General features: G+C 58.3%; 52 protein-coding genes (1 of these 52 running past the window's edge). 23 read left to right on the top strand and 29 right to left on the bottom strand.

The features are described 5' to 3' along the window. Positions 1 to 117 precede the first annotated feature (117 nt). The 5 genes from F4X57_09850 (at position 118) to F4X57_09870 (ending at position 4,930) form a co-directional block, all read left to right on the top strand. Positions 118 to 687 carry a hypothetical protein gene (locus F4X57_09850; GenBank protein ID MYC07456.1) on the top strand — a complete coding sequence of 190 codons (570 nt, stop codon included), beginning with the start codon at positions 118 to 120 and terminating at the stop codon, positions 685 to 687. Positions 688 to 806: 119 nt separating this feature from the next. Beyond that, positions 807 to 2,009, top strand: coding sequence for an LLM class flavin-dependent oxidoreductase (locus F4X57_09855; GenBank protein MYC07457.1), 1,203 nt, complete (start codon positions 807 to 809; stop codon positions 2,007 to 2,009). Between the two features lie 72 nt (positions 2,010 to 2,081). Continuing rightward, positions 2,082 to 2,858, top strand: a complete 777-nt coding sequence (locus F4X57_09860) for an alpha/beta fold hydrolase (GenBank protein ID MYC07458.1) — start codon at positions 2,082 to 2,084, stop codon at positions 2,856 to 2,858. Between the two features lie 50 nt (positions 2,859 to 2,908). Further along, complete coding sequence (locus F4X57_09865) at positions 2,909 to 3,673, top strand: hypothetical protein (protein ID MYC07459.1); 765 nt, start codon at positions 2,909 to 2,911, stop codon at positions 3,671 to 3,673. Positions 3,674 to 3,805: 132 nt separating this feature from the next. Beyond that, on the top strand, positions 3,806 to 4,930 hold the full coding sequence (locus F4X57_09870) for a mandelate racemase/muconate lactonizing enzyme family protein (protein ID MYC07460.1): 1,125 nt from the start codon (positions 3,806 to 3,808) through the stop codon (positions 4,928 to 4,930). Positions 4,931 to 5,027: 97 nt separating this feature from the next. On the opposite strand, the gene F4X57_09875 is transcribed toward F4X57_09870, so the two are convergent. The 11 genes from F4X57_09875 to F4X57_09925 form a co-directional block, all read right to left on the bottom strand. Continuing rightward, positions 5,028 to 6,080, bottom strand: coding sequence for a hypothetical protein (locus F4X57_09875; GenBank protein MYC07461.1), 1,053 nt, complete (start codon positions 6,078 to 6,080; stop codon positions 5,028 to 5,030). Positions 6,081 to 6,112: 32 nt separating this feature from the next. After that, positions 6,113 to 7,315 (bottom strand): GNAT family N-acetyltransferase, encoded by a 1,203-nt coding sequence (locus F4X57_09880; protein ID MYC07462.1) that lies wholly within the window; start codon positions 7,313 to 7,315, stop codon positions 6,113 to 6,115. Between the two features lie 93 nt (positions 7,316 to 7,408). Continuing rightward, a complete protein-coding gene (dgoD, locus tag F4X57_09885; GenBank protein ID MYC07463.1) occupies positions 7,409 to 8,554 on the bottom strand; it encodes a galactonate dehydratase in 1,146 nt (381 codons plus the stop codon). A 34-nt stretch (positions 8,555 to 8,588) separates the two neighbouring features. Beyond that, complete coding sequence (locus tag F4X57_09890; protein ID MYC07464.1) at positions 8,589 to 9,350, bottom strand: sulfite exporter TauE/SafE family protein; 762 nt, start codon at positions 9,348 to 9,350, stop codon at positions 8,589 to 8,591. Beyond that, positions 9,350 to 10,096 (bottom strand): sulfite exporter TauE/SafE family protein, encoded by a 747-nt coding sequence (locus F4X57_09895; GenBank protein MYC07465.1) that lies wholly within the window; start codon positions 10,094 to 10,096, stop codon positions 9,350 to 9,352. The genes F4X57_09890 and F4X57_09895 overlap by 1 nt, the downstream gene beginning before the upstream one ends. Next, positions 10,093 to 10,830 (bottom strand): sulfite exporter TauE/SafE family protein, encoded by a 738-nt coding sequence (locus F4X57_09900; GenBank protein ID MYC07466.1) that lies wholly within the window; start codon positions 10,828 to 10,830, stop codon positions 10,093 to 10,095. The genes F4X57_09895 and F4X57_09900 overlap by 4 nt, the downstream gene beginning before the upstream one ends. Then, positions 10,827 to 11,588, bottom strand: coding sequence for a sulfite exporter TauE/SafE family protein (locus F4X57_09905; protein ID MYC07467.1), 762 nt, complete (start codon positions 11,586 to 11,588; stop codon positions 10,827 to 10,829). Before F4X57_09905 ends, F4X57_09900 begins: the two co-directional genes overlap by 4 nt. 29 nt (positions 11,589 to 11,617) lie before the next feature. Then, positions 11,618 to 13,195 (bottom strand): D-aminoacylase, encoded by a 1,578-nt coding sequence (locus F4X57_09910; GenBank protein MYC07468.1) that lies wholly within the window; start codon positions 13,193 to 13,195, stop codon positions 11,618 to 11,620. Between the two features lie 287 nt (positions 13,196 to 13,482). After that, a complete protein-coding gene (locus F4X57_09915) occupies positions 13,483 to 16,518 on the bottom strand; it encodes a hypothetical protein (protein MYC07469.1) in 3,036 nt (1,011 codons plus the stop codon). 6 nt (positions 16,519 to 16,524) lie between these two features. Further along, the gene (locus F4X57_09920) at positions 16,525 to 18,867 is read right to left on the bottom strand and encodes a CoA transferase (protein ID MYC07470.1); all 2,343 of its coding nucleotides are present in this window, start codon (positions 18,865 to 18,867) and stop codon (positions 16,525 to 16,527) included. A gap of 230 nt (positions 18,868 to 19,097) precedes the next feature. Beyond that, entirely contained in the window at positions 19,098 to 20,270 is a 1,173-nt protein-coding gene (locus F4X57_09925; GenBank protein ID MYC07471.1) for a hypothetical protein, read from the bottom strand. 301 nt (positions 20,271 to 20,571) lie between these two features. Between F4X57_09925 and F4X57_09930 the strand changes: the two genes are divergently transcribed. After that, a complete protein-coding gene (locus tag F4X57_09930) occupies positions 20,572 to 22,137 on the top strand; it encodes a D-aminoacylase (GenBank protein MYC07472.1) in 1,566 nt (521 codons plus the stop codon). Positions 22,138 to 22,294: 157 nt separating this feature from the next. Here F4X57_09930 and otsB read toward each other — a convergent pair whose 3' ends face one another. Genes otsB through F4X57_09955 form a run of 5 tightly spaced genes read right to left on the bottom strand, consistent with a single transcriptional unit; the run spans position 22,295 to position 27,667 of the window. After that, positions 22,295 to 23,209 (bottom strand): trehalose-phosphatase, encoded by a 915-nt coding sequence (otsB, locus tag F4X57_09935; protein MYC07473.1) that lies wholly within the window; start codon positions 23,207 to 23,209, stop codon positions 22,295 to 22,297. Continuing rightward, on the bottom strand, positions 23,116 to 24,114 hold the full coding sequence (locus F4X57_09940; GenBank protein MYC07474.1) for a xanthine dehydrogenase family protein subunit M: 999 nt from the start codon (positions 24,112 to 24,114) through the stop codon (positions 23,116 to 23,118). The genes otsB and F4X57_09940 overlap by 94 nt, the downstream gene beginning before the upstream one ends. Positions 24,115 to 24,119: 5 nt before the next feature. Then, entirely contained in the window at positions 24,120 to 26,393 is a 2,274-nt protein-coding gene (locus F4X57_09945; protein MYC07475.1) for a xanthine dehydrogenase family protein molybdopterin-binding subunit, read from the bottom strand. Beyond that, a complete protein-coding gene (locus F4X57_09950) occupies positions 26,390 to 26,863 on the bottom strand; it encodes a (2Fe-2S)-binding protein (GenBank protein ID MYC07476.1) in 474 nt (157 codons plus the stop codon). The genes F4X57_09945 and F4X57_09950 overlap by 4 nt, the downstream gene beginning before the upstream one ends. Positions 26,864 to 26,917: 54 nt before the next feature. Beyond that, complete coding sequence (locus F4X57_09955) at positions 26,918 to 27,667, bottom strand: glucose 1-dehydrogenase (GenBank protein ID MYC07477.1); 750 nt, start codon at positions 27,665 to 27,667, stop codon at positions 26,918 to 26,920. Between the two features lie 412 nt (positions 27,668 to 28,079). On the opposite strand from F4X57_09955, the gene F4X57_09960 reads away from it, so the two are divergent. After that, complete coding sequence (locus tag F4X57_09960; GenBank protein MYC07478.1) at positions 28,080 to 28,355, top strand: hypothetical protein; 276 nt, start codon at positions 28,080 to 28,082, stop codon at positions 28,353 to 28,355. Between the two features lie 139 nt (positions 28,356 to 28,494). After that, the gene (gene ftsZ, locus F4X57_09965; GenBank protein MYC07479.1) at positions 28,495 to 29,637 is read left to right on the top strand and encodes a cell division protein FtsZ; all 1,143 of its coding nucleotides are present in this window, start codon (positions 28,495 to 28,497) and stop codon (positions 29,635 to 29,637) included. A gap of 17 nt (positions 29,638 to 29,654) precedes the next feature. Here ftsZ and F4X57_09970 read toward each other — a convergent pair whose 3' ends face one another. The 10 genes from F4X57_09970 to sufB all read right to left on the bottom strand — a co-directional run bounded on the left by F4X57_09970 (position 29,655) and on the right by sufB (position 37,285). After that, positions 29,655 to 30,119, bottom strand: coding sequence for an SUF system NifU family Fe-S cluster assembly protein (locus F4X57_09970; protein MYC07480.1), 465 nt, complete (start codon positions 30,117 to 30,119; stop codon positions 29,655 to 29,657). Beyond that, positions 30,106 to 31,347, bottom strand: coding sequence for a cysteine desulfurase (locus F4X57_09975; protein ID MYC07481.1), 1,242 nt, complete (start codon positions 31,345 to 31,347; stop codon positions 30,106 to 30,108). Before F4X57_09975 ends, F4X57_09970 begins: the two co-directional genes overlap by 14 nt. A gap of 50 nt (positions 31,348 to 31,397) precedes the next feature. Continuing rightward, positions 31,398 to 31,703 (bottom strand): non-heme iron oxygenase ferredoxin subunit, encoded by a 306-nt coding sequence (locus F4X57_09980; protein ID MYC07482.1) that lies wholly within the window; start codon positions 31,701 to 31,703, stop codon positions 31,398 to 31,400. Positions 31,704 to 31,768: 65 nt separating this feature from the next. After that, positions 31,769 to 32,230 carry an Rrf2 family transcriptional regulator gene (locus tag F4X57_09985; GenBank protein ID MYC07483.1) on the bottom strand — a complete coding sequence of 154 codons (462 nt, stop codon included), beginning with the start codon at positions 32,228 to 32,230 and terminating at the stop codon, positions 31,769 to 31,771. 35 nt (positions 32,231 to 32,265) lie between these two features. Next, on the bottom strand, positions 32,266 to 32,712 hold the full coding sequence (locus F4X57_09990) for an SUF system NifU family Fe-S cluster assembly protein (protein ID MYC07484.1): 447 nt from the start codon (positions 32,710 to 32,712) through the stop codon (positions 32,266 to 32,268). Between the two features lie 31 nt (positions 32,713 to 32,743). Beyond that, entirely contained in the window at positions 32,744 to 34,072 is a 1,329-nt protein-coding gene (gene sufD / locus F4X57_09995) for a Fe-S cluster assembly protein SufD (protein MYC07485.1), read from the bottom strand. 64 nt (positions 34,073 to 34,136) lie between these two features. Further along, complete coding sequence (locus F4X57_10000) at positions 34,137 to 34,331, bottom strand: hypothetical protein (GenBank protein MYC07486.1); 195 nt, start codon at positions 34,329 to 34,331, stop codon at positions 34,137 to 34,139. A gap of 18 nt (positions 34,332 to 34,349) precedes the next feature. Beyond that, complete coding sequence (locus F4X57_10005; GenBank protein ID MYC07487.1) at positions 34,350 to 34,844, bottom strand: hypothetical protein; 495 nt, start codon at positions 34,842 to 34,844, stop codon at positions 34,350 to 34,352. 79 nt (positions 34,845 to 34,923) lie between these two features. Next, the gene (gene sufC, locus F4X57_10010) at positions 34,924 to 35,706 is read right to left on the bottom strand and encodes a Fe-S cluster assembly ATPase SufC (GenBank protein MYC07488.1); all 783 of its coding nucleotides are present in this window, start codon (positions 35,704 to 35,706) and stop codon (positions 34,924 to 34,926) included. Positions 35,707 to 35,824: 118 nt separating this feature from the next. Then, positions 35,825 to 37,285: a Fe-S cluster assembly protein SufB gene (sufB, locus tag F4X57_10015; protein MYC07489.1), complete on the bottom strand. Its 1,461-nt coding sequence runs from the start codon at positions 37,283 to 37,285 to the stop codon at positions 35,825 to 35,827. A 295-nt stretch (positions 37,286 to 37,580) separates the two neighbouring features. Here sufB and F4X57_10020 point away from each other — a divergent pair, with 295 nt between their 5' ends. Then, entirely contained in the window at positions 37,581 to 40,355 is a 2,775-nt protein-coding gene (locus tag F4X57_10020; GenBank protein ID MYC07490.1) for an SAM-dependent DNA methyltransferase, read from the top strand. Between the two features lie 178 nt (positions 40,356 to 40,533). Here F4X57_10020 and rihB read toward each other — a convergent pair whose 3' ends face one another. The 3 genes from rihB to F4X57_10035 form a co-directional block, all read right to left on the bottom strand. Continuing rightward, complete coding sequence (gene rihB, locus F4X57_10025) at positions 40,534 to 41,433, bottom strand: ribonucleoside hydrolase (protein ID MYC07491.1); 900 nt, start codon at positions 41,431 to 41,433, stop codon at positions 40,534 to 40,536. 66 nt (positions 41,434 to 41,499) lie between these two features. Next, on the bottom strand, positions 41,500 to 42,384 hold the full coding sequence (hpnD, locus tag F4X57_10030; protein MYC07492.1) for a presqualene diphosphate synthase HpnD: 885 nt from the start codon (positions 42,382 to 42,384) through the stop codon (positions 41,500 to 41,502). Between the two features lie 112 nt (positions 42,385 to 42,496). Next, entirely contained in the window at positions 42,497 to 43,564 is a 1,068-nt protein-coding gene (locus F4X57_10035) for a polyprenyl synthetase family protein (GenBank protein MYC07493.1), read from the bottom strand. A gap of 366 nt (positions 43,565 to 43,930) precedes the next feature. Here F4X57_10035 and F4X57_10040 point away from each other — a divergent pair, with 366 nt between their 5' ends. The 14 genes from F4X57_10040 to F4X57_10105 all read left to right on the top strand — a co-directional run. After that, entirely contained in the window at positions 43,931 to 44,467 is a 537-nt protein-coding gene (locus F4X57_10040; GenBank protein MYC07494.1) for an NADH-quinone oxidoreductase subunit A, read from the top strand. Between the two features lie 121 nt (positions 44,468 to 44,588). After that, positions 44,589 to 45,089: an NADH-quinone oxidoreductase subunit B gene (locus F4X57_10045; GenBank protein MYC07495.1), complete on the top strand. Its 501-nt coding sequence runs from the start codon at positions 44,589 to 44,591 to the stop codon at positions 45,087 to 45,089. 13 nt (positions 45,090 to 45,102) lie between these two features. Further along, the gene (locus F4X57_10050) at positions 45,103 to 45,555 is read left to right on the top strand and encodes an NADH-quinone oxidoreductase subunit C (GenBank protein ID MYC07496.1); all 453 of its coding nucleotides are present in this window, start codon (positions 45,103 to 45,105) and stop codon (positions 45,553 to 45,555) included. 67 nt (positions 45,556 to 45,622) lie between these two features. Continuing rightward, a complete protein-coding gene (locus F4X57_10055) occupies positions 45,623 to 46,729 on the top strand; it encodes an NADH-quinone oxidoreductase subunit D (protein ID MYC07497.1) in 1,107 nt (368 codons plus the stop codon). A 13-nt stretch (positions 46,730 to 46,742) separates the two neighbouring features. After that, the gene (nuoH, locus tag F4X57_10060) at positions 46,743 to 47,939 is read left to right on the top strand and encodes an NADH-quinone oxidoreductase subunit NuoH (protein MYC07498.1); all 1,197 of its coding nucleotides are present in this window, start codon (positions 46,743 to 46,745) and stop codon (positions 47,937 to 47,939) included. A gap of 2 nt (positions 47,940 to 47,941) precedes the next feature. Next, positions 47,942 to 48,613, top strand: a complete 672-nt coding sequence (locus F4X57_10065) for a 4Fe-4S dicluster domain-containing protein (GenBank protein MYC07499.1) — start codon at positions 47,942 to 47,944, stop codon at positions 48,611 to 48,613. Further along, on the top strand, positions 48,613 to 49,197 hold the full coding sequence (locus F4X57_10070) for an NADH-quinone oxidoreductase subunit L (GenBank protein MYC07500.1): 585 nt from the start codon (positions 48,613 to 48,615) through the stop codon (positions 49,195 to 49,197). Before F4X57_10065 ends, F4X57_10070 begins: the two co-directional genes overlap by 1 nt. 26 nt (positions 49,198 to 49,223) lie before the next feature. Then, the gene (nuoK, locus tag F4X57_10075; GenBank protein ID MYC07501.1) at positions 49,224 to 49,577 is read left to right on the top strand and encodes an NADH-quinone oxidoreductase subunit NuoK; all 354 of its coding nucleotides are present in this window, start codon (positions 49,224 to 49,226) and stop codon (positions 49,575 to 49,577) included. A 211-nt stretch (positions 49,578 to 49,788) separates the two neighbouring features. After that, positions 49,789 to 51,762, top strand: a complete 1,974-nt coding sequence (nuoL, locus tag F4X57_10080; GenBank protein ID MYC07502.1) for an NADH-quinone oxidoreductase subunit L — start codon at positions 49,789 to 49,791, stop codon at positions 51,760 to 51,762. Positions 51,763 to 51,848: 86 nt separating this feature from the next. Further along, entirely contained in the window at positions 51,849 to 53,369 is a 1,521-nt protein-coding gene (locus tag F4X57_10085; GenBank protein MYC07503.1) for an NADH-quinone oxidoreductase subunit M, read from the top strand. Between the two features lie 43 nt (positions 53,370 to 53,412). Beyond that, the gene (locus F4X57_10090; protein ID MYC07504.1) at positions 53,413 to 54,906 is read left to right on the top strand and encodes an NADH-quinone oxidoreductase subunit N; all 1,494 of its coding nucleotides are present in this window, start codon (positions 53,413 to 53,415) and stop codon (positions 54,904 to 54,906) included. A 145-nt stretch (positions 54,907 to 55,051) separates the two neighbouring features. After that, the gene (locus F4X57_10095; GenBank protein MYC07505.1) at positions 55,052 to 55,927 is read left to right on the top strand and encodes an NAD(+)/NADH kinase; all 876 of its coding nucleotides are present in this window, start codon (positions 55,052 to 55,054) and stop codon (positions 55,925 to 55,927) included. Between the two features lie 78 nt (positions 55,928 to 56,005). Next, complete coding sequence (locus F4X57_10100; GenBank protein ID MYC07506.1) at positions 56,006 to 56,539, top strand: NUDIX hydrolase; 534 nt, start codon at positions 56,006 to 56,008, stop codon at positions 56,537 to 56,539. A 177-nt stretch (positions 56,540 to 56,716) separates the two neighbouring features. Further along, positions 56,717 to 57,671 carry the 5' portion of a M20/M25/M40 family metallo-hydrolase gene (locus F4X57_10105; GenBank protein ID MYC07507.1) on the top strand. 404 nt of this gene lie beyond the right edge of the window, so only the first 955 of its 1,359 coding nucleotides appear in the window; the start codon lies at positions 56,717 to 56,719; its stop codon lies off the right edge, out of view.

The raw sequence follows: 57,671 nt of genomic DNA on the forward strand, positions 1-57,671 counted from the left end.
GGCTTGGTTGAGTCTCATTTAGCGATTGAACAAATTTCAAACTGATACAGTACCGGCGACCTCAAGCAAGGACTCCTTCCGCACAGGTCCGTCACCAACTGGAATGAATTCGCCAAATTGTTTGACAAAGCCGATGTCGCCAGAGCACGAGAGATGCGCCTTGCATACCGCAGCACAAAGCAAATTACCCAGTACGCAAACCGCATATTGAAGGATCTGCCCATGCGTACTACCAAGACGCCACAACCTTATGGCCGCAATGGTCAACGCCCCGAACTCGTGCGCTCTCGAAGCGCCGCCGAAATGCACACGGCAATCACCGATGCCATCGACAGATTGCGCGAGTTGGATGATGTTCGCTCGATTGGCGTGCTGACCAAATGGGAAAATACCGCAAAGGACATCATGCAAGAATTCAGATCAGAGCGAATAGAGGATGTGAGCAGACTTGAAGAGGGCAGCTTGATAATAACCGACATCATCGTCAGCCCCATAATCCTCACCAAGGGCCTGGAGTTCGACGCCGTCATTGTAGCCAATGCGAGCAAGAACAACTTCAGCGAAACATCGGAATTTGATCGCATGCTTCTCTATCTCGCCTGCACTCGGGCCCGACACCATCTCGAAATCCACTGGCACGGCACTCTCTCTCCGATAGTTCCCAGCGTGGAGCGTCTAGCGAGCTAATCCACGCGAATTAGCGCGCCCGTCCTGTCCATTCATGTGAATCACCCCCCTTGCCATATAGCCTCAATGCGCCTAACCTTACGGAGCGTTGAGGCTATTGCTTTTGAGGAGGGTTCCAGATGTTCTTGATGCGATTCACCGAGCGCGCGTACTACCACTATACGGAAGAGGATGTGCGCAATAGCTACCGCAGCGCCGTCCGGCTGACCTTCCCCAACTCGCATTTCGACACGGGCAAAGCGTCGCACATGTACAACTACTATCTCGACGAGTACGAGTACTGCGAAGAGGTCGGCTTCGATGGGCTGATGCTCAACGAGCACCACAATACGCCCACCTGCATGGGCGCCGCGATGAACCTCGAAGCGGCGATTTTGGCGCGCACCACCAAGAAGCCCAAGATTGTGCTGCTCGGCAATCCCCTGCCCATTCAGGAAAACCCAATCAGAATGGCTGAGGAACTCGCCGAGATTGACCTGATTTCGCGCGGCAGGCTTGTCTCCGGCTTTGTGCGCGGCACCGGCGTCGAGTCCTGGGCGACGAACACAAACCCGGTGCACAACCGAGACCGATTTCAGGAAGCGCACGACCTTATCCTCAAGACATGGACGACGCCGGGACCATTCCGCTGGGACGGCAAGCACTACGAATTCCGCGTGGTCAACCCATTCGTGCGCCCGCTTCAAGAGCCGCATCCACCCGTGTGGGTGCCGGGCAGCGCAAGCCCTGAGACGATGATTTGGGCGGCGCAGCGGCACTATCCGTACGTCTTCCTCGAGGCTGACCCTGATGTGGTCGGCGATGCCAAGCGCATCTACGCGGAAGCGGCGAACGAAGTCGGATACGAACCGGGCCCCCAGAACTTCGGCTATCTGTTCCGCGTACATGTTCAGGACACGGACGAGAAGGCGTACGAAGTGGGCAGGGGCTTCTTGTCCGGCAACGCCGGTGTCGGTCGCGTGCCAATGCCGCCGGAGTATATGAACCCACCGGGCTATAGCTCCATCGAAGGTCGCAAACGGCTCGCGAACATCAATCTCAGACCGGACAGGCTGGTAGGCGGCGTAGATGCGGCGGGCTACGACAGGGTCGTGCAACTCAATCGCATCGTCGTGGGCAGCCCGGATACCGTAATCAAGAAACTGCGCGAAGTGCTGTCGGTAGTGCGTCCCGGCATACTCGCGGTGTGGACGAATGACGGCAGCATCAGCCACGAAGATACGATGAATTGCCTGCGCCTGATGAAGGACGAAGTGCTGCCCGCCCTCCGCGAACTCGGCAAAGAACTCGAATTGCCCGGCCCGTTTGAAGTGGCGCCGTAAGCAGACTTCACTCCAATTTCCAATTCCGCCATTTAAGTACGGTTTGGGCATTGTCCAAATGACGAGGAAAGCATGACAGAAGCCAACAACTCAGATAATTATATCGAAATTGCGGGCGCGAAAATCCATATGCTGAAGGCTGGCAGCGGCGACGCGGTGCTTTCACTGCACAGCATCGAAGGCAATCTTGGATGGCTGCCGTATCTCGAAGCCCTGTCGCGGTCTGCTTGCGTATATGCGCCCACGCACCCCGGCTTTGGCACATCGGAGCGGCCCGACTGGCTGGAGACTATCGATGACCTAGCGCGCTTCTACCTCTGGGCGCTTGACGAACTTGGACTGGGCAGGGTGCATCTCATCGGCGGCTTCATGGGTGGCTGGATCGCGGCGGAGATGGCGGTGATGTGCCCGCAGGTTCTGCAAAGCCTAACGCTCATCGGCACCGCCGGAGTCCGCCCGACAGACGGCGAGATTGCGGATATTTTCCTGCTCGGCGAAGAAGAGACCATCAACCTAGCCATCGGTAATTCCGATGTGCTCGCCGCGGCAATCGATGCGGAAGAACCCAATCTGCGAATACGCGGACGCGAAATGACGACGCGCCTATGCTGGAAGCCGTATATGCACGATCCTAGCCTCATCCACCTACTGCCGCGCGTGCAAGTTCCGACGCTTGTCGTTTGGGGGGAGAACGACTGCATCGTGCCCGTCAGCGCAGGCGAGCAGATCGCCGATGCTATGCCGAACGCCAGTCTTGAAGTGTTTGAAGGCGCGGGGCATCTTCCTCACATCGAAAAGCCGGAGCAGGTTACGCCTTTGTTGCTGGAACACATGGGGCTATCGGGTTAAACTTATCGCGCATCACATAGCTAACGCTCTGAAATGAAAGGACGCCAATAATGGCAATCAACGCAATCAACACCGCAAAGCAGCGTATGCTCAATGGCGAGCCCGCATTTGGCGCAGAGGTCAACCTTGGATCGGCGCTTTCGGCCGAACTTCTGTCACCGCTCGGCTTCGATTTTATTCTTGTGGACAACCAACACGGAACTTGGAGCGACGACTCCTCCATGGCCGCATTTCGCAGCATCGCGCTTGGCGTGGCGATGCCGATGGCGCGCGTCCGACGCAACGAATTCGGCGCTATCGGCAGGCTGCTCGACCGCGGCGCAATGGGCATCGTCGTGCCAATGGTGAACTCGGTGGAAGAGGCAGAAGCGGCAGTCGAAGCGGCGCGGTATCTGCCTCTTGGCGGACGCTCGGCGGGCGCGTTCGGCACGGGCTTTCTTGGCGGCGACTATATGAGCTGGGCGAACGATGAAATCTTCCTCGCAGTTCAGATTGAATCGGTAAGGGCTGCGGAGAACGCCGAAGCCATCCTGTCCGTAGAAGGCATAGACGCATGCTGGATAGGCCCCGGCGACCTCATGTACTCAATGGGAGTTGACCTGTCTGATCCTGCCGGCTGGCAGGCGCACGACGACCTGATTGTCAGCGTATTCGAGGCATGCAAGCGCGCGGGCAAGATACCCGGCATATACACGCCGAGCGCATCCGAAGCGCTACGCCGCGCAGAACAAGGCGGGCTGTTCTTGACCGCAGGCGGCGATGGTCCATGGGTCGTGGAAGGCGCGAGGCGGACGTTGGACGAGCTGGGCAGGTAGGATTCTTGAATTAACATCGGCGCTGTTGACAATGCGAGCGGGCGTTCATATAGTCAAGGCGCTGGATTCAGATGACCTAATCACGCAATAATTGATCACCCGATACTCAATCACGCAACAGAGGTGCAATCGATGAAAATCACTGACATACAAGTAAATCAGCTGCGCAGTTTCCTTGGACCGGACGACCAATCGTTCATCGGGCAGGGCGGCAGGCTCATCGTGCGGGTCTATACGGACGGGGGCATCACCGGCATCGCGGAAGGTTCGCGCGGGCTGGACGTGTTCCGCGCGTATGTGGACTCAATGATTAAGCCTCTGCTAATTGGCGAAGACCCGCGACAACCTCGACAAATTTGGGAAAAGCTCTCGCTTGGCACGGGGCAGCAGGCGACCCGCGTCCCGCCGCAGATTGCGGGCGCGATAGACATCTGTTGCTGGGACATTATGGGCAAAGCTGCAGGATTGCCGGTTTACGCGATGCTGGGCGGCGCGCGGCGCACCGAGATTCCTTTGTACTGGAGCCGCGGCAATGGCTGGCGCAAGTCGCCCGGCGAGATGCTCGAAGAGGTGCAGGAAGGCTACGACAAGGGCTTCCGCGCGTTCAAGGTGCGCATGGACTGGCGCGACTACCGGCAGGACAGCAACCCGCGCAACGACTTCGAGATATTCCGCGCCGTTCGCGAGTGGCTGCCCGACGATGTGCCGCTGGGATTTGACGCGAACAACGGCTATTCCGTGCCGACCGCGATTCAGCAGGGCAGACGGCTGGAAGAGATGGGCGCGGCGCACTTCGAGGAGCCACTGCCACAGTACGACCTGCGCGGTTTGCGCCAAGTCGTGGACGCGCTCGACATGGCGGTGTCAACGGGCGAGCAGGAAACATCCGCGTGGCGCTTCCGCGACCTGATAGACCTGTCCAACCCGGACATTCTGCAGCCGGACATTCTCAATGTCGGCGGTCTGTCCGAGATAGTCAGGGTCTATGAGATGGCAGTCTCCGACAACAAGGTCATAATGCCGCATAGCCCGAGCGTTGGCGTGAACTCGGTCGCGAGTCTGCACGCCTACAGCACCGTCACCAATGCCGTGCGCCCGCACGAGTTCTCTGAAGAGTTCACTGGACCGGCAGAGCGCATAGCCGCCCTGTTCCAAGAGCCGATAATCCCCGAGAACGGCAAAATCACCCTGCCCGATCGCCCCGGCTTCGGGCTAGACTTCGACGAAGCCGAGCTGGAGAAGGCGATAATCGCCTAGGGAACCGGAGGACGACAATAGTACAGCCTAGATTCGAGCAATTGCCTTGAATCTAGGCTTCTTGTTTTCATTGACACGAATAGAGCCCGCCGCCGCTTCAGCGCACGAGACGAATTCGATGGTTTTCGCTGTCGGCTATGTACATGGCGCCTTCGTTGTCCACTACTGCGCCGTGCGGTCGCGCCAAGCCAGCGCCTATCGCGGGGCCGCCATCGCCGTCGGGTCCCTCGTGGCCGCCTGCTACGGTGGTGATAATGCCCGTTGCGGCGTCGTATTTGCGGATGGCGTGATTTTCGGTGTCCACGATTAGCACGTTGCCGTCGGCGTCGCAGCGGATTGCTTTGGGGCCATTGAAATCGCAAGCGATTGCGGGCTCACCGTCGCCGGTGTAGCCTTTTGCGCCTGTACCGGCGACCGTGGTGATAATGCCGTCCGCGTCGATGCGGCGCAGCGTGTTGCCCTCGCGCTCGCAGATGTAGGTGTTGCCTTTGCCGTCCACGCATACGGCGCGCGCGCCGAAAATGCCCGCGTCAGACGCCCTGCCGCCATCGCCGGTGTGCGCCTTATCGCCCGTGCCTGCGAATGTTGTGATAACGCCGCTTGCGATGTCCAGCCGACGGATACGCTGATCTTGCACATCGGCGATTAGCAAGCCGCCGTCGCCGTCCAAGATGAAGTCGTTGGGTTCGCGCATTTGTGCTTGTGTGGCGGGCCCGCCGTCGCCCGAATAACCGACGGTAGCATTACCCGCGACCGTGCTTATCACGCCTGTTGCCGCGTCAATCTTGCGGATGGACGGGTTGAATCGCTGCAGGATATAGACATCGCCGTTAGCATCCACCTGAATCGCGTAGATTTCGTCGATTTTGGCGTCTGTCGCCGGTCCGCCGTCGCCGGTATGCCCGGATTCACCCGTGCCGGCGAATGTGGTTAGCTCGCCCGTCTCCCTGTCAAGCCGTCGTATCGCGTAGTTGAAGCAGTCCGCGATGTAGAGATAGCGATACGACGGGTCGAATTCCACATGGAAGGGGTTGTCCATCGTGGCATCGGTCGCCTGTCCGCCATCGCCGGAATAGCCCTGCGCGCCCGTCCCTACGATGCTGGAAATACTCGCTGCCATTTTGCAAAATATCCTTTCAATACTGTTCATCCATGTCCTGTCAATCGATGTCAAATCGCGTCCTATAGTTCGTGAGGCCACCACGCCTTCAGCCGCGCCTTGAACATCGCATCTACCTTGCGCGCGACATCCGGGTTGGCGACTTCTGCGCGAGAGGCGCGCGCCAATACGCTCAAATCCGCGCCGCCCAAGTATATCGCCGCGAGCGAGGCTGCGGGCAGTGTAACGTCAGGAGCCGCTGTCGTAGGCTTGCATGCCGCGCCGCCTTGCCCTGCCTCCAATACGAACCGGCCGGAGTTCCAAGCGCAGAAGTCGTCCACCACATCGAACACCACGCGTCCTTCTACAGCGTAATCTCGCACCTCAAGTGCGGCGGGCACATCCACGATGCGCAACCACATGCCATCGTATGGCACGCGCTCAAGGCGGCGCGGGTCGGCGAGCATCCACGGCAGCGGATCGTCCACCGGGCGGCTGCGCGATTCTATCCTGTTCCGCAGGTCTATACCGAAGCAGAACTGCCAGAGAGCGGTGTATGCCGTATCCGTAACTGCCATTAGGTCACCCACGATGACAGTCCGTTCACGCAGGCGATAAATGACATAGCCGTTTGCCTGCCCGTCTTCTTCATATAGCACGAAGCTCATCGCGCTGGCGCCATTTCGTTCGAGCTCCAAGTCCGCCATAAAGAAGTCCCAATGCTCCTCACGAAGCGGGACGAATGCGGGTCTGTCCGCGCAGGCACGATTAGCCACATCCATCAGCGTGGATTGCGCGCCATCCTTGTTTATGAATCGCAGGCTACCTGTCGGTGTGGGCGCGAACTGCATCGCGGTATGCGCGCGGTCAATGCCCCAGCGTTCGTGCTGCGCCGCGATGCCATAGCCGTAGCGTCCGTAGATGATGCTCTCGGACGCTCCGAGTATCGCCACCGATTCGCCGCGCTCGTGCGCCGCGCGCATCTGGCAGTCCATCATTCGCGTGAGTATGCCTCGCCTGCGGTGAGTGGGCAGCACCGCGACATTGGACACTACGGCGGTGTGAACGCGCCTTCCCTCCGGCACATTCATGTCAAGCGGAAATACGGTGAAGCCGCCCACGATGTCGCTGCCATCATACCCCGCGACAGACCTGCCGTTCTTCAACGGGCGCTTGAACGCAGCGAGGATATCGTCATCGTCCATCGGCGTCCCAAAGCCCTGCGACACGCTCTTGATTAGCGGTTCGTGTTCGTCTTCACCCACGAATCTGATTTCTATCGTCATTCAAACTCCTAGCCGTCGAATGGATGCGGTCTGATAATGTAATGTCTGTGTTCAGTGGCAAATCTGGTGGAATTGCCGCAGATAATTGCGATTCTACTGGTCAACTACGGAGCCGTCGCGGTGGAGGCGGACGTTAATCTGACCGTAGGTTCGCGGTGGCGCTTTTTCTTGCGCGTCGTCGGCGATTTCGATGCCGATGCCCGGAGCGTCTGGGATAATCAGGAAGCCGTCTTCGACTGCGATAGGCTCTTTCACCATCACATTCTTCGGGAAGTCGTGTTCGCCGGTTGGGTATTCCTGGATGGCGAAGTTCGGCGAGCATGCCGCAATTTGCAGGCACGCAGCCGTACTTATCGGACCAAGTGGATTGTGCGGCACTACACCGACGTAGCTGGCCTCGGCAAGCGCTGCAATCTTCTTGGTGTGCGTGATGCCGCCAGCCAAGCACACATCCGGGCGGATGTACTGCACCGCGCCGCGCTTGAGCAGCATGTCGAATTCGTGGATGGTCTGGAATCGCTCGCCAGTGGCAATCGGCACGGTAATCTGGTTCGCTACCAATCCCATCGCGTCGTAATGCTCCGGCAGGATAGGGTCTTCGTAGAACATCGGGTGGAACTCGGCGATGCCCTGCGCCAATACGACAGCTTCGGCGGGTGTCAGCCGGCGGTGAATCTCGATGCACAGGTCAACTTCGTTGCCCGCAGCCTCACGGTATAACCGCACGGCGTCAATAGCGTCCGCCATCTTGTCCGCATGCGACTTGTAGTACGGCACGGCGCGATCTTCGTCAAGGAACGGAGTCAGGTGTCCGACTGCCGTAAAGCCCATTTCCTTCGCCGCCTTCACACCGGACACCAACTCTTCGCGCGTGGAGCCGAACACATGGTAATAGACGCGCGCTTTGTCGCGTACCTTGCCGCCGAGCAGTTGGTACACGGGAACGCCGAAGTGCTTGCCGGCGATGTCCCACAGCGCGATGTCCAGCGCGCTTATACCCGCCATTATCGCCGCGCCGCGGAAGTGTCCGGTGCGATACATCGTCTGCCAGTGATGCTCGATGAGCAGCGGGTCTTTGCCCACCAGATACGGCGCGAACTTCAGGCGGATGGCGGCTTCGGTCGCTTCTAAGTGTCCCCAAGCGCCTGCCTCGCCGTAGCCCGTTATCCCCTCGTCCGTGTGCACCTTCACGAACAGATACCTGTCCACCGGATATGTTTCGACTGATGTAATTTTCATTGTTTCTCCTCACAGAATTGTTTGGGTAATGCTATCACACGCGCACCAGTTTCATAGCCTCCGGCAACAGAACAGCCATACTCGAAAGAATGACTATTCCCAATGCCACATAACGAAATATCCTCTCGCTCATGCGCTGAATCAGCAGCGCGCCCAACCCGAATCCGATGAAGGACGGGATTAGCACAATAGCGACCAGCGTCAGGCGTTCCGCGTTGTACAGTCCGGCGGAGGCATAAGCGACTACTCCAATCCCGGCAATGACGAGAAGGTAGAGCGCCATCGCTCCACGCACCGACCGTCTTCCTAGATTCCTCGCGAGCAGAAAAAGGACGATCAGCGGGCCGCCCACGGCAAACGCCGTCAGGGTAGCGCCAACTAGAAAGCCCGCGATAGCTCCCAGCGTGCCCGCAAATGGTATTTCACCCTTGAACTCCTTCATCGACAGGGCAGCGAGCGCCAAAATCAGCACAACTATGCCTATGCGAACGATGGTAGGGTCCGCAAACTTTAAGATCGCCGTCCCGAATGGAACTCCGAAAATACCCGCCACCACAATCGGAACAATCTCCCTGTATGGAATATCATTTCTCGCCTGAATCGCTATCAGGATACCGGCGCTTACGCCAGCCGTGTTCACCACCACAACCGCCGTCTGCGGGTCGCCTACGGCAAGCAGCATAATCGGCATGGAGACCATCGCGATGCCGAATCCTGTCGCGCTGTACACTGTGCAGCCCGCAAGCAGCGCAAAGAGCGCAAACGCGACCTGATTCCAACCTATTGCCAATTCCATTAAAGATTTACCAATTCCTGAGCGATTGCCACCAAGCTGGAGAAGATGATGATGCCAATCACGGCATATTGAAACGCCCGCTCGTTGATGCGCTTGATGATGAATGCGCCTAGCGCCAAGCCTATCAGCGCAGGTATCGCCGCGACGCTTATCAGCATCAGCCGCTCTTGCGTGTACAAGCCGGCAAGCGCGAATTGAACGACCGCGACCGTAGTCAGCGTCATCAGGAAGAATGCCATCGCTGCCCTGACGGTCTGGCGTTCCCAGTTCTTTGTCATCAAATAGAGCATCACCAGTGAGCCTGCGACGCCGGTCGTCGGCAGCAGCACGCCCACGATGAAACCCGCCAGTATCCCTAGCGGCGTCGAGTACGGCAGTTCACGCTCCACCTTGAAGAACGATCCGACAGCGAAGAGTATAATAAACCCGGCGATAACTATGCTGAGCACGCTCGCGTCCGCGTTGCTGAGTATGTACACGCCGATAGGCGAACCAACCACTGCAGCCAGCGCTATGGGGACTACCTGCTTGAAAGGCACATCTCGCCACGACTTCCAGATTATCCAGACGGCCACTCCCATTCCCAGGGTTCCCGGCACAATAATGGCGGACTGCGGCCCATGGGCAAGTAGCATGATGGGCGTGGAAACCATGCCTATCCCGAAACCCGTCGCGCTGAACACCGTAGCTCCCAGAAACATCGCAGCCATCGCCACAGCCGCCTCCAGCCAACCCATTTCAATCAAAGGCTTGCCACCTCCCTGACCAGCACAGACAGGCTGGACAATACAATCAACATCACGACCGCATAGCGAAATACGCGCTCGCTCATCATCTTCAGAATCACAGAACCAAGCCCCAATCCCAGCAGCATCGGTATCACCATAAGCGCAATCAGGTTCAGCCTCTCAGCCGTGTAAAGACCCGCCACAGCGTACCCTGCTATGCCGAATACGTCCAGTGCAAGCAGATAGAACGCCATCGCGGCCCTGATTGACTGCCTGCCCCAGCTTCGCGTAAGGAGGTACAGCGTAACCAGTGGCCCGCCCACCCCAAACGCCGGGAGCACGACACCTACTCCGAACCCCGACAGAATGCCGACCGCCTTTGAAAAGGGAAAATCTCTCTGGAAATTAACCGCAGCAGTGGCTGCTAACGCAATTATCAGCGCGGAGATGCCGATACGCATTATGCTCGGATCGGCAAACTTCAGGATGTACACAGCGAACGGGACGCCTAGTGCCCCTGCAGCGGCAATCGGCAAGACATCCCGGAACGGTATATCCTTGCGAGCCTGTACGACTACCCACGCCTCGACTGCTATCGCCACCGTGTTCAGTACAACAACCGCAGTCTGCGGCTCCAGTACGAACAGCAGGCCGGGCATTGCCACCATTCCAATACCGAAACCCGTCGCGCTCAGGGCAGTGCAGCCCAGGAACATCATCAGGGCGGCTACCCCAATCTGAATCGCGCTCACAACAGGCTAATAGCCTCCCTCGCCAGAACCGTCACGCTCGTGCCCATTATCGCCGCAATGACCAATCGCCGGAACATCACTTCGTTTATGTGGCGCAAAATTAGCATTGCCACCCCGAAACCTAGTACAACCGGCAGCGCCGACACCGCGATAAGCAGCATGCGCTCCTGTGTCAGCAGCCCCGCAACGCCGTATCCTATGACACCGGCGCCCTCTACGGCAAGAAAATACAGCGACAGCGAGCCGCGCAGCGCCTGACTCGAGAGGCGCCGGGATAGCAGCGCCAATGCCAACAGCGCGCCGCCAACGCCGAACGCATTCACCATAACGCTCACCACGAACCCGGCACCCGCACCAATCCACGAGGATTTTGGCAGTGTCCGGCGCGTGTTAAATGCGGCAAGTAGAGTTAGCCCCAAAATGAGCGATGCAATGGCGATACGGAGTAGCGTGTCCGGCGTGTCCGTCAGAATGAAAATGGCGAACGGCACTCCGATGATACCGGCAACGACGATGGGTAACACCTGACGCACCGGGATGTGCTGCCAAGTTCGCCATATCACTAGCGAGAACATAAACAGCGAGACCGTGTTGATGAGCACCACAGCGGTCTGCGTGTCGAGCAGCAATAGCAGCAGCGGTATCGCTGTTACGCCGATACCGAATCCGACGGTGCAATAGACGAGAGCGCCCGCGAACACCATCGCTACAACCAGCAGTAGCTGCTCGCCCGTGAGACCGACCGATAACGCATCCAAGTTGACGCGCCCTTATGTTTGCCGCGCCATTACGGCACCGCCTGCCCCGCGAATACGCCCGTGCACCGCTCGCTGTCCACCGCGACCTGCCCGTTGACCAGCACATACGGAATACCCGTCGGAAATTGGCAGGGATCGTCGTAGGTGGCATTGTCGTTGATGCGGTCGGCGTCGAAGACCGTGATGTCCGCGAACGCGCCGGTCTCGATGCGGCCTCGTCCTGTCAAGCCAAATCGTTGCGCCGCGTTGTCCGTCATTCTCTGCACCATGCCTTCAAGGGTGAGCATGCCGAAATTGCGCCGCAGCCGCCCGAGGAAGCGCGGGAAGCAGCCGTATGCGCGCGGATGCGGCATGCTGCCCACATGGATGGCGTCGCTGCCGACCATGTAGTCGGGACGAGATAGCAGTTCGACGCAGTCCTTGCTGACCTGTTGCCATACCTTCACACTGTCTGGCGGAGCGCCGCGGTAGCCGACAGACAATTCCTCGTCTTCTAACAGCCACAGCAGAGTCTCTTCCTTGAGTTCGCCGCGCTCGGCGGCAATATCGCGCAGGCTCATGCCTTCGAGGTGGTTATTCTTCGGCAGATATGTGAACACGGCTGACGCCAGATCGTTAGGCTGCTCTATCACGTATTCAAGCATGCGCTGCCGTTCGGCAGGATCGCGTAGCCGCTCGAGGAGCGCGTCGGGTCCGCCGTCGTTCACATCTGGCGGCAGGTAGCGAATCGGGAAGCTGCTTCCTGTCGGATACGGGTACAACTCAAGCGAGCAGTCAACGCCCTCGGCTTTCGCCTCGTCAATCAGCGCGACCCGCTCGGCGACTTTGCCGGCGTTCTCGGCGCTTGTGCGGTAGTGCGAGAAGTGTACTTTGACGCCGGATCGCCTGCCGATTTCCAGCGCTTCCGGCACATCGCCGCCGCCGAAACCGCGCTCGGGGTGTACATCGCGCAGGTGCGTAACATACACGCCATCATATTCCGCCACAACCTTGCAAAGCTCAATGAGTTCTTCGGTGTCGCTCCAGGCGTTCGGCATGTACGACATACCGGTGGCAAGCGCAACCGCGCCCTGCTCCATGCCTTCGCGGATCATCTGCTTAGCCTTGTCCAGCGCGTCCCCCACGAGCGGCTTGTCGTAGAAGCCGACCGTCTCCAAGCGGATCGCCCCGTGCGCTATGCAGTAGGCGGTGTTGATTGCCGTCTTCTTGTGATAGTGCGATCGGAACGCAGCCACACTGCTCATATCGAGGTCGATCGGCGGCTCGCCTAATATGCCCGTGAGGTATCGCCGGTTCATACGATAGTTTTCAGGCGAGAGTTGCGCGTAGGACAGCCCATCCTGCCCGAGTATCTCGGTGGTGACGCCCTGCCGCAAGCCGTTCGCGTGCTGCGGGTCGGTCAGCAGTATAGCATCGGAATGAGTATGGGTGTCGATGAAGCCCGGCGATACGGTCAGCCCCGTCGCGTCGATAACACGGCGCGCATCGGATTGGGACAGATCGCCGATGGCAGCAATCGTTTCGCCTTCTACTCCGACATCCGCGCGAAACGCCGCCGCGCCCGTTCCATCAACTACGCTCCCGCCAATAATGACAACATCAAACATTGCACCCCTCCAAAATATGCAATACCAGCAGCGCGCAGTATAACACAGAGCGCACGATGGTACGATTAGACTATGGGACTACGCATTGCCGTGCGTTGACGGCATGCGAATCAGATGATGCGGTTAATCGCGTAATACCTGACGAACGTCATGCAATGCAGAATACAATTGCCGCGCTTGCAGTTCCTTCGCTCTCGATGGGGATGATAGGGATGGAAGGGACTATTCGTTGTATCACGGTAATCTATGCCCACGATGCTCACGCGAGACTTACTTGCCTGATAAGCTCATTTTCCTGATATTGCGCGGAACATGTGCTCCGGCGCGGGCGTCAGGTATTCCGGCGTGATGCGCGATTCCGGCTGTTTGGGCGGTGTCCATAGGATTTCGAATAGGGGCGAATTGTCGCCGGTTTGGTATTCCAAGCGGATACTGTGCCTGCCTTCGAGGAGTTCTTTCTCCCTCTCCCGCTCGCCCCGTGTGTCAAGCAGCGTTTCGCCGTCTAACGATATTCGCATTTCGCCACGCACTTCACCGAACTTGAACCTGTATCGGCCGGACATCGGCACATTCAGGTTGCCGTCCCAAACTGCGAGGTGTGCGCCGTCCACGACCGAGTTGTACCAGAATGCGCCGCCTATTCCGGGCGTGATTTGCATCGCGTCGGGAATTGCGCCGTCAATCTCGTTTGCGTCATCGATGCCTTTGAAGTACCGTCCTGCCAGCCCAACAGGTCGAACATCGCCGTGATATAGATTACTTGCGGTTATTGGCTTGAATTGCGGCTCACCTGCGTTTTCTTCTTTGTCGAGATCGTCTTCGATCGGCGGCGGTGGCTGTTTCCAGAGCAGCCTTAGTATGCCGTCCGGATTATCGACTTTCGAGCGTACTTCAAACATGTGCAAGCCGACGGCAGGTTCGACCGTCACCTGCTGGCCGTTTTCGGACAGGATTACCTTGCCGTCCAGCACGACCGTTGCAGGGGAATCACTGTCCAGCATGAATTCGTACTCACCGGGATGCGTGATATGCAGTGCCCCTGCCCACTCGACAGCGAAGGTGCCATCCTGATCGTATGTCTCCAGCGCCCAGACACTTTCGGTGCTGCGCTTCATCTCTTCGACGACTTCGCCGTCCGCCGCTGTGCGCCGCGAAATGATCCCCTGCGCCGCCTCTAGTTCCTCGCTGCTGATGTACATCGCGTAGTACATCACATCTCCGCCCGTTGGCGGTCTGATTTCAGCATAATCGGCGTCAGGGTAGTATGCCTTAAGAGTGTCGTAGAATCCGGATTCGCGCGGTTCGAGGTATATCGCCGCGCCGCGCCATACCGCATCCGAGTTCAGCGGAATGTTCGCCGGCGCGCCTATCGTTTGACGCGGGAAGCGGAAGCCGAACAGACTCGCAACAAGGCTGTGCCTGAACTGCCGCGACACCATCGGGCTGTATCCTCGCGTCGCCTGCTCCGCTAAATCGCGCGCCATCAGCGTTTCGTCTGTAGAATATGCCGAATACACATCCGGGTCGTTCGCCTGCTGCCCGAAGTATGCATTGATGTTCGTGTAAGCGATTGCCGCGAGTAGCACTGCGACTACGCAAGCCGTGCCTACGCGCGCCAACGGCAATTGAATGGATCGCCCAACATTCCATAAGAAACCTATCGCAATCGCAATCAGCGCGATGACGGCGGGTATGACCGTGATGCTACGCAGCGATTGCGGCGCTTCCCAGGGAATAGTCAGCACTCCAGGCATAATCATTACCAGAATCCACACCGGAAGCACAATATACGCAGCCTTGCGCCACCGCGCCACTGCGATTGCCAGTCCAAACAGCATCAGCAGCCCCGAAAGCAGATCAAGCATCGGCTCACGTGGAATATTGTGCCGACCATTGGGATCGCCCTCGATGTGGAACATCTTCAGATGCGTCCACAGACTACTCGCTAACGCGCCCACGCGTTCCTCTTCGCTTACATGCGAGAATAGAGATGTAACTTCTGTGCGCCGGAAGAACTCATCTGGATGCGTCGCCGCGAACTGAATGAGCGGCAATGTAACAATCACTGAGAACAGTGCCATGACGCCGATGTTAAGCAGGAGACGCCGTCTGCCACTTCCGGCGAAAGCGAGCGCGTGCAACAGTACGAACCCTATCACTATCGGAAACAGGCGAAACGGCGAGTAGAACCACATTCCCAATCCCATAGACGCGCCAGCCAACGCGAAATCTACGGCACGCTCTCTTTTCAACGCCCGATATGTCAGCCATGCGGTCAGCGCGGCGAAAAGCGGCGCGGTTATACCATGCATCCCGACGCGCGCCCATGTTATGTCCCAGCGTGTTACGGCGGTCAGGAACGCCGCCACGAGCCCCGCCAGTATTCCTCCCATAATGCGCGCCATCAGGAATATCGCCACTATGCCCGCCAGTCCGAAGGCTACGGCAACGAGCCTGCCTGTTGTGATAGAAATGCCCGCAAACTTGATTACCAGAGCAATCGGCAGCAACAACAAACTAGGCAAGCCGCTCCAAGCATTGTACACCGTCAAAGAAGCGGGATTATCTGCTATATGCTTGGCTTGGTCTATATTGTCAGCCTCATCGAACCACAACCCCGGCGGAAATCCATCAAGGTTATACAGCCGAACCAACAAGGCGAATAGCAATATCGCGCCGAGTGCGGCCCATGGCAGAAGTCCGCGCGGCTCAAACGAAACACGATACCCGCGCCGAAATCGCGCGATGAACGCCGACCAGCCGCCCTCGAACGCCGGCACAGCCGCAAGCGTTAACGCGACCGACAGCGCGAAGCTCCACCATGCCAGCGCGTTGGGGGCCCCTTTGGGGAACATATACAGGCTGAACGCCGCCGCCAGCAGTCCCAAGATGAACAGCAGCCCACCGATTTGCCGCTCGGAAATACCCAAGGCTGTAATTGGACTGACTTGTAATGGACTTGCGGGTATTGGAGTAGCATACGCCGGTGCGTCAGTCTCTTCGATTTCAGTTATCCCACTTGAAGGAGTCGAAGGCGCGACATTCTCTTGCGAAGTGGTAGGCACTTCATGTGAAGGCGGCTTACTGGGCGCGTCGCCAAGCATCAGTTGGAAGTCTTGCCAGAACAGCGAGAGCGAGCGGCGCGACATTCTGCCTAAGGACATGGCAAAAGCCAGCGCGCTCACCGCAAGCGGCGCGAGCGCCCACACGATGCCGAAGAAAGCATAGGCAAACAGCGCGATGACTAGAAGCGACACGGCTGACGCGATAAGCGAGAAGCGCAGTCGCGCGCGGTTCATCGTGGTAGGACTGACGGATTCCATAGGAGACTACGATTGAGGCGGCTCTTCGGTGGTCAGCACGCCCTTCTCGTACAGGTCGTCGATGTCCGCGGCAGAATAGCCTAGCGCGGCGAGCTTTTCGCGGTTGTGCTCGCCTAACAGCGGCGTAGGTTTGCCATTGATGGCGCGCGTCTCGCCAAAAGTCACGCAATTAGCGCAGTAGTGCATCTTGCCGTATGTCGCGTGCTGGTGCTCGACGAGCATGCCGTTGGCGAGTACCTGCTCGTCTTCAAAGAAGCCGACGTTGTACTGCTCGGTTACATCGGCGCAGCGTACGCCTGCCGCTCGCAAGCGCGCAATCCACTCGGACGCAGGCTTTTGCGCGAATTCATCGGTGAGCAAGTCCCACAGCGTGTCGTCATTCTCCTCTCGCTTGGATGCGGTCGCAAAGCGGTCGTCATCCGGCAAATCGCTCCGTTCAATAACGGCGCAAACGCCTTCCCATTCTTCCTGGCTCTCGGCGATGAGATAAACCCAGCCTTGCTTGGTCTCGAAGAGCCTGTGCAGCGCATTCAGCCCGTACTGTCCGCCGTCTGCGATTGGCGGCGATGTCTTGCCTTCATAGCGCAGGAAGTCGTCTTCGCGCAGGGTTGCGCCGGCGTTTAGCAGGTTGCAATCCACCTTTTGCGCGACACCAGTTCGTTCGCGCGCGTACAGCGCCATTATCGCTCCAAGTGCGACCATGCCGCCGGATGAGAAGTCTGTCGGCGCAAGCTGCGCGAGGAACACCGGGGGGTTGCCGCGTCCGCCCTGCGCGAACTGCAATCCCATCCACGCCTGCGCCAGGGGGTCAACGCCGGGGCGATGGGCATACGGTCCATCCCAGCCAAATGCGGTCGTATGCGCCTGAATGAGCGCGGGATTGACCCGCTGTAGGTCTTCGGCGGATAGTCCCATACGGTCGGTGGCGCCTGGCCGCATATTCGCAAGCATAATGTCAGCATCGGCGGCGAGTTTCTGCGCGACCGCCTGCCCTTCAGCCGTCTTAGTATTTGCCGCGACTGAGCGCTTATTAGAGTTCAGGTACAGGAAATACTGCGCTCCCGCCGGTCGGGAAATATCGCCGTAGGGCGGCTCGAACTTGATGACATCCGCGCCAAGATCGCCAAGGCATTTACCTGCAGCCGGTCCGGCTATGACATTGGTCATCTCCATAACGCGAACGCCTTCGAGCGGCGGTGCGTCATCTCGCGGCTGAACATCAGTCGGTTCAGGCAATTCGACACCGGCGAATTCGGCGAGAACGCTGTTGGTGTGCTGACCGCGTGTGGGACGCGGCGCGCGAACCACGCCCGGCGTGTGCGTGAACTTGATAGGACTGCCCATCTGCCTGACATCGCCGACGATTGGGTCGTGCATGTCTAGCAGCATGTCATTGGCGATGACCTGCGGGTTGTCCATCGAATCGGGCGTGGTGCTGGCGCGCGCATACGGCACATCGGCGTCCTCAAAGATACGCTCCCACTCGGCGCAGGGCTTGGTCTTGAGCACGCCCGCCACGATGTCGAACAGCTCGGCGCGCGCCTCTTCGCTTTCAGGACGTCTGCCATCGCCGTATCGCGGATTGGCGAGCAGCTCGGCGATGCCCATGACCGTTGCGGCGATGTCCACGAACCCGCCGTGAATGCAGCCAATCTGAATCCAATTGCCGTCCGCGCACTCAAACACGCTGTAGAACGGACCGCCGCCCGCCGTCGTGAGTTGGAATGGTCGCTGTTCTAAGCGCTCGCCGATGACTTTCGGCGCAAACATCATCGCGCCTGCCATAACGGACGTGTCCACCTTGCGCCCGAATCCTGTCTTCTCGCGCGCGTACAGCGAAGCGGTAATGCCCTGCGCGGCGAGAACTGCTGTCCCAAGGTTTACGACCGGATGCACCACATGCACAGGACCTTGGCGAAAGCCGGGCTGCGACGCCAGAATGCCCATGCGCGCCATTACCAGATGCTCGTCGCCGGGTTCGTCGCGCATGGGTCCTTGCTTGCCGTAAGCGGTGATGGAGCAGTGCACAAGACGCGGGTTGATACGGCGCAGTTCGCCGTAGTCAACAAGCGTCTGATGCGGCGAGTGCGGCTCGAAGTCTTCAAGCAGCACATCGACTTGAGACGCCAATTTGTGGAAGACATCGGGATGCGCGGAAATATCCAGCGAGACGCTTTCCTTGCCGCGATCCCAGACCATATAGATTGGCTGCGCGCGGTCGTTGTCATCGTCCGGAAGTTCGAGACGGATTACGCGCGCGCCGTTGTCGCATAGAAACATGCCGGCTAAACTGCCCGGCCTCTGCCTCGTCAGGTCAAGCACTGTAATTCCGTCTAGTGCGCTCGGCATCGTTGCGTTCCCGTTTCACTTAATTCTTGCGTGTGCTGGCAGCCGTCGCGCAAGGCACGCCTACCCGCCAGTCCAAAGATGCCGCAAATTGTAACATGAGCGGTGCCAGAATACAGGTCAATTTCGTCAGACTGGCGTCTGGTTCGTCGGTTGGTCGGTATTTCCGCTAGTCGGTGGTGAGGAAATACGATGGTTTTCCGGCTTGCCTTGTAATCAGCACGAGCGCCGAATCAATCCAGCGTAGCAACCTTATGCGCCTCAATCCAATCCCAATCCAGCTCATACCCCAGCCCCGGCGCGGTTGGCGCTTCGATTACTGCCCTATCATTTGGGACTATGTCTTTGATTAATCCGAACTGGTGTGCTTCGGTTGGCAGCCAGTATTCGTAGTAGGCGCAGTTCTGCACTGACCAGATTACATGCAGGTTTGCGATGTTGAGCAGCGAGTTGCCTGCCGTGCCTATCTCGCAGTTCATGCCAAAGCCTTCTGCCATTGAGCATAGCTTCTTCAAGCCCGTAATACCCAATTTTCTCGCGGTACCGCGCACTAGGCGCAGCGCCTTCAGACGGATGTAGTGGTAGCTGGTCTGGAACTGGTTCTCCGGCTTGTCGCTCATGCAGATTGGCGTTACGAGGCGGCGGCTCAGCTCGGCGATGTTGTCGTATTCGTGCGCGGGTATTGGGTCTTCGAACCAGTAGAATCCTAGTTCGTCCGCCGCGCTGCCAATCGCTAATGCCTTGCGAAAGTCGTAGCCGTTATTCGGGTCGAGCATCAGCTCCATATCGTCGCCTACAATGTCGCGGACACCCGCCATCATCTCGATGGTGTCAGATGTACTCATCACGCCCGGGTGAATCTTGTACGCGCGAAAGCCGGCATCTCGCAGCTGCCGCGCTTCGTCGAAATAGCCTTCCGGCGTCTCGTGGCGCGGTGGGTATGTGGCATAGAATTCGGTCTCGTCGCGGCTTGCGCCGAGCAACTTGTACACAGGCACGCCAGTCGCTTTGCCCGCGATGTCCCAAAGCGCCACGTCCACCGGCGCCCAGGCGTTCATGTTCAACCCGCGCCGTCCGCTCAGAATCGGCAGTCGATTCCACAGGCGCTCTCTGCCGAACGCGTCCTGCCCGACGATTTCGGGCTTGAGCACATTGAGAATTGCGCCGAACTGCCCATGCCCGCCGCCTCTGAAATCGCCGACGAAGCAGTTGCCTTCCACGCCTTCATCCGTCAAGATACGCAGTACGCCCTGCTCCACTTCGCCGCGAAAGCGCCCCAAGTCGGAGTCCAGCCCTGTATCGGGCAGCGTGCGTCGCACAACTTCGATTCTTACATCAATTACTTTCATTGCTGTTCTCCGTCCGGTGAGTTCAGTACGGTTTAGTTCTCCGATTGGCGACTGCATTGTTTGCGCTTGTTGCCGTTGCCTTAAGACGCGCCTATTGTAGCAGGCGGATGTGTAGAATCGCCGATTTTACAATAAGCCTGTTATCATCCGTAGAATCCATTATAGAATCTAATCTTCCCGCACAAGGGATTCAATTTCACTCATTTCAACACTTGCCGGTATGCGTAGAGGCGAACTACTGGTCACTCCTAGCGTCTTTAAGCCGCCGCGAGTTGGACTTCGGACTTCGGGCGGACACGCTGCATAGTCTGCTACCATTTCACATCATAGAAAATCTCTCAGAGCATTGGAGACGATTATGCTGGACATTCTGATTACAAACGGGCAAGTTGTGGACGGCACGGGCAGCGCGGGGTACTACGCCGCTGTCGGTGTGCAGGGCGATACGGTGTCCATTCATAGGGGCGATGTATCGCACGTCGAGGCAGCGAGGGTAATTGACGCTACGGGGTATGTGGTCTGCCCCGGCTTCATCGACCTGCACTCGCATGCGGGCTTGACGATACTGGGCGAGCCGCACCACGATCCGAAGGTGAGGCAGGGCGTAACAACCGAACTCATGGGAATTGACGGCATATCGCACGCGCCGTTCAAGACGCAGGACGAGCTTCACCGTTACATCTGGCTGGACTCCGGGCTGAACGGCTACCCGCCGATGCCCGCCGATTGGCTGTCGGTCGCGGACTATCTGGGCAAGTTCGACAATACCGTCGCCATCAATGTCGCGTACATTCTCGGCAACTCGCCGGTGCGGATATGGTCGGTCGGCTGGAACGACAGACCCGCGACGGCTGACGAGATGGCGGACATGAAGGCGGTCGTGCGCGAGGCGATGGAAGAGGGCGCGTGGGGTCTTTCCACCGGCCTCGATTACCCGCCCGGCGCATACGCATCGACAGACGAACTTGTGGAATTGTCCGAAACGGCGGCAAGTCTGGGCGGCCATTACCATACGCACACTCGCGCCAGTCTGCGAGCGCAAGGGTTGCTCGCGCCGTGGGAAGAGGCGCTCGAAATTGGGCGGCGATCCGGCATTCCCATCCACCTGACACACTACCGGCAGAGCGAACAGGGCGTAGGCAGCCACCTTGATTATCTCGGGCTGGTGGAAGACGCCCGCGACGAGGGCATGGATGTAACGTTCGACTGCTATACATACCCGTACTCAGGCACGACCATCACAATAGGGCTGCCGCACTGGGCGAAGGACGGCGGACCGGAGCGGCTGATGGCGGCGCTGCGAGATCCGCACGACCGCGCGCGAATGGCAGTCGAAGTGTCGCGGGAAAGGCTGCGCGATAACTGGCTCACGAACTTCACGCAGCCACAGAACAAGCAGTACGAAGGAAGGCTCATCACCGACATAGCCGAGATGCGCGGGCAGGAGCCGGCGGACGCGCTATTCGACCTGCTGCTGGAAGAGAACTTGGGCATATCTACGGTTGGGCTTGGCACAAACCCGCAGACTTTGCACGCCTTCGTGTCGCATCCGGCCGGGATGATCGCATCGGACGCGATACTGTTCGGCGAATACCCGAATCCGCGCACATACGGCTGTTTCCCCATTGTGCTGGCGGAGTTCGTGCGCGCGGAGAAGCACCTACGTCTGCCTGAGGCTATCCGCAAAATGACATCGTTCCCGGCGCAACGGCTCGGCCTGCCGGACAGGGGTATCCTGCGCGACGGCTTCAAGGCAGACATCGTCATCTTCGACCCGGCGACGGTCAAAACGCACGCCACACGCGAAGACCCGCACCACTATCCGGTCGGCATCGACTGGGTGATAGTCAACGGCGAAGTGGTCATCGAAGATGGCGAGAACAGCGGCGCGCTGCCCGGTCGCGCGCTGCGGCGGGGACGCTGACTCTTGCGGGTCGAATTAACGGATGGACAGGATTTTGTGGTGGAATGTTATCGAGACCGGGTAGGCTATATCTGCGCTCGCCCGTCAACCCGATGGCGCGTTTATGGCACACACTCTTGGCGATTCGTGCTGCAGTGATTTCGCCAATTCGCGCACATCACCCAATAAGCGCTTGCTGCAAACGGCTAAGGAACAGCACAACCTCCGGCACACCGTTAAGGCTATAATCGGCGCTGTCAAACACTGAAGCGGGCGTGCCGTCCTGAATGACCGCGATTCCGGTGCCGTCTATCGCGCCGGAAGCCTTGCGCTGTTGCAACGCTTGCAGGGCGTCGGCGTCTGTCGTGTCGTCTCCGAGAAATACAACACTGTTCGGACCCCACTTCTCTATCAGCCAGTCTAGGGCAACCCCTTTGTTCACGCCGTTGCGCGCGCGGATTTCCAGTATCTTGTTGCCCCAGGACAGTTCAAAGCCACCCATGTCGGGCATAGACTCCACCGCCGCACGCAAACGCTCCACGACTCCGGCTTCGTCCATCGCACGGCGATAGTGCAAGGAAGCGCTGTACCTCTTATTTTCCAGAACCAGCCCGGGGTCGTCCGCCGCGTCCGCCAGGCTTTCGAGCATGCCTTGCAGGTAGTGCTCGGCTTCTTCCGAGCCCTCCGACGCGCTCAGCGTCCCATCCACAATCCGCTCCACGCCATGATTGCCGATGTACACGATGCCCGCTATCCCGACGCGCCGCTCCACATCGCGCGCCGCCCGTCCGGACATCACGCCCACGAGCGCCAGCCGATCCGTGAGCCGTCGAAGAGGTGGCACAACATCGGGATGTATGACGGCGTTCTCGAGCACCGGCACGAACTCGGACAGCGTACCGTCGAAGTCCAATACCAGAGCCAGACTGTCGGCATTCAGGTTGCCGATAGCTGAATCGAAGTTCGCTAATAGGTTCGGCGGGCGGCGGCTAGTTAGGCTCACTGCAATGCGTCCCGGTCGTCTTGAAGCAAAGTTCTCACGGCGCGCGCGACTAAGCCGGACGCCAAGCGCACCTTGTAGCCGTTGTCGGATAACGGTGCCGCGCCTCGCACCGCTGCCTGTCCGATTGCACCGGCATCGATGTTGCTAACGGGCTTTCCGACGATCGCTTGCTCAGCATTGGTAGCCTTGTAGGGCACGGGTGCGACGCCGCCAAGCGCAATGCGAGCGCTCGCTACCACATCGTCCACTACATCCAACGACAGCCCGACGCTTGCCAGGGCGAAGTCCATCGCCTGCCGTTCCTTCGCCTTCAGGAATATGTTGCGGCTGTTGGGAGATGGTGTGGGAATGATGATTTGCGAGAGTATTTCGCCCGCGCCGAGAATATTCTCCGTAGTTACATCAGCGCTTGAGGACGAGAAGAAGCTTTGCATAGGCAAAGAGCGAATTTCGTTTGGCGACGCAATCATAACGCTCGCGTCCAGCGCTGATAGCGCGACGGCGGTGTCGGATGGATGCACGATGGGACAGGCGGCATTGTCGAATATCGCGTGGAACTTGTTCGCGCCGTCAATCGCAAAGCATTCTACGCCGCCTTTCTTGCGACAGTCGAACAGCGGACTGCGATAGTACCAGCAGCGCGGTCGCTGGCAGAGATTGCCACCAAGCGTGCCGACATTGCGAATTTGCGGTGTCGCCACGGAGTCGCAGGCCTGCGCGAGCGCGCTGTAATGCGAGCGTATGACGGGATGCGCCGCAATATCGGCGATAGTCGTCATCGCCCCAATCTTCGCGCGTTGACCATCGACTACGATGCCGCGAAGGTCGTCCAAGCCTTGCAGGCTCACGAGCCTTTGCGGACTCAGCGTGCCTTGCTTTAGTTCGCCCAGCAGGTCGGTGCCGCCCGCGATGATATTGGCGACTGTGCCATTTTCTGCCAGACGTCTGCCGGCATCATCCACGCTCTGCGCGTTCACGAACTCGAAGCCGTACATTGCCGCTATTCCTCGCCTTGTTCGTCTAGTGCGTTCAGCGCGTTCAGAATCTTATCGGGCGTGGCTGGCAGGTCGGTAATTCGCACGCCAACGGCGTCGTAAATCGCGTTGATGACGGCAGGCGCGACTCCAACACTCGGCGGCTCGCCTAATGCCTTTGCTCCGTACGGTCCTATCGGATCGACCACATCGGCAAAAATTACCTCGACCGGCGGGTACTCGCGAATTGTCGGGCTCTTATGCTCCAAGAAGCTCGCATTCAGCGTCGCGCCGGATTGCGGGTCGGTCAGCATCTCCTCAGACAGCGTGAAACCCAGCATCTGCGATACGCCGCCCTCGACCTGATTCGTGGCGAGACGCGGGTTGAGGATGCGTCCGGAATCATGCGCCGCCACATAACGCAGTACGCGCACATTGCCCGTTTCCGTGTCCACTTCAACTTCCGCGAAGTGCGCGCCGAATGTGTTCACGATGTAGTCCGTGCTACCCGGCATCACCGATGCCGCCGCTTCGAGCGTCTCTCCATCCGTCCGCGATGCAATGTCTGCAAGTGTAAGTCTCTTATCGCCGCTTGCACTGACTATCTGTCCATCCACAATATCGAGACTGCCGGTATCTCCGTTTAGGTGCGCAGCCGCGATTTCAAGCACCTGTACCTTCAACTCTTCGGCTGCCTGTTTTACCGCTGTGCCGGTGGAGAATGTCGCGGTTGAGCCTGCTGTGATGGGCGCTTCAGGCGTGTCCGCGGTGTCGCCGAAGGTGACGTGCACGCTGTCGTATGGTACGCCGATCGCCTCCGCGACAATCTGTGCGATGACCGTCGTGCTGCCCTCGCCCACGTCCATGAGACCGGCGATGACCTGCACACTGCCATCGTCGTTCAGGCTGACTTTCGCCGCCGACCTGCCGCCCGGTCCGCCTCGATATATGAGCATGCTCATGCCCCTGCCCGTCTTCAGATGATCCTCGGACGTCGAAGTCGCAGCGTCCCTGTTCTGCCAGCCGAATGCCTCCGCGCCGCGTTCTAAGCATTCCCGCAAGCCATTCGAGGAGAACGGTATGCCGCCTTCGACGGGCTGCGTGTCGATTATCTCGTTCGCGGGCGTTATTCGCTCGCCCGCCTGTCCTTCGATGCCCACATGATTTCGCAGCCGAAAGTCCAACTGGTCGATGCCGAGTTCGTCCGCGATGTGGTTCATCGTAACTTCGAGCGCGAAGTGCCCTTGCGGAGCGCCAAGCGCGCGATAAGACGCCGCCGACGGCTGGTTCGTATAGACAAGGTAGCCGTCGTAACGCACATTCGCACAGCGATACAGGTAGAGCGCCGCCTGACCAGCGCGCCGCACAACGCCGGGTCCCGATGCCAAATACGCGCCCGTGTCCATCAGTGTAGTGGCGTGAATCGCGGTTACTGTGCCGTCGCTTTGCACGCCGACTTTCACCGTCGTTTCTGTGGAATGGCGCTTTCTGCCCGCGACGAACTCTTCCTCACGGGTCGCTTCAACTTTCACGGGCTTGCCCGCCCTGCGCGCCAGTTCGGCGGCAATGACGGACAGACGCGATTCGTCCTTGCCACCGTATCCCGCACCGAGAGTCGCGCCTATCACACGCACCTGCTCGCGTCGCACGCCTAGCGCGGATGCGAGGCTCATCCTGTCCGCGTGCACCCCGCGCGATGTCTTCCACACGGTCAGGTTGTCGTCTTCCCATATCGCTACGGCAGCTCGTGGTTCAAGCGGAGCGGGCGAGTGCGCGGGCGTGCTGAAACTCATGCTGAACACGCGATCAGCTTGCTCAAAGCCTTCGTTAACATCGCCGCGTGTGAGCGTTAAAGGCTCGCCGCCCAGCAGATTGCCATCGGCGTGAACGCGGGCATCGTCAGATTCCAACGCTTCTCGTGCAGCCGTAACGAATGGCAGCGGTTCGTAATGCACATCAATTAGGCTTGCGGCGTATTCCGCCAAGTCTTCGTCGTCGGCAGCGACGGCGGCAACTTCATCGCCAACATAGCGAACTTCGCTGTCGAGAATCGCCACATCGGGCGCAAGCCTGCCGGGTGGCACATCGAAGGGCGTAATTATGGCGCGCACGCCGGGCAGTTGCTCAGCCTGCGCGGTGTCAACGGATACGATGCGCGCGTGCGGATACGGACTGCGGACAATCTTGCCGTACAGCATGCCTGGCAGCTGTACATCACTTGTATATTGTGCCTGACCCGTCAGCTTCTGCGGCAGGTCGCGGCGCGCAACCGAATTGCCTATTACCGAGTTCGCCTTCATTGCTGCGCCGCCGCCTGCTTGACGGACTCGATGATGCGCCCGTAGGCGTTGCACCTGCACAAATTGCCGGACAGCGCCTGCCGGATTTCGTCGTCGGTCGGGTTGGGTGTATGGTCGAGCAATGCCTTCGCGCTAATCAGGAAGCCCGGCGTGCAGTATCCGCACTGCCCGCCGTCGTTATCAAGGAAAGCTTGTTGTATCGGGTGCAGATTGTCGCTGTCGCCGAGTGCCTCTATGGTGGTGATGCTCTTGCCGGCGGCTTGCAGCGCGAGCATCTGGCAGGCGTACACGGCACTGCCGTCTAGCAGCACGGTGCAGGCGCCGCATTCGCCTCTGTCGCAGCCGCGTTTTGCGCCGATCAGCGCCAGCGACTCGCGCAGCACGCGGAGCAGCGTCCAGTGATGGCGCACCTCTACGGCGCGAACATCGCCGTTCACTTCCAAGTCGATTTGCGCCGTGAAATCCTGCACCAAGTTCGCCTAAATCGCTTGAATCGCCTCGTTCGCAATGTCCGACATTTGTCGCTACTGCGCAGTTATGCCGCCGTCTATCACCAGCTCCGAGCCGGTCATGAACGACGCCTCGTCCGATGCAAGGAAAAGCGCGCCATAGGCAACATCGTCCACCGTGCCGACCCTGCCGAGCGGCACGCGTCCCACGGACGCCGCAAGTCCTTCAGGCGTGCCGATGTTGTCCGCGATCATCTCAGTATCTATGGGGCCCGGGTGGATCGAATTGGCGCGAATGCCGTCCGGCGCGAGCTGAATCGCAGTGTTCTTGGTGAACAGCCGAACGCCGCCCTTCGATGCCGTATATGCGCCGCCGCGCGGGCTGCCAACGAGGCCGGCAGTGGACGATATGTTGATTATGGAGCCGCCACCCGATTCGCGCATCGCCGCAATTGAGTGCTTCGTGCCGAGAAACACGCCCTTAAGGTTAATGTCGATGATGCTGTCCCACTCCTCTTCAGAGGCGTGTTCGATTGGCACGCGGCTGTAAATCGCGGCATTGTTCACGAGAATATCCAGTTTGCCGAATGTCTCGACAGTCTTCGCTACGGCGGACTGCCATTCGTCGGCGCTGGTTACATCGAGAGGCACGAACAGCGCCCTGCCGCCCGCTTCGTTGATTTCGGCTTCGACCTGCTTGCCCTCGTCGTGCAGGATGTCCGCGATGACGACCGCGGCGCCTTCCTGCGCGAAAAGCTTCGCCTCGGTCGCGCCCTGTCCACGCGCCCCACCGCTTATCAGAGCCACCTTGCCTTCAAGTCTCATAACTCAACCTCTCTTGGAATCAGCGCTAAGGCGGCGCGTTCTAGCCGTGCTAGGACGAGTGCCAGCCATAGACTTGGATGCGTAATTGCTTGAGCAAGATTCTACCACTAATGGCAATTCAAGACAAAGCGATGGGCCGTTCGATACGTCCTTCCCCAATAGTCCTAGTAGTACATGGAGTTGCGAGCCGCTGCGACTTGATTGCCGCCACGCAAAGTATCCCTTCCCTTCCCTTCTGACGGAAAAGGGGCAGAAAAAAGATGAGGACCCTCAAACTCCGCCGTAGTAAGCGCACAGTCTGCAATTTCGGCAATTTCGGCAGAACACGAACAAAGGTATTGACAAGAACGCTCGTACTGTTCTAAAATGTTCGCCAAGAAGTATGTTCTATTACAGAACATGGAGGATGACCATGACGAACAACACCCACACCGCCACCATTCATCAGTTCCGACTTCCCGGCTTTCAGCCGGACATTGCTCACAAGCCCACTCCGAAATCTGCCACTTGCTGCAGCGTACACGTTGGGCAGCAGGTGGTATATATGGGCAGCATCCACGGCGGTCCGAGACACGGCAGCAGCGGCATCGTAACCGAGGCGCTGCGGCGCAAGGCAGTAGTGGACATGGGCAAGTCAGGGGTGTGGAACATCCCTTATCACTTCCTGACAGTCCCGCAAGCCGCCTAAGCACGGCTGACTGTATATTCGCATAGTTGCGGCACACCCACATAATGCCGGGCAGCAGACGATAGCTTCGGGCTGCTCTACCCGCTATTTCACCAAAACGGGCACCAGCACATCCACCAGAACAGATCGAGGTAACCCTATGTTCAACGACATCATTAAGGCATTGGCATTCGGCAGCGCTCCGAAGAACATGCCTGACATGCAGCAGCTCACAACAGGCATCAACGTCAAGGTTGTCGGCGTCGGCGGCGCAGGCGGCAATGCCGTCTCGCGTATGGTCAGGACAGGACTAACACAGGTTGACACTCTCGTTCTGAACACCGACATACAGGCGCTAGACACTATGCCACACATCCTGTCCTACGCGTTAGGGCCTGAGACCGTGAATGGCATGGGATCCGGCGGTCGCCCCGAAGTGGGACGCAAGGCGGTGCGGGAAAGCCAAGCAGACATTGCCGAACTGCTCGATGGATCGGACATGGTGTTCGTAACCGCCGGCATGGGCGGTGGCACTGGTACCGGCGCGTCCGCAACCGTCGCGGACATCGCACGTAAGAAAGGCGCGCTCACGGTTGGTGTGGTTACACTGCCGTTCTCATTCGAAGGCACGCGTCGGCGCGAAGTTGCGGAGCAAGGTATTCGCAGCCTGAGGCAGAAGGTCGATACGCTGATAATCGTGGAGAACGACCGGCTATTACCGTCGCTCAAAGGCAATGTAACGCTTGAGCGCGCATTCGAGGCGGCGGACGATGTGCTGCGGCAAGGCGTCAAGGGCATTTCGGATATCGTCACCGTATCCGGGATGATAAATGTCGATTTCGCCGATGTTCGATCTGTGATGGCAAACGGGGGCCCTGCATTCATGGCATACGGCGAGGGCAAGGGCAAGTGGGCGGCGATAGAAGCGGCACGCTCTGCGCTGGCGAATCCGCTTTTCAACGCGCCGCTGGAAGGCGCAACCGGCATCCTGTTCAATGTAACCGGCGGCAAGGATCTGACGCTTGGGCAGGTACACGAAGTAGCGGAGATTATCCGCAAGGCAGCGAAGTCCGACGCCAATGTCATCTTCGGCGTAGTGCAAGAAAGGCAGATGAAGAGGCGCGTGGGCATCACCCTAATTGGCACGGGTGTAGGCAGCAAACCACAGAAAGAGACGATTCCGAAGGACGAGAGTAAGAGTGCGGTAACCCTGTCGGATGCGGAGCTTAACCGGCTAATCAATGCTCCGAGCAGCAACGGGCATCTTCAAGCCGACCTGACGCAGACCGCAAGGCTTCTGTAGCCGCGAACCCGCTAACGTTACCCGTTAATGCTGACTGACGACCTGTAGCTTTGCATTGCCTGCGTCAGCGCGGACAATGGCAGCAGCGCGCACTTTATCCGTATAGGGTAATCGCGGACGCCGGCGAGATTAGCGAGATCGCCCTCGTGGAAGAGCGCTTCTTCGGCTTCCGTGTCTCCCTGCATCATCTTGCGGTACAGCGCGACAAGGGTATCAATTTCGTCGAAGTCCTTGCCCTGCACCGCCTCAGCCAACATCGAACCGGCGGCTATGATTATAGAGCAACCTTCAGCCTGCAAACCAATGTCGCTGACGCGCCGGTTCGCGTCTATGTTCATTTGCAGGTGGATTTCGTCGCCGCAGAAGGGATTTATCGCCTCACCCACAATGTCGGGCGCACTGAGAGGTTCGTGATTTCGCGGATTGCGCCGGTGGTCGAGTATCGCGTCCCGGTATAGGTCGTCAATCCTACCCAGCGCCATTGCCGAAATACCTCAACGCCTCGCGCAGCGCATCTACAAGCTCGTCCACTTCCTCTTCCGTGTTGTACAAGTACATGCTCGCCCTAGCCGTAGCGGGCACGCCCAGGCTGCGCACCATCGGCATAGAGCAGTGATGCCCTGTGCGTATGGCGATGCCGCGCCTGTCCAGCAGTGTGCCTAGGTCGTGTGGGTGCACATCCGGATGATGGAACGATACGATAGCGCCGCGCTTACTGGGGTCTTTGGGCCCGTACACGTCCAACTCTTCTTCAAACTGCTTGAACGAATCGAGAGCGTACTTCGTCAGCTGTATCTCGTGCTCGCGGACATTTTCCATGCCCAGATTTTGCAGATAGTCCACAGCCGCGCCCAGACCGACTACGCCTGAGATGTTCGGCGTGCCTGCCTCAAAGCGCATCGGCAATTCGTTCCAAGACGCATCTTCATAGGACACCGCCAGCACCATGTCGCCGCCGGTCAGGAACGGACTCATGCGCTCTAGCACTTCGCGCTTCACATACAATCCTCCTATGCCGGTTGGCCCCAGCATTTTGTGTCCGGAGAACGCGAGAAAATCGCAGTCTATGTCCTGAACATCTACGGGCATGTGCGGAACGCTTTGCGCGCCGTCCACCAGCACGGCAGCGCCAACCGCGCGAGCCTTCTTGGCGAGTTCCTTGACCGGAACGATGGTACCGACAGCGTTGGATTCGTGCACCATCGCCAAAAGTCTGGTGCGCGGGCTGAGGATGTCGTCAACCGCGTCCATGTCGAGCGTGTGCTCTTCGGTGATGGGCAGGATGCGCAGGTTCGCGTCCTTCTTGCGTGCGAGTTGCTGCCACGGCACGAGGTTGCTGTGATGTTCGAGCGCGGTTACCACGATGTCGTCGCTGGCCCTTATGTTGTCCTCGCCCCAGCTATTTGCCACGAGATTGATGGACTCGGTGGTGTTGCGCGTCCATATCACGGTCTCGGGGCTATCGGCGTTTATGAGCGCTGCGACCTTCGCACGCGCCTCGTCATAGCGCTCCGTGGATTCCATGCTGAGCGCATGAACGCCACGATGCACATTCGCGTTGTAGCCCTCGTAGTAGTCAACAAGCGCCTGGATGACCTGGCGCGGCTTTTGGGAGGTCGCTGCCGAGTCAAGCCATATCAGCGGCCTGCCGTCATAGACCTTCTTAGAGAGAACGGGAAAGTCCTCTCGGATCTTCCTCACATCTAGCATAATGTTACCTGCCGCGCCATTTGCGCCGATTACTGGGTTAGACCACGGAGTTAAATGTCAACTTCGATGGCGTCGCCTTCGACCCTTACCGTAAAGGTGTCAACCGGCACCACGGCCGGCAGCTCGGTGGCAGAGCCGTCGGTCACATCAAAGCGCGCGCCGTGCCGAGGACACTCGATCTCACAGCCGTCCAGTTCGCCCTGTTCGAAGGACGCGAAGTCGTGTGTGCACACATCCTCGATGGCGTAGTAATTGCCGCTGACATTGCACACGGCTACCGCCTTGTCGCCGACCTCGTACACCTTGAGCGACCCGGCGGGGATGTCGCCCACGCTTGCAACTTTCTGAAAAGCCATTCTAACCCTCCCTGATTGATTGGCTGATACCTGCCTGACACCTAATTGATACGCGAAGACGATTGTCAGACCGCCGTCTTCATCACTATGGGCTGCATGCCCTTCTCGCTTTCCAGTCGAATGAGCGTGCTGTTCACCAGATCCTGGATAGTCGTGGAATCAAGAATGTCGTACACCGCCTCGGCTACCGAGCGCCAGACATCGCGCTGGGCGCAGCAGGTGATGTGAATGCACGCCGAACTGTCCGAAAGGCAGGCGACCGGCGACTCAGTGCCGCCAAGACTCATCATCACGCTGCTCAGGCGAATGTCCGCAGGCTGCATAGCGAGGAAATGCCCGCCGCGCGGTCCACGATGGCTGCCCGTGATGCCGCTCTTGTTCAGCGAGTAGAGCACCTGCGCCAGAAATTGTTCGGGTATTGCCGTGCGCTTGGCGATTTCACTAGCGCGGACGGGTCTATCATCGCCGTTCAGCGCCAAGTCAACCAGCGCACGCACGCCGTAATCGACCTTGATTGGGATATACATAGGCAACTCCCCTAGCCGCCCGCTCGCCGGTACGCCTATTCGATGGTAACCGTCTTTGAGTTATCGTCTGCCAGCGCGGAATTGAACGCATGCCACGGCAGCGTGGCACACTTTATCCGCGCGGGGAAGCGCGAGACACCTTGCAGCAGCTCCGCATCGCCGAGCACATCGGGGTCGAAGTCTTCCTGCGTTATCATGCTGCGGAATTCATCGAACACCTTTTCGGCTTCTTCCAATGATAGACCTTTTACGCTCTCCGTCATCATCGACGCCGACGCCTTAGATATGGCGCAGCCGATAGCTTGAAAGCCAATATCCGCAATTTTGTTGTCTTGGACAGAAAGATAAACTGTAATTTGGTCGCCGCATAGCGGGTTGAACCCTTCGACCTGCCGGTTCGTGCATTCCGGCTTGCGGTAGTTACGCGGCCGGCGATTGTGGTCCATCACTACTTCTTGATATAGGTCGTCCAGATCGTACATATTTACCTGATTATTCTGCCTTAGAGTCTGCCTAAAATTCGAACTTGTAACTGGGGAGAGAGTCGAGGAACAGCCTCTCAAGAAAGTCCCTGAGGTCGTCGTCCTCAACCGTGTCGATGATTTCACTGGCGAAGCCGAATATCAGCAGGCGGCTCGCAGTTTCCAAATCGATGCCGCGGCTTCGCATATAGAACACCGTGTCCCTGTCGATGTTGCCTGCTGTTGCGCCGTGTCCGCACTTAACATCGTCCGCCCAGATATACAACGAAGGCTTGCTATCGACCTCCGCGTCCGGCGAAAGTACCAGGTTTTTGTCTTCCTGATGCGATTCGGTTTTGATAGCGCCGCGCTGCACATACACCGTGCCGCCGAACACCGCGCGAGACCTGCCGTCCAAGATGCCCTTGTAGTACAGGTTGCTGCTGGAGTGCGGTTTGTTGTGGTTGATGTTGATATAGTTGTCCATGTGCTGGCGGCCGGACGTGAAGTATAGCCCTTGCAGGTCGCATGACGAATTTTCGCCGTCGATGTTCGTGTACAAGTCGAATCTGCCCAGCCCGACTTGGCGCTCGAACACTTTCGAGTTGTACGTGCTGTCCGCGCTCTGCTGCACTCGCGCAACGCCGACATGAAAAGCGTCCTCACTTTCCATCAGCAGCCGGTAGTGTTCAAGCGTAGCATCGTCGCCGAGTACGAATTCCGCCACCGAGTTCGTCAGGCAGCGATTGCCCGGCACGCCGATATAGCTTTCCACGATGGCGGCGCTGCTGCCGCGACCGGCAGTAAATAGCACTCTGGGATGCGAAACCGTCTGCGCGCCGTCCGTCGTAACGAAGACGAGGTGGATCGGCAATTCGACGGAAGCATCGCTGACAATCTCGATGAGCGCGCCGTCGTCGATGAACGCCGTGTTCAGCGCGATAAAGCCGTCTTCTTCGATGTCTGCGTATCGTGCCAAATGCTCTTCAACGACTTCGCTGCCGGATGCGATTGCGTCCGCGAGGCTGGAAATTGACACACCGTCCGCGCCGTCCAGCGCAGACGAAAGCGTATGCGAAAATCGCCCGTCGATAAACACAACGCGCGGACTATCGCCCTGCGGTGGCGCGACTGCGTTGAGTTCGCCAACGCTGAATATGGAGTCGCCATCCGCCGCGAGCGCAAGTTCAGCGCCGGCGATGGGCGCTATGTTCGTGTACTTGTACGGCTCGTTGCCGCGCCGTGCCGTCGGCAGCCCAACATTGCGAAAGCGCTGCCACGCCGCCGCGCGAATGTCGCGCAGCCAGACAGGCTGCTCAACATCGCCCAGCGAATCGAAGTCTGTGGTGTACTGTTCGTACCGTGTGAGAGTTTGTGTCATGTGTTTCCGTCAGTTATTAGTGTTCAGTTGGTCAGGCTTCAGTAGCGTGTTTAATATGTAGCGTCTATCCTGTCAGATTACCAACCCATACCGATGCCAGAACTGCTGCGCCGATTCCCAGAATCCAGTACAGAATTCGATTTTGCGCCGCTTCTATTCGGTCAAGCCTTGCATTCATTTGTGAGACTTCACCTTCAAGGCGTCCAATGCGGCTGTACACTTCAGCGGCATCAACTTGTTCTCGCGTTTCAGTTGTCATAAGTTATCCTATCGTCCTCTATGTTTGCTGCTTAGACCACAGGATAGACATATTTTCCATCCAGTCTATCCATTCGCTACCGACAGGAGCAGGCTTCCGTCTGAACCACTTGCCCTCGTCTATAAGTATTGAGTAGGCGACTTTCGCATATTTTGACGAAACATAGTCCTTTACGCGATGAATGTCTTTTTCCACTTCTGTCCAAGAGACAACCGGAAATTTACCTTTGGGAATATCGCCACACAAATCCGCATTTCGGTTATGAGACGGCTCATATTTGAACTCAGCGGCTATCTCAACAATGTTGTTGTTGAGGATAACTAAATCTGCCCGCCGTTTTTGTAACAAAGTATAGTCGTTGAATACACGATGCGGCATATTATGCCTTGTAATTTCGGAGTTCAAATGCGTTTGCACAGTCCAAACTATATCGCGCTCCGTATAGAATCGGTAGTTGGAATAATTCTGCTGCAACCATTCAATGGCACTTTCAAATAGATCAGAAGATTTCACTCCAACCCCTACTACTCTTTTATTAAATAAATTGTTGGTCAGTTTTCAGTATGAGGACTGCCCACTGATAACTAGAACTCTACGCCGGCACCTCTTCCCGCAACCATTCGTAGCCCTTATCTTCAAGCTCGAGCGCGAGTTCACGACCGCCGGACAGGGCTATGCTTCCATTTAGCAGCACGTGCACGAAGTCGGGCGTGATGTAGTTTAGGATGCGCTGGTAGTGCGTTACCATCACAATGGAACGGTCGTCGGACTTGAATTTGTTCACGCCTTCGGACACAATGCGCAGCGCGTCGATGTCAAGGCCGGAGTCGGTCTCGTCGAGCAGCGCCAGCGTCGGCTCAAGTAGCGCAAGTTGAAGTATCTCGTTGCGCTTCTTCTCGCCGCCGGAAAAGCCTTCATTCACCGAGCGGCGCACTAGGTCGGCGTCTATTTCGACCGTGTCCATCGCGGCATCGAGCAGGCGGTCGAATTCGCGTACTCGCAATTCCCTTTCACCGCGGTGCTGCCGTATAGCATCAACCGCCGACTTCAGGAACTGCCACGAGCGCACGCCCGGCAGCTCTACCGGATACTGAAAGGCGAGGAATACGCCCTCACGCGCCCGAGTCTCAGGGTCCATTTCCAACAGGTCTTGCCCCTTGTACAGCACTTCACCGCCGTCTATGGAATATTCCGGCCTGCCCGCGAGCACATTAGTGAGCGTGCTCTTGCCGGAGCCGTTCGGCCCCATAATCGCATGCACCTCTCCGATGTTCACGGTGAGGCTTATGCCCTTCAATATCTCGGTGTCTTCGATGGACACCTGAAGGTCGCGTATCTCAAGAAGGGGCGCATTGTCGTTCATCGCGTCTGTCATTTCTTTCCGATTCTTCCTCTTTCAATCCGTTCGTCCAATTCGTGCTAGTTCAACTATGGATTGCCGTCTCGCGTTCTGTAGAACTGCCTAGCCTTCACATAGCTGCGGCGGCGCGGCGCTATCCCACCGTGCCTTCTAGGTTCACGCGCAGGAGCTGCGAGGCTTCTGCGGCGAACTCGAATGGCAATTCCTTGAAGATGCCGCGGCAGAAGCCGTTGATTATCATGTAATTCGCCTCTTCCAAGCCGATGCCGCGCTGCTGAAGGTAGAAGAGCTGGTTGTCGTCCACCTTGCTCGTGGTCGCCTCGTGCCCCATCTGTGCCGTTGGGTTGCGCACCTCGATGTAAGGCACGGTGTGCGCGCCGCACCGGTCGCCGATGAGCAGCGAGTCGCACTGCGTAAAGTTGCGCGCGTTGGACGCAGACGGCATTATCTTCACCTGCCCGCGGTAGGTATTCTCCGCCTGCCCTGCCGAAATGCCCTTGGCGATTATCGTGCTCTTCGTGTTCTTGCCGATGTGGATCATCTTCGTGCCGGTGTCCGCTTGCTGATAGTTGTTCACAAGCGCCACCGAGTAAAACTCGCCGACCGAGTTGTCGCCCTGCAGTAGCACGCTCGGGTACTTCCAAGTAATCGCAGAGCCGGTCTCGACCTGAGTCCACGAAATCTTGGAGTTTTTGCCCCGCGCCGCGCCGCGCTTCGTTACGAAGTTGTACACGCCGCCGATGCCGTCCTTGTCGCCCGGATACCAGTTCTGCAGCGTGGAGTACTTTATTTCCGCATCGTCCAGCGTTACCAGCTCGACGACGGCTGCGTGCAGTTGGTGAGTCTTGCGCATCGGCGCGGTGCAACCTTCAAGGTAGCTCACATACGCGCCCTTGTCTGCGATGATAAGCGTGCGCTCGAACTGTCCGGTATCGAGTTCGTTGATGCGGAAATATGTCATCAGCTCGATGGGACAGCGCACTCCCGGCGGCACATAGACGAACGAACCGTCGCTGAACACGGCGGAATTAAGCGCGGCGTAGAAGTTGTCGGTGTACGGTACGACCGTGCCGAGATACTTCTTCACTATCTCAGGATGCGTCTTGACCGCTTCACTGACCGAGCAGAAAATCACGCCCGCGTCTTCGAGCATTTTGCGGTAAGTAGTCGCCACCGATGCGCTGTCCAGCACCGCATCCACCGCGACGCCCGTGAGCCGCTTCTGCTCTTCGAGAGGGATGCCCAGCTTATCGAACGCCTCGCGAATCTCCGGATCGACCTCATCTAGGCTCTGCGGCGCGTCCGCTTGGGACTTCGGCGCTGCGTAGTAGATGATGTCTTGGAAATCGATGGGCGGGTAGCTGACATTCGCCCACTTCGGCTCTTCGTTATCCAGCGTAAGCCAGTGGCGATACGCCTTCAGCCGCCATTCGAGCATCCAGTCCGGCTCGCCCTTCTTCGCCGAGATGAGCCTTACGATGTCTTCGCTCAGACCGCGCGGCGCGATGTCCGATTCTATATCGAACTCAAAGCCCCACTTATATGCCTGGTCTTCCACGCCAGTCTCGCGCGAGATGACCTGCTGTGTAGTCATGGTAATCGCCTCTCCCTGTCGCTGATGTCTGCGCCAAGATTTTCTTGTCGGAGCGCTGATATACGCTATTGGCAATGCTAGGATGTGTCGCCTGAATGCCTTTGCAATATGCTGCCCAAAGTGTTGTTGATTAAATCGGTCAACAATTACATGAGCAATATAACAAAGTATGTAAGTGGGGGTCAATGATTTAAGCATTCTAAACAACAGACGCCGATTAGCAATTTTCAAGTATGGTAGTATAATTGCAAGCAAACGAATGTTCCTTACTTGCAACGGAGGTTCTAGTATCCCTATGACGACAGAACACGAACATACGCTGAATGTCTGGACTGCCGAACTGCTGCGGGACATGCACGGACTTGACGCCAAGCAGGAGCGGAAGCAGGCAGACCGCAAGCGCATCGACATAGAAATTCGTATCGGCCCCGTCAAGATTGCATTTGAAGCCGAGCAGGGACAGACAACTACCAAAAAGCGCGAAGCTATCAGCGACGCCGACAAGCGGCTCAAGCAGAAAAACGCCGACTGCGCCATCGCCGTCTGCTACCCCGACGGGATCTCCGAGAAGCAACAGATACCTGACAGTCGAATGCTCTGGACCATCCGCGCGCCCGGAAGCCAGATTCCATATAACGATGTAAAGTGGACGGAAGCCAATCTTGGCGAACTGGCGTCGGTCATACAGTTCGCGCCGATGCAGCTTGGCAACCCCGATTTGGCGGCGGCGGGCTTGTCCGCAAGCCTTGACAGGGCGGTTGGGCGGCTGAGCGACACCCAGATGCGTATGCTTGCTGAGGCACTTGACCTACCCGGCTGGGTGCGGAGTAGTGGGAAAATCAAGGCGAGCAACGCACCCAATGCGCGATATGACAGAGCCGCAAAGCGCGCGCTTCTGGTTGTAGCCACCGCCGTGATGTTCCACTCCCGTCTGGACGCCTACCGCGCCGAACTCAAGCCAAAGTACGACAACCGACAACCGGAGCGGACGCCTTTCAATGGCGAATGGCCTCCCACCATGGCGCAGCACTGCGTCAAGCACGCGGACCCGATTGGCGCTTTCTACGACGCATGGGAACTCTGGCTTGCCGTGGACTACAAGCCCATATTCTCAACCGCGCAGACCGCGCTCAACGGCTGTCCGCATGACTCCGCTTTCACCGCCGCGATACGCGAAGTTAGCGAAGCGGCGCTAGCTCTTACCCGCGACATCGCCGGCTTGCGCCACGACCTGCTCGGTCGCATCTTCCACACCGTTCTCGATACCGCCCGCTACGACGGCTCTTTCTACACTACGACCGCCGCCGCGACCCTCTTGGCGTCTCTCGCCATCACAAACGACATGTGCGACTGGAACGACATCGACGCCATATCCAAGCTGCGTATCACCGACCCCGCCTGCGGCACGGGAACGCTGCTGATGGCGGCTGCCGAGCGCATCCATGAACTCGCGCCTGCCGCGAGAGACGACGCCGAATTGGGGCAGGCGTTAATCGAGAATGTTCTTGCGGGCTACGATGTCAACCTCACCGCAACGCACATGGCGGCAACCACGCTGGGCTTGCTCTCGCCCACCACGCGCTTTCAAAACATGAAAATCGGACGCGCATTCCTAGGCGTGGACGACGCGGGCAAAGCGCACCTCGGTTCGCTGGAGTTCCTTGATGCGCAACCGATGATGATGCCCTGGCCCGGCATGGCGCAATCCGTATCGCAGGTTGACGACGGCAGTGAAATGGCGCAGCCTGATCCGTCCGACATTGTGATAATGAACCCGCCCTTCACCCGCGACAGCCTACGACATGACCAGTTTAGCAGTGCTGACGAAGCGAAGCTTAAGGCGCGCGAAAAGAGATTGTTCGCCAACAAACCTGTTCATCTTTCCAGCAACGGCAACGCTTTCGTCATTCTAGCGGACTTCATGCGAAAGCGCGAAAATGGAACTATAGCGTCAATCCTACCACTGGTTACCGCTACAAATGCGTCATCTCTGGACATACGCAAGTTCTTGGGTAGGGACTACCACATAGACACACTGGTCGTATCGCACGACCCACAACGCATTTACTTCTCGGAAAACACCAGCATCGGCGAGATACTGTTGGTGTGCCGACTGCGGGAAGATGCCACCAAGCAAAAGCCGCCAACTCGCGTTGTAAATCTCGCAGTCAATCCCTCTACGCCCGCCGAAGCTATCGCGGTTGCGCGGGCAATTGAGGGTGGTATGCTGCAAAGTTCCGGCGCTGGCACTGTGCAGTATGCATCAGCGCAAGAAATTGCCGACGGAAACTGGGGCGCAGTGCAATTCCTTTCAGAATACTTGGTCAAAAACTTCGCTGCGTTAAGACGCAGCGAAGTTTTTGACAGCATTCCCTTGAGCAAGGTTGCTGAAATAGGACCTGACGGTAGGGGATTAAGAGGCGCATTCAGCCGCTCGAAAATGCCCAGCGCGGACGGCATGGTTGCGTTGTGGGACCACAACACTGATGCCACTCAATCAATGTCTGCTCAGTTTGACACACACGCAGTAGCTAAGCGTGGGAAAGAGAAGCAGGCGAGAAATCTTTGGAAGAAGCGCGGAAGGATGTTGTTGCCAACACGCATATTTCTGCCAACAGTTAGGGTTATGTCCGTGCGATTGGAATCCCCAGCGCTGGGGTCCGCTTGGGTTCCTTGCAAGTCTACTGCGGATGATGTCAGCAAGCAAGACCAAATTGAAAGGGCACTTTGTACATACCTTAATTCGTCGGTAGGCATATTGGCGGTATTGGGAGACCGTTCCAACAGAAAGCCGACCTATCCCAACTTGTCAATGGATGACCTCCGCAAGATTGTCGTCCCTGACTTCACCACGTTGGATGACGACGCACTAGAAACGCTGGTATCAGCTTATGACGCCCACGCCCACAAGACGCTGCTCCCCCTGCCACAGATGAACGCCTGCGATACGCGCCGCGCCCTGGACGCCGCGGTGTGCGCCGCCCTAGGCATAGATGCGGAGGACATCGCCACAATCCGACGCAATCTAGCCGCCGAGCCGTCGGTTACGGGCAGGCGGTATGGACAATGATCGCCCACGACTCAAACGCCACCGCCCCCGACTGGCTGACCGATATCAACGCCGTGGAAACGCGACTGACCAACCGCATCGAAAGGCTGTTCTTCGCAATACTGGGCGCGGGCAGCGGCATTATCATTGCCCTCATCGGCTTAATCGTCGCCAAAATCCTGAAAGACTAACCCGCGCTCTACCCCCACAACAGCCCTCGCATGAACGCCAGCGCTTCGGCGCTCTGCACGGCTACCGCCACGTCCACGCTCCCGCCCCTCTCATAGTCTGCGGCAACCTCCCCGACACGCTCACCCTCCGTCTCCACGCTCACGGCAGCCGCTCGCGTCTCTATCAGGTCCGGCCGCAGCGCCGCCATTATTGTTACCGGGTCGTGCATGCTGAACCGTTGGCGGTGCTCGGCTTCGTCTAGGTCGAACCACTTTTCCAGCACTTGCGCCGCTAGTCGTTCGCCCGGTGTGTCGCCGTTTTGCCAAGATTCGTCGTCGCGCGGGATCGATGTTTGGCGAGATATGTTTAAGCCGAGCAGCGTCACCGGCGCTCCGGAGCCGAATACGACATTCGCGGCGTGCGGATCGTCCCAGATGTTGAACTCGGCGTAAGGCGTAACATTGCCGGAGCCGTCGCCTTGCCCGCCCATAATGTACACGCGCTTAACGGCGTCCTTCAGGCGCGGCTCTTGCCTCAGGGCGCGCGCCACGTTAGTGAGCGGACCAAGCGCGAACAGCGTTATCTCGCCGGGCGATGCCATCGCGGTCTCGATGATGTAGTCCACGGCGTTGCCGTCAGCCGGGGTGTTATCGGTATCGGGCAGGCGCACGGTCAAGCCTTCGTCGCCATGCACTTCGTAGGCATGATGAAACTCGCCCACGAGCGGCATCGATGAGCCTGCGTACACCGGAATGTCGCCGTGTCCCATGTACGCCAACAGGCGCAGCGCGTTCGCGGTCGTGTGCTCCAAGCGGGCGTTGCCCTCGACCGTCGTCAACGCCAATATGTCGAGGTCAGGGCTGTTCAGCGCCATTATGAGCGCCAGAACATCGTCCGCGCCCGGGTCTGTGTCGATTATGCACTTCATGGTTCTACTCGCTCACAAGATTTGCAGAATAAATAGGGCCGATGGCAAGCGTGGATAAATGGCATTTCATCTCTTGGCGCGTCGCAGCGACAGCGCGGACAGCAAGCCGCTCAATCCGAGCCGTGCGAGCAGCATCAGTTTTTCGGGCTTGCTCAATCCGATGCGCCGCTCGAACACATTGTATCCCGACTGCTCTATGCGTTCTAGTATGCCGCCGTATGTCGCGTGCATCAGCTGCGGGCAGGCGCGGGCGTCCGCAGCAATCAGCGGGAACAGCGCGCGGCTGCGGTCGTAGTATTCCTGTGCGCGCTGTGCCTGATGCGCCATCAATGCCCGAAAGCCGTCAGTCATCGCACCGCGTTCAAGTTCGGCTTCGGTGTATCCAAAACGTCGCATTTCGTCTTGCGGAATGTAAACTCGGCAGCGCTCTATATCTTCCTTCACATCGCGCAGAATGTTCGTCAGTTGCAGCGCAAGCCCCATATCAGCGGCGTATTCTTCGGCATTCGCGTCGGTGTAGCCAAAAATCCTGATGCAAACCAGCCCCACGACCGACGCAACCTTGTAGCAGTATTCGCGCAGTTCGTCGAAGTCGGCGAACCGCGTCTTCACCATGTCCATCTCGACGCCCTGCAGAATCTCGTCCAAGTATGAATACGGTATGCCGAATGTTTCCGCGGCGTGCCGTAAAGCGAGATACATCTGCGCGTCCTCGCCCGTCGTCGTGGACGATTGCAGATTGCGCCGCACCTCCGCGAAGCCGCGATACTTCTCATCGATAGGCAGGTCCCCATCCGCGATGTCGTCGCACAGGCGGCAGTAGGCGTACACGGCATAGATTGCGCGGCGCTTGTCTCGTGGCAGCGGAAGAGATGCGTAGTAAAAGCTGCGCGCGTTTTGCTTGGCTACGCGCTGGCAGTGGTCGTAAGCTAGGTCGAGTTCGGTAGCCATCAGTCGCTGTCAGTTTCACACTCCGTCTTGCAAATCCGCAATCCGGCAGCAGGGCAACGCGACAGTTTGGCGCACATCGTCGGCGAAAGCGCGCATGGGTAACTGCATGGAATTAGTGCTCACGATACAGCAGGAACTCTACCAGATTCTTGTACTCTTGCCGCGCGCGCGCGTCCATTTCCACACCGGCTAGGGCTTCTATCGCCGCTTCACCTTCATCGACTGCTAGGATGTGCGCGTGTTCTCGTACGCCTAGACCGTCCATGATATGCAGCACGTCCTCCACATCCGTGTCATCCGGTTCGTCTTTGCGGTATATGTCGAGCAGGCGGCGCTTGTCCGCGCCCTTCGCAGCAGACATTGCGTAAACGGCGGGAAAAGAGTTCTTCTTGCGTCGGATGTCCGCGCCTACTGGCTTGCCGGTGCTGCGTTCATCGCCCCATATGCCGAGAATGTCGTCGCGCACCTGGAAGATGAAACCCAGCGCTCTACCGCTTTCCTTGAACGACGCAGCATCTTTATCCGCGTCAGTCGAGCCTATCACCGCGCCAATCGTGAAGGCGCAGCGAATGAGCGCACCGGTCTTGCGCGCGATCATATGGAGGTATTGCTTCAAGCTAATCTCGCTCCGTCCCTCGAAATAGATGTCGAGGTATTGCCCTTCGATCATCTCAATGTACGCGTTCGTGAGCTGGTTCACCACGGATATGACTCGGCTCGGCGGCACGCCTGCGGATTGCAGATCGTCAAGCGTGCTGTCCGCGACTATTCGCAGCACATTGCCCGCCACCAGAGCCTTCGGTATGCCCCAAATTGCCCACAGCGTCTTGCGATGGTGGCGCGTCTCGTCGCGGTCCTGAATGTCGTCATGAATCAGAGAAAAGTTGTGGATGAGTTCGAGCGCGGCGGCAGCGGGCATGGCGTTCTCACGAGAGCCGCCGACCGATTCACACGAGAACAGACATAGCGTCGGGCGCACATACTTGCCTTCCGTACCGGCGGCGGGATTGCCTTGCGGGTCAACCCAACCCATGTAGTAGCGCAGCAGGTCGAAGGCGGGGCGGTCTTTGTCCAGCGCCTCTCGCAGCGCGGCGCCTATTCCGGCGCGGTATTCCGCGAACATGCTCGGCAGTTCAGGGCGCGGTCTTTCGGCGATGTTCGCGGCTTGGGCTTGGCTCATAAGGCACTTTGCTGGGAATAGTCTGCAGGCGTTCGGCGCGCCACAACACGGGCGACTTCTTGCGTGATAATTCACGTAGTTCAATGTGGCAAATGCGTGCGTCCAGTCTGAGTCAGGTTAGCACCGCGCCCGATTCTAGTCAATGTGCGCGCATGGCTGAATCGGGCTGTGCAAATGGCAGAACACGTACACCCTAGCCTACTCCCACCTTAACCTTCCTCTGACAAGGGCAAGTATCTGCTTTCGTACCCGGTATGTCATTATCCCTAGGGGCGACCGGCCAGTCCCATCTACCGTCCTTGCGTTCCGCCCATTCAATCTCAACGTTAACATACCCCAATCAGGACGAAGGCAAGGGAGGAACTAATGAAAGCGGCGCGTTCACAGTGCGTTAATGCGCGGTGTGGCAGCGACAGTTCGCGCCACCCATTCTGCCCTATTTCGCTTGCAATCATCTCGCGCGCTATGCTATATTCACCGCGAGAAAGGGATTGCCATTGCCAAGAAATGCTTGACGATTACTTCCGACAATACGGTTACATAGCCATATTCGCCGCGATCGCGGTTGCCGTCCCCGCAGGCATGCTGCTTGCGTCTTGGGCGCTCTCGCTGTTCAAGATTCGGCCGCAGATGCCCAGCGCCATCAAGGAGAGCATCTACGAGTGCGGCTTCGAGACGCTGACCGGCAGGTGGAGCCAGTTCAACTTTCGGTTTTACGGCTTTGCGCTGCTGTTCGTGATCTTCGATGTAGAGGTCATATTCCTCTTTCCGTGGGCGGCGAGTTTCGGCTACATGAGCCGTGAATTCGGCGTGTTCATATTGCTGGAGATGATGGTCTTCATCGCCATCCTCATCGTCGGCTGGCTATACGCTTGGCGCAAGGGTTCGCTTGAATGGAGTTAGTATGACCGAGAACAGCACGCAGTCAAGCGCCGGCCTAGTCATACCGCTCGCCCAGCAGAGCTGGGAAGTGGACATAGACGAAGGCGAGGTCATCAACCACATCAAGGCTACGCATACCTCTATGCTGACCGAGCCTGTCATCGAAGTGCCGGACGACTTGGAGCGCAATGTCGCCGTAACATCGGTGGATGCGCTGGTGAACTGGGGCAGAAAGTCTGCCGTTTGGCCACTGTCATTCGGACTAGCATGCTGTGCCTTCGAGATGATGGCGAGCGCGATGTCCCGCTTCGACCTCGCGCGCTTTGGCATGGAAGCGTTTAGGCCCTCACCGCGCCAAGCCGACCTGATTATCATCGCAGGCACGGTCACTTGGAAGATGGCGCCCGCAATTCAACGCGTTTATGAGCAGATGGCGGAACCCAAGTGGGTCATCTCCATGGGCGTGTGTGCGACCAGCGGCGGTCCATATTACGGCAGCTACAGCGTAGTGCCCGGCGTTAACCACATCATCCCGGTCGATGTGTATGTGCCCGGCTGCCCACCTCGTCCGGACGCGCTGCTCTACGGCATTATGCAGCTGCACGAGAAGATTAAGCGATACTCCATCGCCCGCAAGAAGTGAGAATATACTGCCTATGACCAGAACTCTTGCCGGGGCGGATGTAGCAAGGCGGATTAACGCCGACTTGCCGGGCGCTGTCGTCAGATCCAGCGGCGGCGATGTCTGGATCGAACTCGCCTCTATCGCCAATGTCGCGGCATTCTTGCGGGACACGGAAGGGCTTGAGTTTTCCTTCCTGTCTTCGATAACCGCCGTTGACTATGTGGAATACTTCGAGCTTGTCTATCACCTGACATCGTTGACGCGCAACCAAAGCGTCGTGCTGAAAGCGCACTGCTACGGCAGAGACGACCTGAGCGCTCCGTCAGTCTGCGGCATCTGGCGCGGCGCGGATTTTCAGGAACGCGAAGTCTGGGACTTGTTCGGCATACGATTCGATGGGCATCCCAACCTCAAGCGCATCCTACTGTGGGAGGGCTTTCCTGGGCATCCGCTGCGCAAAGACTACCTTGGGCAAGACCCATAAGCCCCTTTAGGACAAGCAGCCAATACCAAACGGGCAGAACGATTACCCTAAGAAAGACAGCAAGCACATGACCGTTAAGACCGAGCCGGTCACCATTAATTTGGGGCCCCAACATCCGAGCACGCACGGCGTGTTCAGACTCCGCGTCACCTTCGACGGCGAAGTTATCGTTGATGTGGAACCTGTGCTCGGCTACCTTCATCGCGGCTCGGAAAAGCTCGCGGAAGGGCGCACCTATGTGCAGATTGTTACACTTACCGACCGCATGGATTATATCGCCAGCATGTCCAACAATCTGGCATATGTACGCGCGGTAGAAAAGCTCGCGGGTATTGAAGTGCCTGAGCGCGCGCAGTACATCCGCGTCATAAGCGCGGAGTTGCAGCGCATCGCAAGCCACCTGATGGCGACAGGATTCCTGCTGAACGACCTCGGCGCGCTTGCCACGCCGCTGATGTATTGCTTCCGCGAGCGCGAGCGCATACTCGACCTGTTCGAGATGCTCTGCGGCGCGCGCATCACGCTGAGCTACATGCGGCCCGGTGGCGTGTTCCAAGACACGCCACCTGAATTCTGGCCTGCGCTCGAAGAGTTCATCGGCAATATGCCTACATACATCGACGAACTCGAACGCCTCATTTCCGGCAACGAAATCGTTCTGACGCGAACACGCGAAGTCGGCTTGCTAAACGATGTGGACGCGGTGGACTACTCGATTTCCGGACCAATGCTGCGAGCGGCAGGCGTCGAATGGGACTTGCGCAAGGCAGACCCGTACGAGATATACGACAGGCTGGATTTCGACATTCCTATCGGCGCACTTGGCGATACATTCGACCGCTACATCGTGCGCATTCAGGAAATGCGGGAGAGCATCCGGATCATACGGCAGTGTATCGACGCGATTCCTCCGAATGGTCCGATCCGTGCGGAGACGCCGTTCTTCATACGACCGCCGGAGGGTGACGCTTATGCCGCGGTCGAATCGCCGAAGGGCGAGCTGGGCTTCTATCTCGTCAGCGACGGGGGCATTTCGCCGTACCGTTGCCATGTACGCGCGCCATCCTTTATAAATATCACGCCATTGCGCGAAATGTTGCTGGGCTGGAAGATGAGCGACCTTATTATCATCTTCGGCTCAATCGACATCGTGCTGGGCGAGGTAGATAGGTAAAGGCGACTGGAATATGGACTTCTCTGAGACGGGCATACTGAGCTTCCACGGCATTTACGGCATATTCGCGCTGTTCCTGCCGGGCTGGCTCGCGTACGCCGCGACATGCGGGGTGCTCGCCTTCATCGTGATAAACGCGATGGTGATGGCGACCGCGCTCTACACATGGTTCGAGCGCCGCATGATTGGCAGGTTTCAGGCGCGGCTCGGTCCAAATCGCTGGGGCCCATTCGGCTTGCTGCAGCCATTCGCCGATGTCATCAAGCTCATCGTCAAGGAAGATACCGTTCCTTCGACTGCGGACAAGATTGTGTTCGCGCTCGCGCCTATCGCATTGTTCGCGCCGACTGTACTTACAATCGCCATCATACCCTTTGGCGAGAGCTCCTTTCTAGGCAAGCTCAATATAGGCGTCCTATTCCTAATCGGCGTCACCTCCGTAAACACGGTCGCTGTCTTGGCGGCCGGCTTTGCTTCCCGCAACAAGTACGCCATGCTGGGTTCGATGCGCGGCGTAGCGATGCTGTGCAGTTACGAAGTGCCTATGGCGCTTGCACTGGTGGGCGTTGTGCTGATAGCCAATTCCATGTCGCTCTACGAAATTGTGCAGGCGCAGAGCGTGCCTTTTCTGCTGGTTCAGCCGCTCGGTTTTTTCGTGTTCATGGCGGCGGCTTCCGCTGAAATGAGCCGCACGCCCTTCGACCAAATAGAGGCAGAATCCGAACTTGGATCCGGTTACCATACCGAATACAGCGGAATGAAATTCGCCATTTTCCAGCTCGCCGAATTCATGGCGCCCATAGTCGTGAGCATCATAGCCGTGGTGCTGTTCTTGGGCGGCACGCGCGGCTTCGACCCGATACCGGGGCAGCTCTGGTTCATCATAAAGGTCGTGCTCGTTCTGTTCGGACTGCTTTGGATTCGCGCCACCTGGCCTAGGCTGCGCATCGACCAGATTATGGGCTTTGCGTGGAAGGGCTTGTTCGCTCTCGCCATCTTGAACATTTTCGTCATCGCCATCGAGGTGATGCTGTTTCAAGACGGCGAGGGGAACATAACCACGCGCGGAATGTGGACAATGGCTGCTGTCAACTGGGCTATTACTCTTGCCGCTATCGCGATTATGGTCAATGTGCTCGGCGGCAAGAAGCTGGAACGCCCGGCGCCAAAGCCTTCACCCCTTGCAAACATGTACGCGGAGGCAGACTAGCCATGTATGGAACAGGACTGCTAAAGGGCTTGAGCATCACCATGAAGAACTTGGTGAAGCCCGGACGGATGTTCACGCTTAATCAGTATCCGGACAGGAAAATCGGGCTAATCGGCTTGGCGAAGATGCAGAACACGAACGCTCTCTCATTCGCGGTCAAGAAGCCCGGCACGGCGGTGAAGGCGCTTGTCGGCATGGTCAGCGTGCCTGACCGCATGCCGCAGCACGGTCGCTTTCGCGGCGAAGAGTTTAGCTGGTACGAGCAGCGCTGCACCGGATGCGCGAGCTGCGCCAAATACTGCCCGTTGGGCATCATCCGCATCGTAACGCATCCAAGCGAGCAGCAGATACCGGAAGGCGACAAGTACTTCATCGATGTGTTCGACATTGACATCGGGCGCTGCATGTTCTGCGGCTTGTGCGTCGAGGCGTGTCCGTATGACGCACTGCACATGGGCAGCGGGTTTGAGGAAGGCAAGTACCGCCGGCACGACCTGGTAATCAACAAGCAGATGCTCAACGAGTCGCCCAAGCGCCCAAGTCTGTGGTTCCGCCCGCAGATAGAAGACAAGGACTACCATCCGCATAGCCACGAAGAGATCGAATGGCAGAACGCCGGACGGCACGAACGCCCGACGGTCGAGCAGCAGCAAGAAAGGTGGACTGAACGCTGATGTTGGGTCAGGGCACTGAGGCAAGCCTGCTTGCGGACATAGTTTTTTGGGTTATCGCCGTCTCCAGCATCATCGCGGCGCTGGCGGTCGTCCTACTCAAAGACCTGTTCAGGGCAGCCCTCTTTCTGATAGTATCCTTCCTCGGCGTGGCGGGAATGTTCGTCCTGCTGCGCGCCGAGTTCCTGGCGGTCGTGCAGGTGCTGGTGTATGTCGGCGCCATATCCGTGCTGATAATCTTCGCCATCTTGATGACGCGCGATGTGGAAGAAGGCAGCCCGGCGAACAAGTTCCGGCTTCCGATGGCGATATTCTCGGCGTTGTTCGCGGCGGTTGCGATATATGTCGCGGTAAGCACCAACTGGAACACGCTCGAATCGGCAATCGCCAGTGGCGCTATCGCCGAAGAGACCACCGCGAAAATCACGGAGGTCTATTCCAACACCATCCCTTGGATAGGACGACTGTTGCTGCGCGACTTTGTACTTGCGTTCGAGGTAGCGTCAGTGGTGCTGCTTGCGGCGCTCATTGGCGCGCTGGCGCTCATTCGCGAGCGCGAGTCAGCCGGCAATTCAGAGTCTGACTAGAAGTAGAAGCCGAAAGGTCGAAATACTTGAGCCTAGAGAACTTCCTGATAGTAGCGGCGATAATCTTCGCAATAGGCCTGTACGGCGCGATAACGAAACAGAACGCCATCGCAGTCCTTATGTCGCTCGAGCTGATGTTCAACGCGGTCAACATCAGCGCGGTCGCCATGTCGCGCTACATCGTGCCCGCCAGCATCGCGCAGAACCCGCAGACGGGCGCGGACCAGGCGGTGCAATTCCTGCTGACGGGTCAAGTCTTCACGGTATTCATCATCACTGTCGCGGCGGCGGAAGTCGCGCTGGGGCTTGCTATCGTGCTGTCTATATTCCGGCAGCGCGCGAGCATATTCGTCTCCGATGCCGCCGAGCTGAAGAACTAGCAAGGGCTTTACTATGTGGACCGATTACAAGAGAGCATCAAACCTTATGAGCGCGCAGATGTGGAAGGATGTGTTGGAAGGCGACGGACTGCCGACCAAGATCCTGCCCGAAGGCGACATACTGACATGGAGCGAGCGCTCCACATTCCGCGTCCTCGTCCCAAAGGGCCGCGAGCATGTCGCGGATGAAATACTGAGGAAGCTGTAAACAATGCCAGAAGTAGCCGCTTGGCTAATCCTGTTCCTGCCCCTCGCGTCGTTCGCGCTAATTTCACTTGTCATCCGCCCTATCAGAGGCGCGGAGTCGCAGACCGCGGCGTATGTAACCATCGTCGCAATCGGGCTGACATTCGCGCTGTCGATATGGGCGCTCGTCAGCACGGTCTCGACACACGGCGAGAGCCACTACCCGGTGCACACATGGATTAGCGCGGGCGAGTTTGAGTTCGCCGTAGGCATCCTGATGGACCCTCTCACCGCGGTGATGCTTGTCGTGGTCAGCGGCGTAAGCCTGATGGTGCAGATATACTCAGTCGGCTACATGCACGGCGATTCAGGATATGCGCGCTACTTCGCGTATATGTCGCTGTTCACCAGCGCCATGCTGGGGCTGGTACTCGCGAATAACCTAATCCAGATGTTCGTCTTCTGGGAGTTGGTAGGGCTTGGCTCTTACCTCCTCATCGGCTTCTGGTTCGACCGCCCGGCTGCGGCGGCTGCAGCGAAGAAAGCCTTCATCATCACGCGCTTCGCGGACTTCGGCTTTCTACTGGGCATCCTGTTCCTGTTCTTCAATTCTGATGCGTTTGCCGCGCAGGGTTTGAATGTATTCGTAGTAACCGACATATACCAGGGCATTGAGCTTGGCTTGCTGACGGTCGGCGTGGCGCAGTGGGTTGCTCTGGGCATATTCGCCGGGGCGATGGGCAAGTCCGCACAATTCCCACTGCACACTTGGCTGCCCGACGCGATGGAAGGTCCGACGCCGGTCAGCGCGCTGATTCACGCCGCGACGATGGTGGCGGCAGGCGTGTTCTTGGTCGCCCGGTTCTTCCCCGTGTTCGAGCTATCCATGGTCGCAATGAACACAGTCGCCATTATTGGCGGCATCACGGCGATATTCGCAGCGTCGATGGGATTGGTGATGAACGACATCAAGCGCGTGCTCGCCTACTCCACCGTCAGCCAGCTCGGTTATATGATGCTCGCGCTCGGCACGGGCGCATACGGCGCGGCGATATTCCACCTGTTCACGCACGCCTTCTTCAAGGCGCTGCTGTTCCTCGGCTCCGGAAGCGTGAACCACGCAACCGGCACATTTGACATGCGCTATATGGGCGGACTCCGCACCGCGATGCCTTGGACATATATCACTTTCATCATCGGCAGCCTTAGCCTCGCAGGTATCGTTCCGCTCGCGGGCTTCTGGAGCAAGGACGAGATTCTGACGCACGCATTCAATCGCGGCGTAAACGGCGACACTATCAGCATGGTCGTGTTCTTGCTCGCGCTTATTGCCGCGTTCATGACTGCGTTCTACATGTTCCGCGCGGTGTTCATGACATTCCACGGCAACTTCAAGGGCGGCGCGGAAAGAGACCCGGACGCCCACGCAGAGCATCCCGTTCACCTAGAAGAATCGCCGAAGACAATGACCTTACCGCTGATAATCTTGGCGGTGCCGGCGATAGTCGCGGGCTTCCTGGCCAACTCTATCTTCGACTTGGGAATAATCCCAGGGCACTGGATGTCGCACTTCCTAGACTACATTCCGTCCGTGCATGTTGAGACGGCGGTGTTCAGCGTTGGCATAGCGGCACTGTCGAGCGTGGTCGCGCTGCTGGGCATCGGCATGGCGTATCTGATGTACATCCGCCGCGCCATATCCCCAGAGGGCATGGGCAACGCACTACGGCCAGTGCACACGCTGCTCTACCGCAAGTACTTCATGGACGAGCTGTATGAGACGGTGGTGGTCCGGCATGTCTTCTACAGCGGCATCTGCTACGCGCTCGACTGGGTGGACAAGTCCATTGTTGACAAGATAGTCAACTTCTGCGGCTGGCTGGGCGCGAACACCGGCACAGCAATCCGTCAGGTGCAGACCGGGCAGATGCAGGCGTACGGCATGGGCATCTCGGTCGGCATACTCATCATATTCGCAATCTTCCTGTTCTTGGGCTAGCCCTTGAAACAGGTTTAATCACTACACGGCACGACAACAACACGGCAATCGAAAGCGCATCGAGGTAAGGTTTGGAGTTCACAGGCTTGTTAAGCGCGGTGGTGTTCCTGCCATTGGCAGGGGCAGTAATCATCGCCCTTGTGCTCAGAAATTATTCCCACGCGCGGCTGTTCGCGGCAGCGGTAGCGGTCGTAGATTTCATACTCGCTATCGTAGCGTTCGCGGTCTATGACACGAACGCGGGCGGAATACAGCTGGTTGACCGCTTCTCCAACTGGATACCCGGACTCGGTGACGACGGCTTCGCGGTGCAATACTTGCTGGGAATAGACGGTCTCAGCGCGCCGCTTGTGCTGCTGACGGGCTTGCTCGGGTTGGTTGCGGTGCTGGCGTCGTGGCACATCCAGTTGCGCGTCCGCGAGTATTTCATCTGGCTGCTGGCGTTGCAGACGGGCGTTATGGGCGTCTTCACATCGCTTGACTTCCTGCTCTTCTTCCTGTTCTGGGAGCTTGAGCTAATCCCGATGTTCTTCCTCATCGCCATCTGGGGCAGCGATCCCAAGAGCAAGCGCGAATACTCGGCGATGAAGTTCCTGATATTCACCATTTTGGGCAGCGCGTTCATGCTGGTGGGCATACTCGTTCTGTTCTTCTCAACCGGCACATTCGACATGACGGCGCTGCCGGACGCCATTCGAGGCGCGAACCTGCTGCTGCCGGCTGGCGTCGTGTTCGCCCTGCTGTTCGTGGGATTCGCGGTCAAGCTGCCGCTCTGGCCGCTGCACACATGGCTGCCGGATGCACACACGGACGCACCAACGGCGGGTAGCGTCATTCTCGCCGGCGTGCTGCTAAAGATGGGCGGCTACGGCATGTTCCGCGTGTCCGTCAGCATGTTCCCCGATGTCGCGCAGAACGCGGCTTGGCTATTCGCGGCTGCTGGCGTCATCAATGTGATATACGGCGCGATAGTCGTGATGCGACAGACCGATCTAAAGCGCCTCATCGCGTTCAGCAGCGTCAGCCACATGGGATTTGTGATGATTGGCTTAGCGTCCGTAGTGGGCGTGAACGGCACCGTATCTACGCTGGGGCTCACCGGCGCGGCGATGCAGATGTTCACGCACGGCACGATAACGGGCTTGCTGTTCCTACTGGTGGGCATGGTGTACGATAAGGCGCACACGCGCTACATCCCGGATTTGGGCGGTCTCGCCAAGCGGATGCCTTTCCTCGCCATCGCGCTGCTGGTCGCCGGACTCGCGTCACTGGGCTTACCGGGGACAAGTGGATTCGTTGCGGAGCTGCTGATATTCCTCGGCGCATTCAAGATGTGGGCTATACCGACGGCAATCGCGGCGTTCGGCGTAGTGCTTGCCGCCGCGTACATACTTTGGACGATACAGCGCGTTATGTTTGGGCCTATCAAAGACCGGTTCGCGGACATTACCGATGTTTCGGGCATACAGTATGTACCGATAGCGCTGCTGGTCATCGCCATCATCGCGGTTGGCGTGTTCCCATCGTACATTTCCGACGTCTTCTCCAGCGGCGTCGAGCCGATAGCGAATTCGCTGGAGCAAGTGGCGCAGGCGCGCTTGCGTTAAGCATGCGCTAGACCGCCTAACCTGAGAATTATCGGAGTAACGGATGTCAGCTTTCGACCTATACCTGTTAGCGCCGGAGCTAAGCCTCGCCGCACTGGCGCTGGTTCTGGTACTAGTGGACTTGGTCGTCAGGAACAAGACGGTACTGCCCGTATTGGCGGTGCTGGGACTCGCCGTGCCGCTGATTTTCAGCCTGATGCTCTGGTTTGATCTGTCGTCCGGCGACACGATGCAAATGCACGGCATGTTCAACACGCTCGTTGTGGACAAGTTCAGCCTGTTCTTCAAATTCCTGCTCATCGCAGCGGCGGGCATCGTCATTCTGTCGTCAACCGACTATGTGAAAAAGTTCGCGCGCTTCCAAGCGGAATACTACGCGCTGGTGCTGTTCGCCACCACCGGCATGATGCTGCTTGCGTCCACAACCGAGCTCATCACCATATATATATCGCTTGAACTCACCGCCCTGCCCATAGCTGCGCTCGCAGCGTTCATTCGGGACGGCCGCTCCACAGAGTCAGGCATGAAGTTCCTGGTACTGAGCGCCATCAGCTCGGCGGTCCTACTGTATGGCATGGTCATCGTGTACGGCTACACCGGCACGACATCGCTGCCGCAGATTGCCGAGCAGATAGGCAACCTTAGCCTGAGCGGTGGATCGCCATTCGGCAGCAACGCGCTGCTGTTCGGCATCGTGCTGATGATTGCGGGCTTCGGCTTCAAAGTGGCGAGCGTGCCGTTCCAGATGTGGGCGCCCGATGTGTACGAAGGCTCGCCCACGCCGGTTACCGCATTCCTGTCAGTAGCGAGCAAGGCGGCGGGCTTCGCGGTCATATTGCGCGTCTTCTACGGCGCATTCCCGGCGGACACGCTCAGCCTTGACTGGAGCGCGACATTCGCCGTGCTCAGCGCGCTGTCAATGACCATCGGCAATCTCGTCGCAGTCCGGCAGGACAACATTAAGCGGCTGATGGGCTACAGCACCATCGCGCACGCGGGCTACATTCTGGTGGGGCTTGCGGCTGTCGCGGCGCGGACACCCGGCGCGGAAAGCATAGGCCCATCCGGCGTGCTGTTCTACCTAGGCGGCTTTGCGGCAACGAACTTGGCGGCGTTCTCGGTGATAATTGCCATATCAAACCGCATCAACAGTGACCGCATCGACGATTACGCGGGCATGGCGCGCCGTGCCCCGGTGCTTGCGACCGTGCTAACGCTGTCCATGATTTCGCTTACCGGCATTCCGCCTGCGGTTGGTTTCTGGGCGAAAATCTACCTGTTCAGCGCGGCGGTCGAGGCGAATCTCGAATGGCTCGTTGTCATCGGCGTGGTGAACAGCGTAATTTCGGCGTACTACTACCTGCGCGTGGTCAAGGCGATGTTCCTGTCGGAGCCGGCATCGGAAGAGCGGGTCGCGTTCGGATTGCCAATGCAGCTCGCGGTCGCGCTCGGGTTCATCGGCACGCTCATCTTCGGCATCTACCCAACGCCGCTCCTCAATCTCGCCCGCACCGCCGCTGGCGTCCTGCTCTCATAACCGCTCGCAATCTGCGCCGCCAATGCCTTTCCCACAGAACGGCTGACAGGTTAGGATGGAAACAGGCAGGCAGACGAATGCCGCGCGATTGCCGCGAATAGGCCTGTGTCATCCATAAGTGTTAGGCATAAGTGTTAGGCTCGATATGACAACCTCCCGCTGTCTCATAGGCTTCGTGTACAACGCGCAGCACGCCACCGCCTTGCAAATGACGAAGTCGGTGATGAACGCGCTGGGGCTGGGTGAAGACTGCTGGCTGAGCGCCGCCGAAGACCTCGACAGTATGCGACCGGTTCTGCACGACACGCGCTTCATCGTAGTCGCCGGCGGAGACGGCACTATTTTGCGCGTTGTCCGCACGACGGCCGAGTACGGCGTGCCGCTGGTCGGCATCAACATGGGCAGAATCGGCTTTATGGCGGAGTTGCAAGTGCAGGAAGCCATCGAAGAGATTCCGAGCTACATGAACGGCGGCGCGCGCCTCGAAGAGCGCATGATGCTTGAAGTCAACGTGCGGCGCGGCGACGACCAAGAGCCGTCTCTCACGCTGCACGCGCTGAACGATGTCGTGGTCGGCAGAGGCGGCTCCGCGCGGCTGCTGGACATCCTGACGACCATTGACGGAGTAATCCTGACGAGCTACCGCGCCGATGCGGTCATCGTATCCACGGCGACCGGCAGCACGGGTTACGCGCTCTCCGCAGGCGGGCCGATAATGTATCCGGAAACGAAGGCGATGCTCATTCAGCCTGTCGCGGCGCACACGGGCTTGCGCAGCGGCTTGATTTTGCCGGACACAACAACATTGGAATTGCAGGCAAGCGACGGACACGAGGCGCAATTGGTCGTGGATGGATTCACGGACACGTTACTGCGCGGCGGGGACCGCGTAACGATTCGTAGGAGCGAGTATGTTACTCGCTTTCTGCGCCGCCATGCGTCGACAGCCTTCTACGCCGCACTCACGCGCCGCACATTCGGCATGGACACGCCGTCGTACAGCCCGCCGCCTGCGACATAGCAGCGCATTGACACCGCGCACCTTTTTCCATGGCGGTTTATAGTCAAGTAGTCCCATACATCCGGAAAGGTATAAGATATGCAGCCGGAAGAGCAGATTGCCAGCCGAGAAATCTACGACGGCAAGATAATCAAGGTGCGCGTTGACGACATCCTGATGCGCAACGGCAACCAGTCCGTGCGCGAAGTCGTTGACCACGCGAACGCGGTCGTCATCGTGCCAATCGACGACGATGGCAATGTGCATCTCGTGCGCCAGTATAGATACGCGGCGCAGCAAAACGTGCTTGAAGCGCCCGCCGGACTCGTCGAAACGGGCGAAGACCCGGACGACTGCGCCCAACGCGAGATGGCGGAAGAGATAGGCTACGCATCGCGCAATCTCCGCATACTTGGGGGATTCTGGTCGTCCCCCGGCTTCTGCACCGAGTTCATGTACGCCTACCTCGCCAAGGACCTCGTGCCACGCAGCCTTCAGCCAGACGACGACGAAGACATTCAGGTGGAAAAAGTGCCGCTGTCGCGCATCCCGCAGCTCATAAGGCTAGGCGAAATCCAAGACGCCAAGACCATCGCCGCCCTTCTAATGGCAACCTGCATCTTCAACGCCTAGCTGTCCCGTGTTGAGTCCTCCAATACACGGGCTGGTAAAGTCCCTTCTCTCCAGGGGACTAGGGGAATTCTAGGGTGGGCGGTAGGCTAACATTAAGCCGCGCCTTGAAACCCCAACCCACACTGCTATACTAACCCGACGACCAATGAACTGATTTACTATTCTGGAGGAATTCCCATGCCCACTCTCGAAGAGTTATTCGCCCAAGTTGACGAACAACGAGAGGAAATTATCGCCCTCGAACAGGCGCTAGTGCGCATTCCTTCCGTGAACACCGGCATCATGCCGACCGGCGACGAAACACCTGTCTGCGAGTATGTGCGCGACTGGCTTGCCGAAGACGGCATAAAGTCCGAAATCCTTGCACGCGTACCCAATCGCGGCAATATCATCGCCCGAATCGAAGGCGCGAACCCGGAAGCGGGACTGATGTTCATGTCGCACACCGATGTCGTGCCGGTCGAAGAGGAGGACAAGTGGCGATTCCCGCCGTTCAGCGCGACCATCGCGGACGGCAGGATATTCGGACGCGGCGCGACCGACTGCAAGGGCTTACTCACAGCACAGATGTACGCAATGCGGCTTTTGATGCGCAACGGCATCAAATTGCAAGATAGCCTGATACTCGCGTCCGGGGCGGACGAAGAGCACGGCGGTCGATACGGCTTCGGCTGGCTTGCGGAAAACTATCCCGAAAAAATTCGCGCGCCATTCGCGGTCAACGAAGGCGGCGGCACGCCCATCGATTCTCCGAGCGGACTGACATATCTTCTTGGTACAGGCGAAAAGGGACGCCTCCAAGTCGAGATCGACATCAAGGGTACGAGCGCGCACGCGTCCGTGCCGTGGCAGGGCAGCAACGCGCTGTACACGCTGCACCGCATTCTGAAGCGCATCGAAGACTACGAACCGGAGCGCGACACATCAACCAGCCTGTTCGAGCACCTGTCGGTCTTCGCCATCGAGCACAAGCCGTCTGCGGAGAACATCGACGACATTATCGCTGAAATGGAGCCGTTGAACCCCCGCTTCGCCTCGCTGATGCGCGCGCTGTCGCGAATGACGCTGACGCCCACGATGATTAACGGCGGCATCAAGTCCAACAGCGTGCCGGAGTCTATACGCCTGACCT

This window comes from Chloroflexota bacterium, assembly GCA_009840355.1.
GTDB lineage: Bacteria > Chloroflexota > Dehalococcoidia > Lucifugimonadales > JADFKI01 > Bin90.

What these genes read in the sequence shown, in the direction of transcription:
- F4X57_09855 (MYC07457.1), top strand. Translation starts at nt 807, where the DNA reads ATGTTCTTGATGCGATTCACCGAGCGCGCGTACTACCACTATACGGAA.
- F4X57_09860 (MYC07458.1), top strand. Translation starts at nt 2,082, where the DNA reads ATGACAGAAGCCAACAACTCAGATAATTATATCGAAATTGCGGGCGCG.
- F4X57_09865 (MYC07459.1), top strand. Translation starts at nt 2,909, where the DNA reads ATGGCAATCAACGCAATCAACACCGCAAAGCAGCGTATGCTCAATGGC.
- F4X57_09870 (MYC07460.1), top strand. Translation starts at nt 3,806, where the DNA reads ATGAAAATCACTGACATACAAGTAAATCAGCTGCGCAGTTTCCTTGGA.
- F4X57_09875 (MYC07461.1), bottom strand. Translation starts at nt 6,080, where the DNA reads ATGAACAGTATTGAAAGGATATTTTGCAAAATGGCAGCGAGTATTTCC.
- F4X57_09880 (MYC07462.1), bottom strand. Translation starts at nt 7,315, where the DNA reads ATGACGATAGAAATCAGATTCGTGGGTGAAGACGAACACGAACCGCTA.
- dgoD (MYC07463.1), bottom strand. Translation starts at nt 8,554, where the DNA reads ATGAAAATTACATCAGTCGAAACATATCCGGTGGACAGGTATCTGTTC.
- F4X57_09890 (MYC07464.1), bottom strand. Translation starts at nt 9,350, where the DNA reads ATGGAATTGGCAATAGGTTGGAATCAGGTCGCGTTTGCGCTCTTTGCG.
- F4X57_09910 (MYC07468.1), bottom strand. Translation starts at nt 13,195, where the DNA reads ATGTTTGATGTTGTCATTATTGGCGGGAGCGTAGTTGATGGAACGGGC.
- F4X57_09915 (MYC07469.1), bottom strand. Translation starts at nt 16,518, where the DNA reads ATGGAATCCGTCAGTCCTACCACGATGAACCGCGCGCGACTGCGCTTC.
- F4X57_09920 (MYC07470.1), bottom strand. Translation starts at nt 18,867, where the DNA reads ATGCCGAGCGCACTAGACGGAATTACAGTGCTTGACCTGACGAGGCAG.
- F4X57_09925 (MYC07471.1), bottom strand. Translation starts at nt 20,270, where the DNA reads ATGCAGTCGCCAATCGGAGAACTAAACCGTACTGAACTCACCGGACGG.
- F4X57_09930 (MYC07472.1), top strand. Translation starts at nt 20,572, where the DNA reads ATGCTGGACATTCTGATTACAAACGGGCAAGTTGTGGACGGCACGGGC.
- F4X57_09940 (MYC07474.1), bottom strand. Translation starts at nt 24,114, where the DNA reads ATGTACGGCTTCGAGTTCGTGAACGCGCAGAGCGTGGATGATGCCGGC.
- F4X57_09945 (MYC07475.1), bottom strand. Translation starts at nt 26,393, where the DNA reads ATGAAGGCGAACTCGGTAATAGGCAATTCGGTTGCGCGCCGCGACCTG.
- F4X57_09955 (MYC07477.1), bottom strand. Translation starts at nt 27,667, where the DNA reads ATGAGACTTGAAGGCAAGGTGGCTCTGATAAGCGGTGGGGCGCGTGGA.
- F4X57_09960 (MYC07478.1), top strand. Translation starts at nt 28,080, where the DNA reads ATGACGAACAACACCCACACCGCCACCATTCATCAGTTCCGACTTCCC.
- ftsZ (MYC07479.1), top strand. Translation starts at nt 28,495, where the DNA reads ATGTTCAACGACATCATTAAGGCATTGGCATTCGGCAGCGCTCCGAAG.
- F4X57_09970 (MYC07480.1), bottom strand. Translation starts at nt 30,119, where the DNA reads ATGGCGCTGGGTAGGATTGACGACCTATACCGGGACGCGATACTCGAC.
- F4X57_09975 (MYC07481.1), bottom strand. Translation starts at nt 31,347, where the DNA reads ATGCTAGATGTGAGGAAGATCCGAGAGGACTTTCCCGTTCTCTCTAAG.
- F4X57_09980 (MYC07482.1), bottom strand. Translation starts at nt 31,703, where the DNA reads ATGGCTTTTCAGAAAGTTGCAAGCGTGGGCGACATCCCCGCCGGGTCG.
- F4X57_09985 (MYC07483.1), bottom strand. Translation starts at nt 32,230, where the DNA reads ATGTATATCCCAATCAAGGTCGATTACGGCGTGCGTGCGCTGGTTGAC.
- F4X57_09990 (MYC07484.1), bottom strand. Translation starts at nt 32,712, where the DNA reads ATGTACGATCTGGACGACCTATATCAAGAAGTAGTGATGGACCACAAT.
- sufD (MYC07485.1), bottom strand. Translation starts at nt 34,072, where the DNA reads ATGACACAAACTCTCACACGGTACGAACAGTACACCACAGACTTCGAT.
- F4X57_10000 (MYC07486.1), bottom strand. Translation starts at nt 34,331, where the DNA reads ATGACAACTGAAACGCGAGAACAAGTTGATGCCGCTGAAGTGTACAGC.
- sufC (MYC07488.1), bottom strand. Translation starts at nt 35,706, where the DNA reads ATGACAGACGCGATGAACGACAATGCGCCCCTTCTTGAGATACGCGAC.
- sufB (MYC07489.1), bottom strand. Translation starts at nt 37,285, where the DNA reads ATGACTACACAGCAGGTCATCTCGCGCGAGACTGGCGTGGAAGACCAG.
- F4X57_10020 (MYC07490.1), top strand. Translation starts at nt 37,581, where the DNA reads ATGACGACAGAACACGAACATACGCTGAATGTCTGGACTGCCGAACTG.
- rihB (MYC07491.1), bottom strand. Translation starts at nt 41,433, where the DNA reads ATGAAGTGCATAATCGACACAGACCCGGGCGCGGACGATGTTCTGGCG.
- hpnD (MYC07492.1), bottom strand. Translation starts at nt 42,384, where the DNA reads ATGGCTACCGAACTCGACCTAGCTTACGACCACTGCCAGCGCGTAGCC.
- F4X57_10035 (MYC07493.1), bottom strand. Translation starts at nt 43,564, where the DNA reads ATGAGCCAAGCCCAAGCCGCGAACATCGCCGAAAGACCGCGCCCTGAA.
- F4X57_10040 (MYC07494.1), top strand. Translation starts at nt 43,931, where the DNA reads ATGAAAGCGGCGCGTTCACAGTGCGTTAATGCGCGGTGTGGCAGCGAC.
- F4X57_10045 (MYC07495.1), top strand. Translation starts at nt 44,589, where the DNA reads ATGCTGACCGAGCCTGTCATCGAAGTGCCGGACGACTTGGAGCGCAAT.
- F4X57_10050 (MYC07496.1), top strand. Translation starts at nt 45,103, where the DNA reads ATGACCAGAACTCTTGCCGGGGCGGATGTAGCAAGGCGGATTAACGCC.
- F4X57_10055 (MYC07497.1), top strand. Translation starts at nt 45,623, where the DNA reads ATGACCGTTAAGACCGAGCCGGTCACCATTAATTTGGGGCCCCAACAT.
- nuoH (MYC07498.1), top strand. Translation starts at nt 46,743, where the DNA reads ATGGACTTCTCTGAGACGGGCATACTGAGCTTCCACGGCATTTACGGC.
- F4X57_10065 (MYC07499.1), top strand. Translation starts at nt 47,942, where the DNA reads ATGTATGGAACAGGACTGCTAAAGGGCTTGAGCATCACCATGAAGAAC.
- F4X57_10070 (MYC07500.1), top strand. Translation starts at nt 48,613, where the DNA reads ATGTTGGGTCAGGGCACTGAGGCAAGCCTGCTTGCGGACATAGTTTTT.
- nuoL (MYC07502.1), top strand. Translation starts at nt 49,789, where the DNA reads ATGCCAGAAGTAGCCGCTTGGCTAATCCTGTTCCTGCCCCTCGCGTCG.
- F4X57_10090 (MYC07504.1), top strand. Translation starts at nt 53,413, where the DNA reads ATGTCAGCTTTCGACCTATACCTGTTAGCGCCGGAGCTAAGCCTCGCC.
- F4X57_10095 (MYC07505.1), top strand. Translation starts at nt 55,052, where the DNA reads ATGACAACCTCCCGCTGTCTCATAGGCTTCGTGTACAACGCGCAGCAC.
- F4X57_10100 (MYC07506.1), top strand. Translation starts at nt 56,006, where the DNA reads ATGCAGCCGGAAGAGCAGATTGCCAGCCGAGAAATCTACGACGGCAAG.